This is a genomic window from Nostoc sp., assembly GCF_036919595.1.
Taxonomy (GTDB): domain Bacteria; phylum Cyanobacteriota; class Cyanobacteriia; order Cyanobacteriales; family Nostocaceae; genus Nostoc.
This window is the reverse complement of the sequence record NZ_JBALCO010000101.1, coordinates 1-57,671: the sequence shown is the minus strand read 5'-3', so window position 1 is coordinate 57,671 and position 57,671 is coordinate 1. Positions and strand designations below refer to the sequence as shown.

Here is a 57,671-nt window from a genome sequence, read left to right as displayed (position 1 = left end):
TAGTTTTCAGCAGCGCTTTTCCCTAAACATACTGTTCACCTGTGAGTAGTCCAGTAGGGAAACAAGCGCTGCTATTTCGTAAATCGTATTCATCACAATCTAATAACTTTGTGGATAACGAAACTCTTTTTACCTTACTTGCTCCAAACGAATAAGCAAGTGTGTCTATTAGTTTAGAGTAAGTAAAGTAAACATACCAAAATTCCCGATATTTTCTCTGTTGAGATACGGAATATAACCATTTTGGTACGCCTTTGCTCTGGTTATCTTAAGTGAAAACAGTCTTGTCAAAAGTTCAAAACTTATAATTGGCAACTTAGGTTAAGTATGGAAAGCACTCAAACATCCCCAATGTTTATCTCACTAACTGAAACCGAAGAAGCAAACTTGTCTGGTGGTGAGAGTACGGTTAATACTACAATTATAACGAACGGAGCACCTGGACAAGATGGAGCACCTGGACAAAATGGAGCGCCTGGACAAGACGGAGCGCCTGGACAAAACGGAGTATCTACGCAAAACGCAGTATCTGGACGAAATGTAAAGAGACCCAAACGAATTAAAACTAGAAAAAAACTTTTAGAAAAGCTATTGTCCCGACTAGAAAGTATATGGGAATGATAGTACAACAAAACTGTTGGTCAAAATTTTAACCAGGCCCTGTATTAGGTGAATTTGGGTCAAATATTTATGGTGGACAAGGCTAAAGACTGGCTATAGCAAGAGCTATAGTTAACTATCCACCAGTGCTGATTTTAGATGAATCAACTGCTGGACTCTATCCAGTAAAAATAAAATTGGTCTTTTACTCACAGTTTTAATTAGAGCAATCTTATTTTATTTGTGAAGATTGAAAGCCTTTGATCCCCGAATTTTTAGAGAAGTCGGGGATCTTGTTGTTTACGAATGATTTAAGTTTGCTATATACCAAGCAAGTCTCAAGCATTTCTATGATGAACTCAAAGCTAAAGCTATACAAATTACCATTTGTTCTAAAGTTTTGGCAGATAAACATGCCGTTGTAATTTGCATTAAAGACAATAATTTAACTCTATTCTATTCTTTTAAAAAATAAAAATCAGAAACCTTGATTTTGTATAAGTAAATAAATATACTGATGCGAATATGCAAACTAGCCCAAAAACATAAGTGTTGCAACTATAAACAAAAAGGCTATATGTCTTTTTTGTTTCTAAATTATGAGTTAGGTATAACAATTTCACCAAATAGGAGCTAATTGTCAGGAAAGTGAGATATTTGTACTGAGATATTCATAAAAACTTATTTAATAAAATCTTTTGCATATATATGCTTTTGTTAACAAGTATTAAGAAATCCTGATTAAAGAATATTGCAATACCTTGATTTAATTGCTAACGTGTGTATGACAACGATGCTGATGAGCGCTCGGATCTAGGAGAAGTAAAATCTATGAGCTACATGCATTCAGCCAAGTATGTTAGGCTTTGACGGGTTAAAAACGAGAAATTTCTGCCTCGTATAGACAATTATGAGGGATTGCAGATTAACCAAGAAATATATCGTTGCTAAAGGCTTCGTTTGAATTTGATTTCAATTGCGATTAATTATTTGTCTTACTTTGTGCCGACAAGCGAGTAGCTGTTGATTGTGTGTATCGACAATAACAAAGAGTTTGGTAAGACTTAAATTTTGGAGGATAAAACCAATGGATATTCAAGGCAAAGTAGCCCTAATTACAGGGGCTTCGCGTGGTATTGGACGAGCGATCGCTCTGGAACTAGCGCAACAAGGCATTAAGCGGCTGATATTGGTAGCACGCGATCGCCAAAAGTTAGTCGAGATAGCCAACGAAATCGAGGCGATGGGAACAGAAACTGCGATCGTGGCATTAGATTTGACGCAGACAATTGAAGTGAATATCGCTGTTGCTCAACTGTGGCGCAATTACGGACAGATTCACCTGTTGGTTAATTGTGCAGGAGTCGCATACCAAAGCTCGTTTTTGCAATCTAAACTGCCCCAAGTTCAAGAAGAACTCTCTGTGAACTTGTTAGGAATGTACAACCTTACAAGTCTGATCGCTCGACGCATGGCCAGCCAAAGGCAAGGGACAATCGTCAATGTATCGAGTCTGATGGGGAAAGTAGCAGCACCAACTATGGCGACTTACTCAGCTACCAAGTTTGCCATCTTGGGATTTACCCAAGCTTTGCGCCAGGAACTAGCTGAATACAATATCCGAGTGATTGCATTACTGCCTTCCCTGACAGACACAGACATGGTGCGCGACTTAAAATTATTTCGCTGGGTGATCCCCATGACTACCCAGCAAGTGGCTAAAGCACTGATCACCGGAATGCAAAGGGATGCACCAGAAATTTTAGTCGGATGGCAAAGTCATTTAGCTGTATTGTGTCAACGCCTTACTCCTTGGTTGCTAGAGCTAATTTTACGAATAGCAACTCCGCCAGCCCCAAGAAGACAACAGCCTCGTGAAAAACTGAGTTTTTTGGCTAAGATGCAGCGTTTTGGCGATTTGTTACTGTCCAGAAAAACTCAATGTCAGGTCAAGTCGCTATAACTATTTATCCCAGCGTTAACACCTTGGATGGTATATCTACCACCAACCGCTGATTTTTGAGCGACTGACGATTAAGTAACACTTTTGAGAGTTCCTGTCCATGTGGGACAGGAACTCTCAAAATATTTTCCACCAACTCGTATTTTTCCTAAATAAACCGCGTCCACCTTGAAAACTGTAGTTCTTTCCGTATGAAAAGAAAAAACCCTCATCCCCCAGCCCCTTCTCCCAATATTGGGAGAAGGGGAGCCGGAAAAAAGTCCCTCTCCCAGTAGGGAGAGAGATTTAAGATCAGGGCAAAAATTACGGTTTTCAACATAGATGAGGTTTAGACATCAAATTCAGTTCATTTTTATTTAGAGAATAATTTATTTTCTGGAAGTCCCTTAAGTCGTTTGGTTTTACCCTTGTGCAACAAAGTAACACTCACAGTGCCAAGAAGCGCTAATAAGCTGAAAGTAGAACTAGATTCAGGAACAGACTTGGGATTGTCAATTTTGAGAACTTGTCCAAGTCCAGGGCTATCGCCTCGGTTTGTCACGTAAATAGCACCATCAGCACCAATAGTCAAAGCAGTAGGAGACTCTAATCCATTGCCACTAAGAATAGTTGTGCGAGTTCCATCGGTCGCTATTTTAATCACAGAACCATCTACATTACCTTTCCAGAGTGACTGATTAGCGTACTGCAAAGCATACAAATTACCCTCAGGATCAAAAGCTAAGTCAGTAAGTTGGGTAAAGCCATCGGTATAGACTGTTGGTTGACCATCAGAACCAACTCGGTAGATTTTTGCTTTACCTTCGGGAAAAGGAAAACCAGTTAATTGGCTAATATAATAAGCGCCATCTCGGCCTTTGGCGACATTTGTCGGTACTGCTTGGATTTCAAATGGCGATGACGATGCACCAGAGGGAAAAACTGGATTAGTTAATGTCTGCCGAGGAATTGTGGCGATCGCCTTTAAATTACTCCCATCAGTCCCTACACTGAGTAACTCATTAGCACCAGTATCAACTGTAATAATATTATTTCCATCCAAAAGAAGAGAGAAGGGATTACTAATTAGATCGCCTTGGTCAGGATTATTTGCAAGTTCATAATTAGCTAAATCAGCAACACTAGTCCAGGAATTTGTCTTGAAATTAGCAGTGATGATTTTTCCTAAGTCAGTGTTACCTAATGTGGCGCGAAATGTGGGATTAGAAGCATACCCAACTGCAATATAAGGCTTGCCACTGGCATCAAATTTTATATCATGAGGCCCAGCAGTATCAGTACCATCTGGTAATGCTAAAGAAGGAAGTCCTGTAAGTACACGTTCTTGCGTACCATTTCCAATTTTTGTCACTGCACCAGTTGTGCCATAACATAAAGATTGACCTGCCGCACTCGGTGAAGGAACACAAGCTCCACTTCCGCCCGTTCCTGCCTCTGTGACGTAGAGACTCCCGTCAGGGCCAAAAGTTAGACCCCGTGGATTATTAAGACCATCGGCAATTACCGAAAACGATGCCGCCTCTGCTGCTTTCATTCCCGAAAAAGCAGCAATACAAACACTCAAAAATGTAACCCCAAATTGCTTTAGTTTCATTAGACCTGTCCTAAAATTAAATTTGCGAAAAGATAGAATATAAAATTTTATCTTTATAAATACTAAATATTTACCCTATATAGTTTATGCGGATTGTACAGCATAAGAAATCATGTTGCCGCTCAAAATTTAAAAATCCTATTTTTTCTCTCTAAACTATCATCAACTATGCCAAACCCTTATTGCTACGTTGAATGAAGACATATGGTCAACCTTTAAAACCCTTGTACAGACTGAGTTATAAAATTCTGAACAAGTCTATTTTTTGTAAAATTGGCTAATTAGAGAAGTTTGAGAATTTTTTAATTGGTTAAAACTTATACCAATTCTCTAAACGAGGGCAACAGATTCAAACCCAGAAACCCAGATTAAATCTGAATTTTTGAATTTTGAGTTGTATCATACCATTTCCAAAAATCTTTGCAACACATGAATCGGCTGTAGGGACGTACAAATAAGTATCTACTTAATGAACTCCAGCGTCTGGAAAAATCTGATCCCACCCTCCAGGGAAAACTCAATTTTCAGGAAGTTGAGGCGATTGACTTACTCAGCTACCAAATTTGCCATCTTAGGATTTACCCAAGCTTTGCGCCAGGAGCTATAGCAGTCCTATCTGATTTCGTTCAAATTCGCGGTGTCCAGATCCCCGACTTTGTAAAAGTTGTCGGGGATCTAACTTTTCACGAATGATTTAGGATTACTATAGCTGAACACAATATCTGAAGATTGCATTACTGTTTTCCCTGACAGACACAGACATAGTGCGCGACTTAAAATTATTTCGCTGGGTGATCCCCATGACTCCCCAGCAAGTGGCTAAAGCACTCGTCACTGCAATACAAAATAATTCAGTATAAATTTTAGTCGGATGGTATCATTTAGCCGTATGGTGTCAACGCCTTGCTCCTTGGTTGCTATAGCTAATTTTACGAATAGCAACTCCGCCAGCACCAAGAAAACAATAGTCGAGTCAAAAACTAGTTTTTTGACAATAATCCATCGTTTCGGTGATTTGATCTTGTCAAGAACATGATTTTTTGTGTGTCTGCGCGTAATTTATAAATTTTTTGAGGCTTCTGCGGTCAATTGCCTTTATCTTAACGCACCTTGAATCGTTGATGATGCGTTGCACTGTGCGACAACGCACCAAGGATTTAAATTTCTTAACAAAGCTTTAAATATTAGCACAGACTTACTTACACTAAACCGTATTATGTTAGAAACTTGTGCCAATAGGGAACTCTATTATTAGAGATCAATTGTTTTATTTATGTTTTTGTTTATAATACTCACAAGAGGTAGTTGTTAATGATTAGTATAATTACACCAGTTTATAATGGGGAGAGATTTATAGAATCTTGTCTTCAAGTTGTTATTGACCAAAACTGTTTAGAAGTGGAGCATATTATTGTTGATGGAGGTTCAAGTGACAAAACAGTAGACATTATTAAGGATAAAGCCAATCAATATCCTCACATCCGCTGGATTAGTGAAAAGGATCGAGGACAATCTGATGCTATGAATAAAGGAATTGCTATGGCACAAGGACTGATTATTGGTATTTTAAATGTTGATGATTTTTATGAAATAAATGCTCTTAACCGCATCTGTAAAATTTTTTTAACTTTACAAGAGCCTAGCTTTATTGTTAGTAACTGTAATATTTTGGATCAAAAAGATAAAATAATTTTTATTAATAAACCTAACCGATTACGGACGATTGATTTACTGTTAGAAAGACGAGTTAATGATGATGGAATTATCGATGCTTCTTTTCCAGTAAATCCCTCGGCTTACTTCTACCATAAATCATTGCATGAGCAAATCGGACTATACAAAGTAGAAGATCATTATGTAATGGATGTAGATTTCCTCTTGAAAGCGGTTCGTTCATCTCATGTTAAGTATTTCAATGAAACTTGGGGTAACTATAGATATTATCCAGGAACGAAAACATTTGATGATTCTACAAGAGGAACCAGCATAGTGCGAATTAAACACTTATTTAATGATTATATTAAAACACTATCCTTGATGGAGCAAGGGCAAATTTGGTTAGCTCGGAACATGAATTTTATTTTATTAAAAATATTTTATTTTTATAAGTATCCAGAACGATTACCTGAATCAATTAGGCAGAGATTAACTAAATATAGTCGAACCTGATAAAAAGGATTGCAATAAAATTCAAGACTAGAATTTGTGACTACTTTGGCGAACAGAAGATCGGGAGCATCCCACTTTTTTGCCTGTCATTGTGTAGGCGGAGCCTTCCCGTAGGGTACGCAACGAAGTGGAGCGTGGCAATCCGATCAACTGGTGCTTAGTGAGAGATTGTGGGATTGCTTGTCTGCGACACGCTCTTGCGTTCGTCGTCCCTCCTCTCTACGAGACGCTACGCGAAGGCAATGACAAGTTATTCTCTGATTACAAAATAAAAACTGGGATGCACCCCAGAGAATCTAGTCCGAATAGCATTAATAAAAGCAGAAACGATAATTTCGGTGACATTGTTAGGACTTACGCAAAATTACACGCGCTCTAGGGTAATTCATGAATTGCCCTAAGAAGAAAATCTTTATTTTCGGCTATTGTTTGCGTAAGTCCTGATTGTGTTAAATTTACTATTAAAAAGTCAGGAATCAATTCTACACATTGCTGCCGATAACTGGCCACAGCCGCCCAGACGCTCTTGGCAACTTGTCTCTCCAGACATGGGCAATCAGCATCCTAATCAACGCCAGCAGCATGGACTAAGTATACTTTGCCAAAAGGGCCGAATCATGCAATTCATAAATTTCTGACTAAAATCTGACATATTAACAGATGGTAAACAAACTTCATCAATCAGTAGAACATAAAGATGCGAATATCTGGGTAGACTGCACCGATAATTACTATAGCAATCCTATTTGATCAAATCGGATTGCTATAGACTTGCCTGAGTTCGCAGTTACTGAAAATCATCAAATTCAAAATGTTATGACTCAAGGTATTTATTGTATCTATACTGAGTCAGGTGCTATTAGATACTCATGCAAGTTTTATAGATATAACTTATTTCGGAGCAATCAGAAATGCTTTCCTTCCCCACGACTCTTACTCCTTTGCCCGAAATCATTGATGGCTTGCCGAATATTTCTGGTTGGGAAACAGAGGTTATCTCTGTAGTTAACCATAATAAACCAGTATTTTTACCAACAACGAATATCCGCTTAGAGGATGTGAATGCTGTGTTTGCGATCGCCTTGCACATGCACCAGCCAACTATACCCGCAGGAAATGATGGTACACTCATCAGCAATCTGCAATATATGTTTGAACATCCTCATGAGGGGGATAACCACAATGCAGATCCTTTTGCTTATTGTTACAGCCGCATGGGAGACTTGATCCCCGAACTTGTAAATCAAGGTTGCAATCCGCGTGTGATGTTGGATTACTCTGGTAATCTTTTGTGGGGACTGCGGCAAATGGGACGCGGTGATGTTCTGGATAATCTCAAACGCATCACTTGCGATCGCACCTATCAACCTTATGTAGAGTGGCTGGGTACAATGTGGAGCCATGCAGTTATTCCTTCCACACCTATACCAGATATTAAATTGCATATCATCGCATGGCAACATCACTTTGCGGCAATTTTTGGCTGGGAAGCATTAGCGCGAGTCAAAGGATTTTCGCCCCCAGAAATGCACCTACCAAATCACCCTGATGCTTTGTTTGAATTTGTGAAAGCGCTGAAAGAATGTGGATATCGCTGGCTACTTGTTCAAGAACATTCTGTAGAAACAATTAACGGTCAATCTCTTACTCACAAACATTTACCACATCGTCTGATTGCCCGCAATTCCCAAGGCGAAACAATTAGGATCACAGCTTTAATTAAAACCCAAGGTTCGGATACTAAATTAGTTGCACAAATGCAGCCTTATTATGAAGCAAAAACCTTATCCAAACAACAAATTGGTAGTGTATTTGTGCCACCAATAGTTAGCCAAATTGGAGATGGTGAAAATGGTGGGGTGATGATGAATGAATTTCCTAGCGCTTTTAAACAAGCTTGGTGGGATATGGTCAATAACGGCAAAGGAAAATCAGGTGTTGTTGGGATGTGTGGTACAGAATATTTAGAATTAATAGAAGCTGCTGGATGCAAACCTGAAGACTATCCAAGTTGTCAACCAGTTGGACAACATCAGATTTGGGAGCGAGTTTCACCAGAGAATTGCCAACCTGAAACTGTAGAGAATGCGATTCAAGAATTAAAGCAAATAAACTCTAATTTTCACATGGATGGAGCCTCGTGGACAAATCATATCAGTTGGGTGAAAGGATATGAAAATGTGTTGTCTCCCATGTATCAACTAAGCAGTTTATTCCATCAAAAATTTGAGCCATTACAGCAAATTGATTCAGCAGAACCTGTTAGCAGACAATTTAACTACCGTAACGTTCTCCTACATAACCTTTTGCTCCAAACCAGTTGTTTTCGTTATTGGGGACAAGGTGCTTGGACTGACTACGCGCGGGAAATTTACCAACGTGGCGAAAGCTTGCTGTAAAAGAGATTTTAAGAATTGGAATTTTAGCCGTAACGCATCACATTTCTTGGTGCGTTACGCCTTGCTTTAACGCACCCGACAATTTAAGGCTTGTTGAATCTACCAAAATAAATACACAATATATTGAAATGAGAAAATGCTCCAAAAATTTTTCATGCAGTTTTTGTATCCTCAGATGAGGATAAAATAAAAAGTCAGGTGAATTGAGATTTAGTTAAAGTAAGTGGGAAATCTAAGTGTAAGTTGCTAAGTGCTGCCTTCGGAATTGGATTAGCACGCTGCTATTCAAACTTACAATGGGGTAATTGTGTTTCGAGTTGTTGTTGGTCATAGTGACGATCCTGATTCTCAAAACGCGATCGCTGAAGTTCTTCAAGAATGTAGCCGTTCCTTAGCAGGGTCAATTCCTCAGGCTGGACTTTTATTCACTGCTATAGACTTTGACCATGCGTTAATTTTGCAACGCATCCAAGATGCTTTCCCCGGAATTGAGTTGATTGGTGGAACTACAAATGGAGAAATCTCCTCAATTCTGGAGTTTCAGCAAGATTCTCTAACTTTAATGCTGTTTGCTACAGATGAAGTGGAAATTCGGGCAGGTATTGCACGAGGAGCATCTAAAAATCCAGCCCTTGCAGCCCAACAAGCGATCGCACAAGCAAAGGCAAAGAGTGCATCCTTACCGCAATTATGCCTCACCTTTCCCGATAGTCTAACCAGCAACGGGGTTTTGATTTTAGAGGGTTTAAAACAAAGTCTGGGAAAGCATGTTCCCATCATTGGAGGAATGGCTGCCGATGACTATACCTTTAATAAGACCTACCAATTTTTCCAGGATGAAGTGTTAAGTGATTCAGTCCCAGTGCTGCTGTTCTCTGGACAACTACTATTTTCCCACGGAGTTGCTAGTGGTTGGACTCCCATCAGTCAACGTAGCCGTGTAACTAAAGTTAATGGCAACGTAGTCTATGAAATTGATGGACAGCGTGCCTTAGATTTCTACCAGCACTATCTCGGTGAAGAACGATTTGCGGCCAACTTTGCGATTCATGCCTTGACGGTTTTTGAGGATCAAGACCATTTTTATATGCGGGCACCTAATGGTTACGATCAACAATCTGGTAGCGTTACCTTCTTCTCTGATATTCCTGAACAGGCAGTTGTGCAAATCACCGATGCAACTCGTGACAATATTCTGTCAGCTTCTGAGGCATCCCTAAAGAATGCTCTTGCCGATTATCCCGGTGTCGAGCCAACAGCAGCGTTACTTATTTCCTGTGCAGCCCGGCGGCGAATTCTGGGAACTCTGACTAGACTTGAGTATCAGCTAGTCAAAACTCATTTACCAAAGGCGTTGCCTTGCTGTGGTTTCTACGCTTATGGTGAAATTGCTCCTTTGGTAAGCAAAGGTCAAACGCAATATCATAACAAAACATTTGTCACACTGCTAATGGGAACAAAATAAGTAGTGTATGGATAACCAAGACGATTTCATCCAGATCCAAGAGTTGGAAAAGAAAAACCGGATCTTGCAAAAAAAGCTGGAACGCTGTCAAGCTGAACGTTGCCAGTTAGAAACTGACATTGGCACAAAGGAATTTTTACTGAAGAAAGTCATTTGTGAGTTAGAAGACTCTCGGACAGACTTGCAGCATAGAAGACAGGAGTTAGAAAATACGTTAGATACTTTGCATAAAATGCAAGCTCAAATGATTCAAAGCGAAAAGATGTCTGCCCTTGGTCAAATGGTGGCAGGCATTGCTCACGAAATCAACAATCCTGTTAGCTTTATTCATGGAAATCTCAACCATATAAAGCAATATACTCATGACTTACTGCGACTAGTCGAGCTTTATCATCGCTACTTCCCCAACCCACCTGCCAAAATTCAAACTGAACGCGAAACCATTGATTTAGACTTTCTAGAAAAAGACGCAATTATGGTATTGGACTCAATGAATATTGGGACGGAGCGTATTCGGGATATTGTGCTGTCACTACGTAACTTCTCGCGCCTAGATGAAAGTGAGTTCAAAGCGGTGGATATTCATGAAGGCATCGACAATACTTTGATGATTTTGCAGCACCGCCTCCAAGCCACTGACAAAAGCCCAGAAATTCAGGTTATCAGAGACTACGGCAATTTATGTAATGTAGAATGTTACGCCGGACAGATTAACCAAGTGTTTATGAACATTCTCGCAAATGCGCTCGATGCGCTCGAAGAATTCAATGCCAAACGGACTTATCAGGAAATCCGGGATGATCCCAGTCGTATCACGATTCGTACTTCTGTCGTTGATTCGCAATGGGTAAAAATTGCGATCGCTGACAATGGCTCTGGGATTCCCGAATCGATTCAAAAAGAGATTTTCAATCCCTTCTTTACAACAAAACCTGTCGGGAAGGGAACAGGAATGGGAATGGCTATCAGTTATCAAATCATCACCGAAAAACATGGCGGCAAGTTAGAATTTTTTTCGACACCTGGAAAAGGAACGGAGTTTATAGTTCAAATTCCTATCAAGCGGCAAGTTTAGAAAGTAATCTAACGCAATGTTATGATGGATATTCAAACTCCACCTAACCTAAAAGAAATTTTTTGTTTCAAGTCAAAGACTAAGAGCAAAATTTTATGAATCTCAAATAAGCCTTTGAGGATGCAGTTTTCTTAAACTAAAGGCAATAAAATTTCAAATTTTGTACCTATACCAATCTGTGAATGGAAATTTAATTTTCCACCATGTCTTACAGTGATAATTCGATAACTTACTGCTAAACTAGTATTCTTACTATTCTTTGTTTCAAGAGAAAAAGACTCCATAATTTGCTGTTGCAATTCTTGAGATATTCCAGAACTATTGTCAGCAATGCGAATTAAGATCCAACGAGAATCTGCTAAATTTGGGTTGCTTGCTTCCTGGGAAATCACTTCTGTGGTAATATCAATTCGGGGTTTTTGAACAGTCTTTGTATCATCTAGATGCAACTGCTGTCGCACTGCTTCATTGATTAAAGTATCTACAACTTCGCTGAAAATATTCATTAAAACCTGATTTAATTGCCCCATAAAGCAATAGATTGGAGGTAATTGACCGTAGTACTTTACGATTTCAATTTCTCCTTGAAGACGGCTATTAATTAATAAAATAATACTATCTATGCAGGCATGTAAATCTGCTGGTTTTGGATAAAGTTCATCGATATGACAGAAGTTTTGTAAGCTGGTGACGAGTTTTTTTAATCTTTCCGCTCCGGTGCGGATACTAGCAAGCGATCGCGACAAATCTTGTTCTAAAAAATCAAATTCAATCTCTTCTTTAATAAGATTAATTGCCTGGGAAGCTAATGGGAATTCTTTTTCATAAGCTGCTATCAACTTGAGTAAATCTTGGCTGTAGTTTGAAACATAAGTTATATTACCCCAAATAAAACCTACTGGGTCTAAAATTTCGTGCGCTATGCCGTCTACCAAACGTCCCAGATTTGCCATTTTATCATTTTGAATCATTTGGGCTTGGCTGCGTTCATACCGCACCAGATTGTCAATTCCCCGAATTTGCCAAGAAATAATATTCAATTCTTGTACATCTAACAATCTATAAGCACCAGATTCTGTGTGTACTACAATTGGCTCTGCTAAGAATTCTGGCGATCGCTTTAAGCTAAGTTGCATCGCAGTTAAAATCGATGTTGTATCAGCAAGGAGCAACATCGGTATCCGTGCATAGCTGTAGAGAACGGCTAATGGTTGCTGAACAAATAACTCTTGTCCATAGGGACGAATCAAAAATTCCAGCAGTCGTCGCCGCGAAATCATCCCAATAAAGTTTCCCTGTTCTACCAAAATAACTCCTGGTAACAGGGGATATTTTTCCAAAAAATTAGCCACTTCCATACCAGTGCGGTTGATTTCTACTGGGAAGTTGTACATTGGTAGTTCTTGGAGGGTTGACTCTAAATCGAGATCGCGATCGCTACCAATAGACAAAAATGGCGGTAAGATTGAGCAACTGAATTCTTCTGGCACTAGACACCCTGATTTTTACAAAGACAGGTAAACAATAAGTTAATATTTTACATTCTGCCACCTTTAAATCCGGTTTAGGTTTAGGTATCTAGTCGAACTAAGCTAATCCTCATTCATTTTTCCAGAATGATTCGCTTGTAGTAAGCGGCTCCAGCCCTGCTTTTATGCAACTTAAATGCTCATTAGCCTAGTACAGCTTCTTAATTAACAAAGCAAGGGCAAAATCTCTTGTCTTAAATGCTAGCTTTCACAATTACTGGCAAGAGCGATCGCAAGCTAAACTAAAAACAACCTTTACAAAAAGTGCAAAATCCCAAAGAGCCGATCACTTAACTGCCCAATTGCGATCGCTCGGCATTGAACCAGAAGCCTAATATTTTGCTACAAATTACGAATTACTTTAGCAAGTCTTCTCCCTACAGCCCTTCCCTAACGGGACGCCTTACGGCGAACGGGCATCCTACGGCAGGCGTTAGCCTCTCACGAATGGGAAAAGGGGAGACGATGCCGCGCAACGAGCGTGATTACGAATTACAAATTGGAATTATGAATTAAAAAGGGCTGGTGTAAAAGAGTCATCTGTGGCTTAATTTGTTTAGACACAAATTTTACTGCTACCAGGGTACTCACGATGACAAATAGACCTCCTTCCGAACCGGAGTCATCCCAAAGAACTGCCCTTGGCTTTGATGAATTTATAGCCATTCTGATTGCCTTCACCACTATCGGAGCGATTCTTTTTTGGTCATTGTCTGGCAGGGATTCTAGCTGGAACTTAAACGGGCTGCTGTCGCCTTCTTCCACTCCATCTCCTAGCGTTCAACCAAATCAAGTATTGCCCTCCCCTACTCCCAAGGTAGAACCAAATGCAGTTTCTAGATTCAAAGTTTTGCCGTCATCTCCACCTGAAGGTGTTATTGAACCCAAGATACCTTCATTTCCGACTAACAGCGCAACTTCTTCCCGTGCAGTGTTACCATCTGCTGAGGTAATCCCAATTCAATCCCCACAACCACAGACGCCTGTATCCTCTTCAACAGGACTTGAGTCATCAATTACATCATTAGCATTGCCTTTAGTAACTCCGGCAAAACAAAAATCCATTATTCCGCCGCCAATTGCATTTAACGATGTGCCCAATAACTTCTGGGGTCGGCGTTTTATAGATGTTCTTTCTTCCCGTGGTATTCTCAAGGGGTTTCCTGATTATTCTTTCAGACCAAATCAGCCTGTAAATCGTGCCGAATTTGCTGCTATACTCCAAAAAGCCTTTGACCAAGAACCGTCTAAGACCGCGATCGCATTTCAAGATGTACCAGCAAAATTCTGGGCAACTCCAGCAATTGACCAAGTTATCAGTGCCGGATTTCTTACAGGCTACCCTAAAAAAACCTTCAAACCACAACAAAATATTTCGCGAGTGCAAGTTTTAGTTGCCCTTGTCAGTGGATTGAATTTAAAAGCACCCACTTCCCCAAATCAGATTTTAAGTGTCTATAAAGATGCTAAAGATATTCCAACCTATGCTATCAGCAAAATAGCCACTGCTACAACTAATGGTCTGGTAGTTAACTATCCAAATCAACAAATTCTCGCTCCTAACAAAGTAGCTAGTCGGACTGAAGTGGCAGCAATGATTCATCAAGCTTTAGTAAAACGTGGCAAGTTGGAAGCAATTCCATCTCAAAACATTGTGCCGCAGCTACGCCTGCCGCAGGCATCGCGCAGCGTGTCTCCAGGACTTTCGCGCACTCCAAAGCACAACCTAAAAAGTAACTTGTCCGCAGGAGGCTCGTCTCAGTGAGCTTGCTAGGAAAAGTGTTCAACAAACAGGCAGAGGAACTGGGGATAAAGATTCTTTATTGCTCCCCTGCTCCCTTGCTTGTTGGCCAACCCATTGCAGAGAATTCAAAATTCAAAATTCAAAAAAATTCTTAATTTTGAGAAAAGTCTGATCTAAGGCTTCCTCAGATCAGAACAGAGCATGATTTTGAATTAAAGCATTAGCGTAGCGTCTTTGCAGAAGAAGCCATAGTTAGATATTAAGCTTCTGGAATTTCTTTACCAACTACTTGTGATTTCAGAGTGGTGATTTCACTAGTTAACTCTTTCCTGGTTGAGGCTTTGAGTAAATAGCGGTAAACAAACCAGGCAGAATAACCAATACCAATCAACTCAAAAGTAGGTGCTACCAAGGGGATATCATTCAAAGCATCTAATATTGCCAAGAGTACTTTAACCCCAACAATTGATCCCACAATTAAACCAACAGTTACCAGGGGTTGCTTATATTGATTAAAGAAGCTTCCCAGATATTCTGGTAATGTTGCTAAAAAGCTAGAAATTTGCTCCCCGTATTTTAGCCATTCGTCTTGAGATTGTGCGGGGGGCTGGAGTTTGGTGATGGTTCCCGTTTGGCTGTTGATATCTGTCACTGTACCCTCTTTGGATGTGCTTTCTGTGAATTCTTGTTCTGGCATTTTCGCTCCTATAAATTTGACAGTTGAGTTTTTCTGATCTGGATAATTACAACCAAAAGGCTGTTGATTAGCTAATGCACAAGTGCATCAATAGAATTAGGTCAAGGGCAGAAAAGGGTTTTAGTATCCTATAACCATAATTGTCCCGTAATATCTACTGCATCAACTACAAGGTAGAAAGTCAGTAGGAGGATAGAACTCAGAAGGATGTTGTATTATAATCGGCTTTCTGAGTTCTTTTTTTTGAATCAACTGGAATCCTCCGGTTGTAATTATCCCATTCCGTGTCATTTGCTCATAATCGTACTAAATCTAAGTACAAATTATGCAAAAATCAGTCCACCTCTCATTTATATAAGCCTAAAAGCCGATTTTATCTGATATTAAAGCTATCTTAAGCCGTCTTCGTCAATTAACGCATTCGTATTGATATTAATACGTAATAACAGTTTTTGTGTGTTCATATAGACTAGATTTTAGAACTATTTTATGATATGTGTGCCTGGGGACTTGGGAATACGTGGCGCTCTCTGGGGATAAGGGGCAATGGGGACTGGGGAGATAAGGAAAAAGAAGTCTCTAACTTGTCTCCTCCCAATGCCCAATACAACTCTTGGAGAGGCTGCGCCAACGGCTTACCTCGACTTCGCTACTTCGGCTTCTCTACGAGACGCTCTTGCGTTCGCTTAGTACAAGTGCCCAACGAATGTCAAAGCTTTTGTTTTTTTCCTGATTGTATTAATTTTCTCAAGAAGCAGTAAGGTAGAGTAATGGCGTACCTGATGCCAAGAACTCATTGCTATAGCAATCAAAATTGAAAGGTGAGAAAACACGGAGATTAAAAGTACCTATTTATAGGCATTTCAGCAATTTTATCTCTCACAATGATTTAAAATTGCTATATCCAAACCACTTATACTGTATAAGGTTATGCTAATTATCTAATAAGTAATGATTTGCTATTGCTATAAAAGAAGATAATCTAGATATTAATCATCAATGAAAGTGTTTGCACAAGCTAGACTGATTTAGTGATTTTTGCGGGAAGGCAAGAAGATTTGAGAAATGCTTTCCTCAAAAGCCAACCCCTATCGACAGCAGTTCAGAAAGCAAAAAAGTGTTAGCCGAAGAGCCATCGACAGACGAACTCCCGACTATAGAATTTCCCTCACGAGGGAAACTCAAAGCCAGTTCTTGGCGTATCCATCAAAAAATTGGCTATGGGTACTTTGTAGCTATTGGAATTGGCTTTTTTGGCTCACTGACTGGGTTAGTGATTGCCAACTACTACCGGGGAAGAGAAGTCAGGCAATTCAATCAAGCCTATGAACAAGGACAACTACTGAGTAATTATAAAGATGCAGTAGTAGGGGCGCAATTGCATAGCTCTAACCTAGTTGCTGTATTGGAAAATTCACAACAGCTGCAAAGCAAAAAAGCCGATTTTCTGAAAAATGTTGAAAAAGCCAAGCAATTAGAGTCAAAAATTGCCGGATTCATCGATAGTAAACCTAAAAGACTAGCAGCAACAAGTTCGACTTTACAGACGTTATTGCTGGATTATAAGACTAATTTAAAAGCTTACGTTGACCAAATAGAGGTCGTCTTAAAGGAAGTTGACTCCCAGCAAATGCAGCCTCAGCAGATTTCCTCTGCCCGATTGCAGTTATTAACAATTATGCGTGGTGAAACAGCCATTCGGCTAGACCAGCTTTCTGAAAGCTTGACTAACATCCTGCAAACTGCTGAAGTTCAAGAGCAAGAAAGGCAAAAAGCTGTTGAAGAGGCAAAAGTAGTTGAGCGATTCATCGTGATTATGAGTATGCTGGTTTCGGTGGTGATCGCAGCCATTGTAGCATGGCGTACCAGTCGGGCGATCGCTGAACCAGTTATCACTGTCACCCAAGTAGCGGAGCAAGTTGCAAGAAAATCTAATTTCGATTTGCGAGCTCCAGTCACCACTGAAGATGAAATTGGCCTACTCGCCAAATCTCTAAATCGTCTGATTGAACGAGTATCTGAGCGAACAAAAGAACTACAACAAGCTAAAGAATTAGCCGAAGCTGCTAGCAAAGCAAAAAGCGTGTTTTTGGCCAATGTCAGCCACGAATTACGCACGCCATTAAATGCTGTCATTGGCTTAAGCCAACTTTTAGAAGACGACGCCACCGATCTTGGTTTATCAGGAGACTTTATCACAGACTTAGAAACAATTAACTCTGCTGGTAAGCATCTACTGCACTTAATTAACGAAATCCTCGACTTGTCAAAAATTGAAGCGGGGAAAATGACCCTCTATCCAGAGACATTCGAGATTGCAACCCTAATTCATAACGTTGTCCTCACAGTCAAACCGACTATAGAAAAAAATGCCAATGTCTTAGAAGTACATATTGATCAGCAACTTGGCATCATGTACGCCGATCAAACCAGGATGCGGCAGGTGTTATTAAACTTACTAAGTAACGCTGGCAAGTTCACTACAAACGGCAAGGTGATACTGACAGTCAACAGAGAAAAGGATGAATTCCGACGACTGGAGGCTCCTTTGGGCATGATTACTTTCACCGTTACCGACACAGGCATAGGTATGTCTCACCGTCAACAGCAGCAGTTATTTCAACCTTTTACACAAGGAGATACTTCGACTACGAAAAAGTATGGAGGTACGGGGCTGGGGTTGGCAATTAGCCGCCACTTTTGCCAGATGATGGGTGGTGAGATTATTGTCAAAAGTGAACCAGGAGTTGGCTCTACTTTCACTATTCGTCTACCAATGACTGTGCAGGATTGAAGAAGTTACTGAAAACCTGAAACCTAGATCCCCCCTTAAAAAGAGGGGAACCCTAAACAGCCAACTTTTATAAGGGGGTTGGGGGATCTCTTGTGCGTAAGTCCTAAATTGTTTAATTGTTGGGAATCCTCTGCCAAATTAAGTAATGATACTTACCCTCCCTGTATCCAAATCGTAACGACCTCCGACGATTTTCAATTTGCCTGACTGTACCTGCTCAGTTAAAAGCTGCGATCGCTTCAACCGTTCAAGTTGATATTGTACATTTGCAACCACAGCATTTTCAACCGCGTCACCCGACTGATCCTTGACCTTTTCCACTGCTGGTTTAATTGCCTTCACAAAAGTACCAATATCACCGAGTAACGATTGGTTTTGTACAGCGGCCGTTACTGCCCCACAACGCTCATGACCCATCACCATCAGCAATGGAGAACCTAACAAGACAACCGCATATTCAATACTGCCGATCGCTTCAGAGGTGGCAATATTTCCGGCAATCCGAACATCAAAGATATCCCCAATGCCCTGATCGAAAACAATTTCTGCGGGGACTCGTGAATCCGCACAACTGAGAATAGTTGCAAATGGATGTTGAGCTTGAGCAACTTCCTGCAACCGCAGCGCAGATTGATCGGGGTATTGAGGATGATGCTGAACAAACCGCTGATTTCCCTCCATCAGCTTTTGCAATGCTGCATCGGGATTGAGGGATTCAGGGGAGGTTGAGGGTATTTCGGCAGCTTTAGCCTGTTCCACCCGCCAGAGGAAATCGCTGGCAGATAACATCATCCCAAACGCTCCGGTCATTCCTAACTTCAAAAAGTCACGACGTTCCATGAAATGCTTCATTAAATTTATAACTCTCTTACATCGAGGCAACACATCTGACAGAGCGAATTTCCATCACATCGGAAACGTAGCAAGTACCTCCGAACTTATTAAGGAGTGGTTTGATGTTTTCGACAACCGGCTTTAGTTGTTCTGGCATACAAAACGCGAGGATGTAAACATTATCAAGCATGGTCATGTCTAAATCTTCTGTCGTTCCTCGTAATCCTTTACCAGCAACATTTCGGATTACGGCATGGTTATGTACACCCGACTTGTTTAAATTATCTAAAATTTTGGCCAGCTCAAAGGAGTTGGCGATAATTTCTATCTTTTTAACTACGTGCATATTATTACCTCCAAAATAGGTTAATTCCGTAGAGATATAACGGAATTCCCACAATAATATTGAACGGGAATGTCACTGCAAGAGCAGTAGAAACATACAGGCTGGGATTTGCTTCTGGAACAGTCATCCGCATCGCCGCTGGGACAGCAATGTAAGAAGCACTGGCACACAATACAGCGAATAACAGCGAATCTCCACGAGGCATACCGATGAATTTGGCAATCACCAACCCAATGCCTGCATTGAGTATTGGAATTAGTATGGCAAATAAAATTAGGAAAACTCCGGTTTTTTGCAAGTCTTTAATTCTTCTGGCAGCAACCAGTCCCATGTCCAGTAAAAAGAAGGTGAGAACGCCATAAAACAACCCTTGAGTAAAGGGTTCTAATACGTGCCAACCGCGTTCTCCTGTCAAGACACCTATTAAGAGACTACCGACTAATAGAAAAACTGAACTATTAAGAAATGCTTCTTGCAAAACTTCTGGCCACGAAAACTCTCGCTTGCCATCAGCGGTGAATATATTCACCAAAATTAGACCAACTATAATTGCTGGGGATTCCATGAGCGCAAGGGCTGCCACCATGTAACCATCAAAAGTAATGCCAAGCTCAGTCAAAAAAGCGCTAGCCGTGATGAAGGTGACGGCACTGATAGAGCCATAGGTGGCTGCGATCGCAGCAGCATCGTAAGTATCCAATTTCCACTTCAGGATAAAAAAGGTGTAAATTGGAACAACGCAAGCCATCATCATTGCTGCCGCGAGTGTTAGAATTACTTCCTGAGTAACACCGCTTTTGATTAGTTCTACCCCTCCTTTAAAACCAATGGCAAACAACAGATACAACGAAAAGAGTTTGGGCGCTGGTGCGGGAATTTCTAAATCAGATTTGACAAAAACAGCAGTCATGCCTAAAAAGAAAAACAGGATTGGCGGATTCAAAATATTGGATACAATTAAGCTCAGATCCATATCCACCCCTCGTTGTATTGGTTAAACCTGAAATTAAAGAAATTTTTCATCTTTAAAAATTTAACGGTTGAATCATGATTTATCGTGTATCGCTACCCAATGTCAATTGGATACTCAAGGAGTGAATAGTCCTATTGGTGACAATACTCTGGTTATGTATTACAACGTTTTTCAAGCAAATAAACCAGGCGCTACGGAATATTGCGGTGTCCCTACGAGAATCTGTAGGGGCAATTCATAAATTGCCCTACTGTTGACAACAGAATAAGTTAGAGCTTGTCTAGTATTTTTATGATTTTTGATTCCCCGTCGCTGATTTTACGACAGAACGCGCAGGAATAATTGGTCGCTAACTTATCTATGTAGAAAAATTAACGTAATAGCTAAAAGTGGCAGAGAACTTGTACAACCTGGTGGGTGAAAGGGTATAGGGAGAACGTCTAATGAAGAGTCTCGGTGACAGGTGAGCAAAGTACTGTGTTACGCAATCTTTGTTGACCAAGTTTCGTTAAGATATTGTAACCTGGGCAATAGCTACTCTCTATTGATGTGACGCCAGGCGACGCCGATAGCGAAGCGGTAGCGAGTCTTGCCTACGGCACGCTGCGCGAACGAGCGTCATAGCCCGTCGGAGACATCGCTTTTTCACATCCATGACAACAACCATCGACTTTCTCAGTCACCTTAACCCTAGCCAACGTCAAGCTGTTGAACATTACTGTGGCCCGTTGCTAGTTGTTGCTGGCGCAGGTTCCGGTAAAACACGAGCGCTGACTTATCGGATTGCGAATCTGATTCTGAAACACCGTGTCGATCCAGAGAATATCCTGGCGGTTACTTTTACCAACAAAGCCGCACGAGAGATGAAAGACCGGATTCAACGGCTGTTTGCGGAACAACTGGCAATGAAACAACACGGTAAGCGTTTTGATTTGTTGACAGAATACCAACAGACGCAATTGCGATCGCAAGTTTACAAAAATACGATCAAAGACTTGTGGTGTGGCACTTTCCACAGTCTATTTTCTCGTATTCTCCGCTTTGATATCGAAAAATATGTAGACGAAAAAGGACGGCGTTGGAATCGCAATTTCTCTATCTTTGATGAATCAGATGTTATGACTCTGATTAAAGAAATCGTTAATAAGCAGTTAAATTTAGACGATAAGAAGTTTGACGCCCGCTCTGTCCGCTACGCTATTAGTAATGCTAAAAACCAAGGTTTATCACCCCAAGAATTTGAGCAAGAACAACCCAATTATCGCGGACGGGTTATTGCCCAAGTATACAATTTATATCAAGATAAGTTAGCAGAAAACAACGCTCTCGACTTTGATGATTTAATTCTTGTACCTACTAGATTGTTTCAGCAAAATGAGCAAGTATTGGGTTACTGGCATCGGAAGTTTCGCCATATTCTCGTAGATGAATATCAAGATACTAACCGCACTCAGTATCAACTAATCCACTTATTAGTTACTAATGGCGAAACCAGAAAGAGCGAATGGGAATGGCAAAATCGCTCAGTTTTCGTTGTCGGCGATGCAGATCAATCAATTTACAGCTTTCGGATGGCAGATTTCACCATCTTGTTGGGATTTCAAGAAGATTTTGGCGATGGTTTAGTAGATGATGACACGCGGACGATGGTTAAGCTGGAAGAAAACTATCGTTCTTGTGAGAACATTCTGCAAGCGGCTAATGAACTGATTGAAAATAACACCCAACGGATTGATAAAATCCTCAAACCGACACGGGGGCCGGGTGAGCAGATTACTTATCATAAAGCCGATGAAGAACTTGCAGAAGCCGCATTTGTGATTAATCAAATTAGTACTTTAAAAAACCAAAATCCCGAGTTGAACTGGGGTAGTTTTGCCATACTTTATCGGACAAACGCCCAATCTCGCCCCTTTGAAGAATTGTTGGTAAAATATCAAATTCCTTATACAGTTGTGGGGGGAATGAGATTTTACGATCGCAAAGAAATTAAAGATGTCATTGCTTATTTAAGAGCGATCGCTAACCCATCTGATACAGTCAGTTTATTAAGAGTTATCAATACTCCGCGGCGGGGAGTTGGCAAAACCACTATTGACGCTTTGGTTAACGCCTCCCAACAATTAGGGACAACTTTGTGGGAAATACTCAGCGATGAAACATCAGTTAATACATTAGCTGGACGGGCGACAAAAGCTGTAAATAACTTTGCCGCAATGATTAGCCGTTGGCAAGGACAAATCGGCACGCTTCCCGTAACTGAAGTTTTGCAAGGAATACTAGAAGACTCTGGTTATGTCCAAGACTTGATGAGTCAAGGCACAGATGAAGCCACAGATCGGGTACAAAACGTTCAAGAACTTTACAACGCCGCACTGCAATTTCAAGAAGAGAACGAAGAGGTTTCCCTTGAAGACTTTCTGAGTAGTGCCGCCCTCAGTTCTGATTTGGATAACTTAAAAGAAGGACAGACAGCCGTTTCTTTGATGACTTTGCACGCTTCTAAGGGTTTGGAATTTCCCGTAGTATTTTTGGTGGGATTAGAACAAGGACTGTTTCCCGGCTACCGATCGCTGGGCGATCCCGCATCTTTGGAAGAGGAACGCCGCTTGTGTTATGTGGGGATTACTCGCGCCCAAGAGCGGTTATTTTTGTCACACGCGCGTGAACGTCGTTTGTATGGTTCTCGTGAACCTGCTGTGCGATCGCAATTTCTTGACGAATTACCAGAAGAATTATTATCTACCAAACACCTGAGTCGTCAAAGTTATACTAAAAGTGCCTCTACTCCTAGTGGTAAACAAGACGCAACCCAGAATTGGCAAGTAGGCGATCAAGTATTACATAAAACTTTTGGTGTAGGTGAAATAACTCATGTTTTTGGAACGGGTAATAAGATGTCTGTGGCAATTAAATTTTCCAGCTTGGGACAAAAAATTGTTGATCCAAGAGTAGCGCAGTTGCAACGAGTAGAGTGATGCAACCGCAGATCCCCGACTTCTTTGAGAAATTGGGGATCTTGTTTTTCATATTTCAATTTCTTCAAAGTGTTCAAGAGTGGGAAATGGTTCATAAAAATGATGCAGAAGTTTTTTCCACTCTTGATACTCAGCAGAACTTCTAAATCCCACAGTATGAGATTCTAAACTTTCCCATCTGACAAGTAATAAGTATTTACCTTGGACTTCTATACATCTATGCAATTCATGGGATAAATATCCGTCCATTGAGGAAATAAATTTAGAAGCTTTTTTGAAAGTAGCTTCAAAATCGGATTCTAGACCAGGTTTAACATGAAGCATAACTGCCTCAAGAATCATAAAATTTTGCGGTGAGAATTAAGCTAATGTTATTTAGTATAAAGTGAATCATGTTTACGACGGGTTACATTTACGTAGATATTTTATTTAATCAAAAATAATTCTTCAGTAAATAGCTAATTGCGGCACAAAACGGAGTATATTGCCCATCAACATCCAGTTTTTCATAACCTTCAGTAAGCAGTTTTATTTCTATTTCAGTCAAACCTTCAGTAGCTAGCAATGCAGCATCAATTGCTACTCCACGCATATTTTGCAGTTTGTCAATGTCAAGTGCAAGCTTATTAATTGTTGTTTCAGCAACAGCTTTTTTAGCTGGATTATCTGTCGGTTGAATTTCACCAGAAGCAGGATATTTAAAAAAATCAGCACAGTTTATTTCCAAAGGTGAAACCATCAAATTTTCATCGTACCAATACTTTTTCTTATGTCCGCAATGCACCGGAACAGTAGGAGGTTCTTCACTTTCTCCTTGACATGAAGCGATGAGATTTGTGTACTCCAGCGCCAGATTTAGATAAGTACTACGAGGTTTGAGGTGTTCTATATGGCTAGTTTCTCTAGTGATACGCATTCCACAATAGCAACAGATACATCCCTGTTCTTTCAGTAGAGCATCATGTACAACAGGTTTTTCTGGTGTTTGAAAATTATCATCCCAGCTAGGTTTCCAATCATCATTTTCCAGAGCCTTCCACTTGGTAAATTTTTCTGGTTCCTGACTCTTTTTGATGTGCTTCATCGGTTGAGAATTTCCTTGCGCCGAATGAGTACATCCGCTTTTACAAATTCTGGCTCGTCTGCTCCGATTTCATTAGCCAATTGTTGACGTAATTGCCTAGCACCTTCAATATTTCCAGCATCAATTAGTCGAAAAAGCTCTAAAAGACTTTCTTTAATTTCCTGGGGACGTTCTGGAACACCCATGAGGTCTTCTAAAATGCGATTGCTGTCTCTCCCAAAAGAACTTTCTGGTCTTTTAGCAACAACACCTTCGTCTGTTTTTTCTAAAATGTAAATTCCTTCTGGCTTGACTTGGCTAATTACTTGGGGCGAATGAGTAGTGACAATAAATTGGCAATTCGGGAATGTTCTTGTCAAAGCTGGAATAATTTCTCGTTGCCATTTGGGGTGTAAGTGAAGTTCAATTTCATCAATTAAAACAACACCATTACCTTGGAGTGGATCTGGTAAACTAGGGTTAGCGATCGCCAATCGTCTTGCTAAATCTCCTACCATTGCCAATAAGCATTTCTCCCCATCAGATAGCTGATTAATTATCAGTTCCTGACCACGTTTTATTACAGTCATCCGTAAGGGCAATCTCTCAACTCGTAAGTCTGAAAATTCTGGTTGTAAAGAAGTGATTGCTCCCCTTACTGATTCCAATTGTCTGTCTCGATAATTAAGATTATCCCGTCGCAATTCATTCTCCAAGTCTTCTCGATTTCTAAACCATTCAAAAAAGCTTTTAAAATCGATTTTTCCTCCAGTAAGTGACTGTTCATAAGAATCTATCTGCTTAAACTCATATTTTTCTGCAATTTCCAGTGGAATATCAAGAACTGCGCGATTGACGGGGTAGTATACTGCTAAGGGTAAGTTCACTTTAGGATTAGCTTCTATCTGACTGCGTAGCTCATCAACCACTACTCTTAATTCTTCTGGTAGGTGACTTTGAATGGTTAAGTCGTTAAAACTCTGTCCTAACTTCTCCTCTAAAGTAATTTTGATAGATTCATCCTGCTGACCTAATAGCTCAAGTGTTACTATTAACTTTGCTAACACACTAGTTAAATTTTTCCGAACTTCATTTTGAATTTGAGTTAGCGACCAAGTGAATTCGCGCAATTCCAATAAAACTGTAATTTCATTATGCGTATCTTTACCTCCATTGCTAATATCTTGTTTGTTAAATGATCGTATTGCATCAACAGAATTTTGAATACTCCCTGTGATCTGGGAAAGAAGAATAGCAAGACAATCAAGAATACTTGATTTACCCACGCCGTTGATACCAATAAGCACAATTGGCTCAGTTTCATCGAAATCAAGCGTCAAATCACCGATTCCACGGAAGGATTGCATTTTCAGACGCTTGACTTTCATCATAATTACGCTGATTTTAATTGAATAATGCCTTTATCAAAAACGCGATTATCAGTAGCGATCGCACCAACTTCTATTCTATCTTTATACACCTCATAAGAGGCAAAACTTAAATCACTGGTGGAATACTCTGTCCACTCGGAACGTCCTACAGGACGATTACCTGCACCTGCGCCACAAATTAAATAAGTTGTACCATCAATAGCACGAGTACGTTCATAACTATGTTCGTGACCATTGATGTAAAGTTGAACGCCGTATTTTTGAAAGAGAGGAGTAAAAGTTTTAATAAAATCTGGATTACTCCCATACTGACCCGATGAATAAATCGGATGATGGCCAAATACGACTTTCCAAGGAGCATTACTAAGACTTAATTCTTTTTCTAACCAAGGTAGCTGGTTTTTCCAATCAGCATTACTGTTAGTATCTAAAGCGAAAAATTGTACTTGATTACGTTTAAATGTATAGTAACGTCCCTTCATATTAAAGTCGGCATACTTGATTTGTGGATCTCCATTAGCAGTACGAATATCGTGATTACCTAAACAAGCCTGAAATTTTACATTTTGCTTGAGCAAAACTTTGTAGGGACGCTCAAAAACTTCGCTGATTTTTTCAATTTCGCCGTTATTGTAAATGTTGTCTCCAGCTAAAACGACTAAATCATAAGGATTTTTCTGATGATATACATTCATCGCTCCAGCCACAGCATACTGTCCTTTAGCCCCAGTTCCGGTATCTGCTACAGACACAAAACGTAATAACAAGTCTTTTTTGGCTGGGTTGGCGGCTATAGCTGTTGTTGAATCAGTAATACCAGCACTTTGATTATTTTGATGAGCTAACATCCAGCTTAAAAATCCTGTACTAATGGCGCTGAAGCTACTTAAAAATAAAAATTGACGGCGTTTCAGGTTCATAATTCACCAAATTTAGTAAATAGTCAGTTCAGCGAAAACAATGAGCAATGAAGTGATACATTAAGGCAAAAGAAGGCAGCACCAGTAATAATGTACGTTGTTTGTCTTTGATTCGCTGCTTTTGGTGAAAGTTCCATGTCACAAGACAATCAGTCAAAACCGACGAATGAGCAGGTAACTCAACCTCCCCAAAAACCTTACCAGAGAGTTCAGCCATTTTGGAAGGCTAAAATTATCCAACTTCTCCAAGGGACGATTGGGGTTTTAGAAGTAACGGTTGAGAAACTGGAGACTGCACCCCCACCTGGTACTGAAGAAAAACCGAGTTTTTTCCAGCAACTTCAGTTGCGATGGGGTGGACTGTTAAGGACAATCCGCTTGTTTTTACCATCAAATTTGTCAACAAAGTTATCAGATACAGCTTTGACGGGAATTGTTACTGCAATTGCTGTAATTTTCGTGTGGACAACTACGACTGTCTTTACTGGCAAACCTACTGAAGTAGCAACACTTCCACCAATTAAGGAGATTCCTGTACCTACACCAATAATAACTACTCCACCACCGGAGTCAGTCGCACCAGAACCACAGTTGCCACAGCCACCAGAGGAAATTACGCCGCCGCCAGAAGTACAAACTCCGCCACTACCAACGCCGGAAGCGGAACCAGAACCAATTCCCACACCAACTCCGACACCAACCATAGAATTGACACCAGAACAAGCCTTGATTGCGGCTATTGAAAATCAGGTAGCTGAAACTAGCGATCGCATTGCCTCTGGTCTGATAAAGTCAATTCAAGCCAACTTCCGCACCAGCAATCTTACAGTTAAAATTAGCAACGATTGGTATACTCTCAAAGAATCTCAGCAGGACAAACTAGCTGCAAAAATATTACAACGCTCTCAAGAACTTGATTTTACCCATTTAGAAATTATCGACTCTCAAGATAATCTGATAGCGCGTAACCCAGTTGTCGGTACTGAGATAGTGATTTTTAAACGGCAAACAACAATTTGAAATAATTTGTAATGACGCTCCTACAGACGCTCGTTCTTCTCTGCGAGACGCTCTTGTTAGCTTGCTTCCCTGTAAGGGTACACTAACGCTAACGTAATTCGTAATTCGGAAGGAATATTCTAAAAAGCTTTGAATTAATAGGTATCAATTTATTTATGTCAACACTTAAATTAAAGTATTTATGTTAGATAATCTTTCGCTATTACTCAAAGCTTGTAAAAACTTAAACATCAGCTATGAAATTATTCATCCGGCTGAAAACTTAGTAAAAATAAAAATGAATAATAAACAACATTATTTTTGCAATTATAGTACTCCGCTAATAAATCAAGCAGTATCACAAATTATCAAGGACAAGGAATATACTTACCATCTTTTAAATAAAAAAGTTAAACTTCCTCGGACAATAGGTTTTCTTTCCCCTTTTTGTGATCTACAATATAAAATTTACTTAAAATTTACGAGCTTTCAAGATATTATTTTAGAAATAAAAGAAAACTTTGAAACACCCGTAATTGTTAAACGGAATTCTGGCTCAAGTGGACACAACGTTTTTTTATGTCAGAATATAGATGAAGTCGAAACGGCTTTAAAAGAGATTTTTAATATCAATCATAAAAAGTATGATTATGTTGCGATCGCTCAAGAGTTTATTAACATTAAATCTGAATATAGAGCGGTTTTCTTAAATAAAGAGTTAGTTTTGCTCTATGATAAAGATATAAATAATGCAAAGTTTATAGGTAATCTCAGTCCTCTCCACTGGGATGGTGCGAAAGCCAAATATATCAATGAGCCACAAATATTGTCAGAGATTGCTAATTTCGCTAGACCAATTTTTGAAGAATTAGACCTTGATTATGCTGGTTTAGATATCGTCTTAGATGGAGATAACCAATATTGGTTGATTGAAATCAATTCTCACCCAAATTATAGTATTTTCTCTAGAGACAATGGAGAGGAGCCTGTATTGAAAATTTTTGAAAAAATGCTAATTAGCCTAGCCTCAAAATAAAAAGTTTAATCCTTCGGTTATCTAATTCATAACTCTGCATAAATTAGTTGCATCTATGGTAATAATATTTGCTCCTGCTTTTGCGATCGCAGCAGCATGGTTAAACTGTGGTGTAATGTACATATTGTATCCAGCTATTAATTGCTTCTATAGCCCAATAATTGGTACTTGCACTCTTTCTTGCAGGGTGCTGACGTGATTTGGCGGCTCAATACGCACACCAACAGCACCATTATTTACAGCAGCTTGTGCTAGCGGCTTCGGCGGCGAGGAAAGCATCGCGCAGTCCTATTATGCCCCTACACCTGGCAATATAATGTTTTACCTCATCTGAATGGGAACCGCTATAAGCATTTTCAATCATTAATAGTAAGAGGGGGCTGAATGCAGGGGAAAAAGTTTGTTTTGATTATGTAATAACCAACAGTTTAAAACGGTAATACAGCATTATGCATCGGATAAGTAGCACATCGGGTGGATGGAATCAGTCAGAGGGTTTAATTTTTCTAGAACAAACTCCAGCGCCTTTGGTGTTGATTACGGCCGCTGATACCGACATTCAAACTTTGGCAGCTGCGCTTGGGAAATTACCTGCAAGCTTTCCGGCATTAAGAGTAGCCAACCTGTTACAGTTGCAGCAACAATTAAGTGTAGATACTTATGGAGAACAAGTTTTAGAACTTGCCCAAGTAATTATTTTGCGCCTGTTAGGAGGACGTTCCTACTGGGGTTATGGCTTAGAAGTAGTGCAGGAAATTGTACAACGTAATGGTAGAACCCTGATTGTAATGCCAGGGGATGACGCTTTTGATCCCGATTTAATCTCCCTGTCTACCGTGCCTTTAGGTGTTGTTAACCAGGTATGGCAGTATTTTAGCGAAGGCGGCGTAGAAAATTTCGTTAATGCTCTCCAATTTATCTCTGACACTTGCCTGTTAACTGCATACAATCCCCCGCTACCCCGGTCAATTCCGCGTGTGGGATTGTATGAATGGGGAGTGGGTAATGGGCAGTGGGGAGCAGGGACCAGGGAGCAGGGAGCAGAGGAGCAGGGGAGCAGAGGAGCAGAGGAGCAGGGGAGCAGGGGAGTGTTAGAACTTGATTCATCCACCTCTGATACTCGTTCATCCATCTCAGAACTGGATGAATCCACCTTTGATACTCGTTCATCCACCTCGGAACTGGATGAATCCACCTTTAATACTCGTTCATCCACCTCGGAACTGGATGAATCCACCTTTGATACTCGTTCATCCACCTCAGAACTGGATGAATTCACCTTTGATACTCGTTCATCCACCTCAGAACTGGATGAATCCCCCTCAGAACCTCAAAGCTTCCAATGCCCTATCCCGAAAGTCGGCATTCTTTTCTACCGTGCCCATTATTTAGCGGGAAATACTAAGGTAATCGATGCTTTATGCGAAGCCTTGGTACAGAAAAATTTACAACCAGTGCCAGTGTTTGTTTCCTCGTTGCGTGAACCAGATGTTCAGGCTGAGTTGAGTGAATTTTTCCAACCCAAAGAAGCCGAATCAATAGCTGTGCTGCTAAATACCACCAGTTTTTCTCTAGCACGCTTGGAAACCGAAACACCCCAAATCGACCTGTGGCAAAAATTAGATGTGCCTGTGTTGCAGGTAATCCTTAGTGGTGGGTCAATTGAGCAATGGAAGTCACAGTTTCAAGGGCTTTCTCCCCGTGATATTGGGATGAATGTGGCGTTACCAGAAGTAGATGGGCGGATTATTACTCGTGCTGTGTCTTTTAAAGAAGTGCAAACTCGTAATCCCCATCTAGAGACAGATGTGGTAATTTATGAACCAGTGAGCGATCGCATCGAGTTCGTTGCTAAACTAGCAGCAAATTGGGCGCGTCTGCGTGACAAACCCCCACAAGAACGGCGAATTGCCCTAATTCTGGCAAACTACCCCAACCGGAATGGACGCCTCGCTAATGGTGTGGGACTGGACACCCCAGCTAGTTGTGTAGAAATCCTGCAAGCTTTACATCTGGCTGGGTATGAAGTAGAAAATCCACCTGCTCAAGGAGATGAGTTGATTCAACGGCTGACAGATGGCGTAACAAATGACCCGGAAGGTCAAGAATGGCTTCCGGTACACCAAAGTGTCTCTTGGGAAGAGTATCAAGAGTATTTCGCTTCTTTGCCGCCAGCAGTGCAGCAGGGTATTAGTGAGCGTTGGGGTGTGAGAGAGCAGAGGATCAATCAAGAATTCTTCCCCTCTGCCCATCTGCCCCCCTGCCCCTCTGCCTCTATCCCCGTTCCTGGAATTCAACTCGGCAACGTTTTCGTGGGAATTCAGCCAGCAAGGGGTTATGATAATGACCCCAGTTTGAATTATCATGCACCGGATTTAGAACCAACTCATGCTTATTTAGCTTTCTATTATTGGGTTAGAGAATGTTTTGGTGCTGATGCTGTGGTTCATGTGGGAAAACATGGAAATCTAGAATGGCTACCCGGTAAAAGTGTGGCTTTATCGAGTAATTGTTATCCAGAAGTGGCTTTTGGCGCACTTCCCCACCTTTACCCGTTTATTGTGAATGACCCTGGTGAAGGTTCTCAAGCCAAACGTCGCGCTCAAGCGGTGATTATAGATCACTTAACGCCGCCCATGACTCGTGCGGAACTCTACGGTTCTTTGCAACAATTAGAAAATTTAATTGATGAGTATTATGAAGCGGAAAGTTTAGATCCTTCTCGTTTGCCAGTGATTCGCGATCGCATCCGCGAACTGGTGATCAAAGAAAATCTCCATCTAGATTTAGGAATCCAAAATGAAACAGAAATTTTTAATTCTGTTAGCGCAGCGTTAGCGAGTCCACGAGCGTCATCCTTAATTTTGAATTCTATCGGTGGCTATCTTTGTGAATTGAAAGAAGCCCAAATCCGCGATGGCTTGCACATTTTTGGGCAATGTCCCGAAGGACGCCAACTACGAGATTTAATAGTAGCGATCGCTCGCATACCCAATCGCTATTCTTCAGGTATTACCCGTGCCATAGCTCAAAATTGGGGTCTAGACTTCGATCCCCTCACAGCAGATTTGTCAATGACTAGTGGTGAATACTCAATAGTCAATGGCACAGAATGCCGTACCCTTGGTGATATCGTCGAAGTCCTAGAAGAACACGCCGCCCTTCTAGTAGAAAAACTAATAAATCAGGACTCTTGTACAGACGCGATGAATCGCGTCTCTCCCCCCAGCACAGACGCGATTCATCGCGTCTCTACCTGGATACGCGATCGCCTACTTCCGGCTTTACAAAGAACCCCCGAAGAAATCACCCATTTATTACACGGACTCGATGGCGGTTATATTCCCAGCGCCCCAGCTGGCGCACCCACCCGCGGCCGCCCGGAAGTTCTACCAACTGGGAGAAACTTTTACTCTGTAGATATTCGCGCCATTCCCACAGAAACAGCTTGGGATATCGGTAGGAAAGCCGCTGAAACCCTCATTGAATATTACACTCAAGAACATGGTGAGTATCCCAAAACACTAGGTTTATCAATGTGGGGAACTGCCACCATGAGGACTGGGGGTGATGATATTGCCGAAGCCTTGGCTTTACTTGGAGTCCAACCTGTATGGGATGGTGCAGCGCGGCGAGTAGTGGATTTTGAAATTTTGCCCCTGGCGATTTTGGGGCGTCCCCGTGTAGATGTCACCTTGCGAATTTCCGGATTCTTCCGGGATGCTTTTCCCAACTTAATTGATTTATTCGCTCAAGCAGTGTCAGCAGTTGCAGACTTAGATGAACCGCCAGAACAAAATCCCCTCGCGGATGCAGTTCGCCAAGAAACTGATTTGTGGACAAAACAAGGATTAACTTTAGAAGCAGCAGTGGTGCGATCGCGCTATCGCATCTTTGGTTCTCGTCCAGGTGCTTACGGCGCCGGACTCCAAGGTTTAATCGAATCGCAAAACTGGACAGATGACCAAGATTTAGCTCGCGCCTACATCAACTGGAGTTCTTACGCCTACTCCTCAGGAAGCGGGGCAGAGGAGCAGGGGAGCAGGGGAGTAGGGGAAGCAGGGGGAGCAGGAGAGGATAAAATCTCCAATCCCGAATCCCCAATACCCAATGCCGAAGCCTTTAAGCAACGCTTGGCGCAAATGCAAGTTGTGCTGCACAATCAAGACAACCGTGAACACGATTTACTCGATTCTGATGATTATTACCAATTTCAGGGTGGCTTAACAGCGGCGGTGCGTTCTCTACAGGGAAAAAATCCCCAAACTTATTTTGGTGATAATTCCATACCTACCCAACCACGAGTCCGCCAACTGAAAGAAGAAATCGCACGAGTGTATCGTTCTCGCGTTGTTAATCCAAAGTGGATTGCAGGAGTCATGCGCCACGGTTACAAAGGTGCTTTTGAAATGGCGGCGACGGTGGATTATCTATTCGCCTACGATGCAACAGCTAAATGTGTGGAAGATTATATGTATCAAGGCATAGTAGAAGCTTACTTGCTCGATCCAGTTGTCTCAGAATTTATTCAGCAAAAGAACCCTTATGCACTGCGTGATATTGCTGAAAGATTATTAGAAGCACACAAGCGCAATTTGTGGGAGGATGTAAATATAGGAACATTAGAAGCTTTGAGGAACCTAGTACATCAAGCTGAAGCACTGATCGAAGAAAAATCAATGGTGTAGGAAATAAATATGGAGAATCTTGCGTATTTGCACCTAGCTTTCGCCTACGAAGACAGCACACCCAGTGAATTGGTCTTCCTCAGCTCTTTGTTTAACAAAGCAGCTGCACCAGACTGGAAACGGCTTTCTGGTAGGGCTTGGAAGTATATGTTGCCCCTTGCTCTGTCTTTGTCCATTCTTGGCGCTCTCAGCAGCGTCATGGCACTGGAAAGAGGCGATCAAGGTCCTTCTGTCAGAAATATACAACAACAGTTGAAACGGGCAGGCTTTTATCAAGCTCCAGTTACCAAAGTATATGACGTATCCACACAAGAAGCTGTGCGGCGCTTCCAAAAGGCTGCTGGTTTACCAGTGGACGGCATTGTTGGAGGAAGCACCCTGCAAAAATTAGAAAACTGGCAAGCCAAAAAATCTAGTTCTACGACTATACTAGCCAAAAACCCTAGTACTACTAGTTCAGCTAGTTCAGCAACTAGCCAGCGTCGTAATCCCAACTACCTTGCCAAGGGGGATGAAGGTGAAGATGTCAGGGTTTTGCAAGAACGCTTAAGAATCGCAGGCTTTTATTACGGAAACGCCACAGGGATATTTGGTCCAATTACTGAAGAAGCTGTCCAGCGCTTCCAAGATTCTTACAAATTAAGCGTTGATGGGATTGTTGGTCCAGCAACATTACGTAAATTGCCGGGAATTGGCATCGGTGATGGAGAAGAGGCTCCCAAAAATGTAGTCAATCGAGATAAACTCCGTGTAGGCGATCGCGGTGAGCCAGTTAGAATTGTTCAAGAACAATTGATTCAGGCAGGATATTTAGAGGGAGAGCCAAATGGCTACTATGGTCCCTACACTGCAAATGCTGTAAAGAGATTTCAGACAGCTAATCACTTAGCAGCAAGTGGCGTTGCTGGCCCAACTACCCGAGCTAAATTATATAGCTCAGTTAATACTGCCAGCAAAAGCGAGTTTAATACCCTGGAAATCCAAACGCGACTACGGGAGCGGGGTTTTTATAAAGGCAAGCTGAACGGTGTGATGGCAGATGACACTAAAAAAGCGATTAAACAAGCCCAAGAGTTCTATGGCATCAGTCTCAAGGATGTTAAGAGCGGACGCTTTTAGCATCCGCTTTGGCGTTGTTAGTATCAGTCCTCAACTGGTTGTTTGCCTCCAGTAATAGCAAATTACAAACTGCTCAAAATTCCACTTATTTGGTTAATTTGAGTAGTTTCGTCTTGTTATCTATCTAGGTAGCTAAAGTGGCATTAGTGCCCGTTGGCACTTAGGACACACTGCATGGATGGTCATTTGACAGTCAAGCAGGTGAAAACCTTCTTTTTGAGCGGTTTTCGCCCCAATTTTTAAAATTGAGTCGTTTTTAAACTCAATGGTTGAGTTGCACCGGACACAGATTAGGTGATGATGGTGATGGGGATAGGGCTGGTTGATCTCATAATGCTTATGTCCCTCGCCCAGTTCTAGTTCCCGTAAAATTCCCATCCTTGCCATCAACTTTAAAGTCCGATAAATAGTTGACAGACTGATCCCTTCACCATCAGTTTCTAGCCGATGATAAAGATCCTCCGCACTCAGATGTTCACCTTGCGGAAGTTCTTGAAAAATGTGTAAAATTGTTTCGCGCTGGGGAGTTAAACGCCAACCTCGGTCGTTCAATTCTGCCTTGAGTGAAGTAGTCGTGTAGACAGTCATACTAGTATTTCTCAACAAAGCCTGTTAGTTGAGAATATAACAAATATTTGGAGTGATTTGCAACAATCATTCTCTATTGATAATTATTACTAAATATTTCAGAAATATTCATTAAATATTGATCAAAATTCAAGTAATAAACTGTAGTGCATTTAATTTGTATACAGTTAATAGTTAGGATACTTGTAACGATTACATCCCTTGACTTTGAATTTTGAATGATTGAGTTTTGAATTGCTTAGTTGATCCCCGCCTTTAAGATATCTGAGCAAAGGCCTGGGGAAACTCTTGTACTATTAAATGCAAATTATTTGCTACAAGTCTCTAAGCTCGACTTTATCCATTTTTTGAAACCGCTCAAGCTGAGGCTGAAACCTTTGTGGGACAGTAGTTTTACTTTTTCGATTTCACCGATAATCAGTGACATGGAAAAAGTTTTTGCCGGATCAAGAGAACCAAGTTCTTAATTTTGGATAAAGTCAAGCTTAGAGGATGTTTTAAAAGTATAGTTATTAACATTAAAATCCTCGAAACCTAACCCCTCTACCTCCCTTCCCTATATTAGCGCTGGCGAACGCAGGAGCGTTTCTAAGAGTTGCCTCTGGTACAGAAGCGGCCGAAGTGCGGGAATGGGGGTTTCAAAGCCTCTCAAGAGCAGGAAAAAAATGGAAGTGAGCTTGACTTTCTAAACATCCTCTAAGCGGCTTTTGATCTGGGATAAAATCAGTCCTTTATCCCTAGTACAGTGGGCGCATAAATCTACCTACCATCTCAATTAACAAGACTTGAGGCTTAACAAGGGGCAAAATTCCTTGTTAAAGGTAGGTAAACTGACCCCACAGTGTAAGTCATTTGTCAAGTGAAGTTTTTTAATGACAAATGACTAATCACAAATGACTAAGTTAGAGACTCCAAATAGTCGCGGATGAGGTTGCGTCGCTTGGGTTGACGTAGCTTTTGCAAAGCCTTGGATTCTATTTGTCGGACTCGTTCCCGCGATAAATCAAGAGCGCGGCCAATTTCTGCTAAAGAATAAGGATGACCATCTGCCAAACCGAACCGCATCAAAATTACATCACGCTCCCGGCTAGTCAAATCTGACAGAAGATGATGCAAGTCTCTTTGTAAAGATTCTCGCATTAACATCTCTTCTGGGGTTACACTGTCGGTTTCGAGTAATTCGCCTAACTCAGTGTCTTTATCCTTGCCTACTTTGGTTTCTAAAGAAACGGAGCGAGGCACCCGCAACAAAACTTCTCGGACTTGGGTCGGTGTCATCTCTAACTCAGTAGCTAAATCTTCTAGAGTTGGGGTGCGACCTTTTTCTTGAGCAATTTTGCGTTGGGCCTTTTTGATTTTGTTTAACTTTTCGGTAATATGGACAGGGAGGCGGATGGTGCGACTAGAAGTTGCAATCGCTCGGGTAATTCCCTGACGAATCCACCAGTAGGCATAGGTACTGAAGCGGTAACCCTTAGTTGGGTCAAATTTTTCTACAGCCCGCTCTAAACCCAGTGTGCCTTCTTGGACTAAATCCAATAATTCCAAACCGCGATTTTGATATTTCTTAGCAACAGACACAACAAGGCGAAGATTAGCCTTAATCATGTGTTCTTTTGCTTGGAGTCCTTGGGACTGAATTTGCTCCAATTCTTCTACTGTCAACTTGGCGATTTCCGCCCAGCGACGTTTGCCATCTGCCAAAGTCGGTCTGAGATCTGATAGAATTATGCCAGCAGTGGCAGCCCACCTTTCTAAAGACGGGCGATGTCCTAGTTCCGAGGTCAGACGCTCCTGAACTTCAACTAACCTCTGATAGGGCGTAATAACTTCATCCCCTTGCTTGGCGGCGTTAGCAAGCACTATCCGCATCCGCAAGTAGCGCTGGACTTTTTGAGCTTCTGAAACCTCTTCATCGCGCCCTAACAACCGAACCCGACCAATTTCCTGAAGATATAGACGTACTAAGTCTGTACTCCGACGGTTAGTGTTAGTAGCAAAGTTAGCATTGTCAACAGAAGCTATCTCCAGTTCCTGTAAATCATCTACCGATAACTCACTCTCATCAACCGTGAGATCCGAGTCCAAAGTCTGGGGGGACTTTTTGGTATTGTAGGGGGCATCTGCATAAAAAGATGTTGCTGGCATAAAGATTGTCTCAATGGCTCCAGGTAACAATAGAGTACGGTCAGCTTAGATTACGGTCAGCTATTCAACTGTTGCTATTGTTCCCGTGATTTACGATGAACTAACACGGTTGAAGGTTCCATTACAATTTTTTTGGAAATTAACTGGAATGGTTTTATTGGATACAGTATTACTGAACCTAATCGGCTGCTAAACTTTTGATTTAACCAATAGCTATTCAAATCCGCAGCTAGGTTTTCAATATTTAAACTACTTAGTTAACATTTCAACCTTGAAATTTACTGATAGCAATTTTTACAAAATAGTATAAAATAGTTCAGTAAATATCATGTTTATAATTGGCATAGTCACATTTACATGGCTATAAAAGTAATATCCTGACGATTTAGCAATTTTTTCTCAGGATAATTAAGGTATAAGTATAACTAATAGATATCAGCGAAGTGATTAGTATTAACGGCAAAAATTATGTTGACACAGAGAGAGTGAGACACAGAGAAAATTCCGGGGCTGGGAACTTTGAAAGACTCAGAGAATGGAAATTTCACCATGTCAGTTTTAACCCATGAATTTCAACTTGACAGACTACTAGTACAGTGGGCGCATAAATCCAGCTACCATCTCAATTAACTAGACAACGAAGGGTAAAATCCCTTGTTAAAGGTAGACAGACTTTTGCGCCCGCTGCACTAGTAGTTGTACTCTGGCTTTATATCTCGCAACATCAGTTCATCAAGCGCTTGTCGGGGTGTGACTTCACCCTGAAGTAACCGATAAACTTGCTCGGTAATCGGGACAGGAATGTTTTGTTGCTTGGCTCGTTGCATTAAAACCCGACAAGTGTTTACTCCTTCAGCAGTTCCTTGTAAATTTGCGAGAGTTTCTGTAAGTGTCTTACCACCAGCTAGCTGATAGCCAACTTGGTAATTACGACTTAAAGGACTATTGCAGGTTGCTAACAAGTCTCCTAGACCCGATAAACCATAAAATGTTTCCGTCTTTGCACCCCAGTCGTTACCAATGCGAACCATTTCTGTAAGTCCACGGGTGACTAAAGCAGCTTTGGCATTGGTTCCTAGTTGTAAACCATCGCACACACCAGCTGCGATCGCAATGACATTTTTCAGTGTTCCCCCCAGTTCCACGCCCAAGGGGTCAGGATTGGTATATACCCGGAAACGTTGAGAAGAAAATACTAACTGCACTACTTGAGCAGCCGTGGGAATATTACTGGCTACCACCGTTGCAGCTGGTAATTCTAGTTGAATTTCTTTAGATAAATTAGGCCCAGACAGGACAACCACTGCATGGTTAGGGAATACTGTTTGCCAAATTTGCGACGGCGTACAGGTGGTTTGAGGGTCTAAACCTTTCGTCGCTGTGATAAAAATTGTCTCTGGAGAAAGGGGAAAAGACTGAACTTGGGAAGCAACATCCCTCACACCAATCATCGAGATAGCGGACAGGACTATTTGGACATCTTTTAAAACTGCTTGGATTTGGGAACCTTGACGCGACCAGACGCGCACCCTATGACCATTCGCTGCGGCGAGATTTGCCAGAGATGCACCCCAAGCACCCGCACCAAGAATTGCTACAGATTTTGGATTAGTCATTAATCAAGAGTCTCCCCATCACCCCATCCTCTTAGCTCACCAATCTAAAATCTAAAATCTAAAATTGGCTGCGGGGATAACGTTCCATTAATTCCCTAACTTGTTCTGCATGATATGAGCTTCTTGTCAATGGAGAAGAAACAACTTGTAAAAATCCAATTTCTTTGCCGAATGCCTTCCAAGCAACAAATTGTTCTGGGTTGATAAATTCATTTACCTGCAAGTGTTTTTGACTCGGTTGGAGGTATTGCCCGATTGTCAAAATGTCGCAATCTACAGTTCGCAAGTCTTGCATGACCTGGCGGATTTCGGCATCAGTTTCACCGAGTCCAACCATGATCCCAGATTTAGTGTATGTGCTAGGAGAAACTTGACCCGAGCGCTGTAATAATTCTAATGTGCGATCGTAGTTTCCTTGGGGACGCACCCGGCGATACAGGCGTGGAACAGTTTCCGTATTGTGGTTTAATACCTCTGGCGCAGCTTGTAGAATCAACTCTACAGCATTCCAATTACCGCACAAGTCAGGAATTAGCACCTCAATTGTGGTGTTGGGTGAAACAGAGCGAACCGCATTAATACACGCCACAAACTGAGATGCACCACCATCAAGCAAGTCATCTCGGTTTACAGAAGTGATTACCACATGATTAAGTTTCATGCGGTGAACAGCTGACGCTAGTCGTGCAGGTTCCGTGGGGTCTAGTGGTTTGGGTTTTTTCTCAAAATCAATATCGCAGTAGGGACAAGCGCGTGTACAAGCCGGACCCATAATCAAAAAGGTGGCAGTCCCGGCGTTGAAGCATTCACCAATATTCGGACAGGACGCTTCCTCACAAACTGTATTGAGGGCTAAATCCCGCAAAATGTCTTTAACGTTACCGATGCGCTCACGCCCAGGTGCTTTCACCCGTAACCAGTCTGGTTTTACAGTCACAATCCGCTTTTACCCTAAAGTTATACAAATTTAATCGTAGCAAGCAAAGCCTTTGATAAAGTGATCATACATATATAGATGTAATTCTGTCATTTGGCACGGGTTGTGATATTCTTAATTGATAATGCTATTTTTATGGCGGGATGTGGCGCAGCTTGGTAGCGCACTTCGTTCGGGACGAAGGGGCCGCTGGTTCGAATCCAGTCATCCCGATTGTACATGTCGAATAACTAATTATTTGTCGTCGTTAACAGATTAGTGTCGTTATTAACGATTTAAATGTCGTCTTAACAAATTAATTTAGCCGATTACCTTCAAACATCCGTTAACAAATTAATGTCGCCGATCTTTTAGGTAGAGTTAAGTCCAGTACATCTCTAATATACTTACAAATGTTGGAATATTCCCGAACGAAGTGCGCCTTTCAACCCTCTCAAAAAAATTTTAATGCTTCAAATATTGTTCTTAATCCACTCTTAGCCGGAATGTTTATTCAAACCATAAGACTCACGAGAATTACTTGTGAGTCTTTTCTGTTTAAATCCACCCCTAGCCGGAATGGTTGTTGAAACGACTTTGTTAAAACCTTACTTAATGCCCTTTTAACCTTGACCTTTCAACCCACCCCTAGCCGGAATGGTTGTTGAAACCCCGCCGCCTAGACCCCTTGCAAATAAAGCTTTCCAGTCACAAATTTGGCATATCTCTGAAAAAGCTTCCTTTGTCTCACATCAAAAAACTAAATCAACTGACATAGTGGTTTTTGAAGTTTAGACATGACAAGGGTTTTAATATTTTGGCAGGACTCCAGGGATTTTGCCCCCGCTTCGATATGCCAAAAAAATATTTGAGAGGGTTCTCCCAACGAAGGGGGTGATTCAGTAGCCACCACTGTGGTAATCCACACCGTTATAAATAATGGCTATAGCTAAAAGCCTTACTTCTTATTGCTGGGAGCGCACCTATTCCATCTATAGAATTCTAGGTAGTGGTAAATATGTAGTGATAATAAATTTAGGCACTCCGGCAAGAATTATAATAATGAATAAAATACCAGATAGCGCCAACATGGTTTTCTAGCTTTTTAGAGAAGGATAAAGTTTTTCTAACCAAACGAGAAATTCTTTGGCGCATTGTATTGTTAAAGCGTTCAATATGGTTAGTTTTGCCACTTTCTTTCCCTACTGCCTGATGACGTTTGTTAGGAATAACTTGTGCATAAACGGCCCAAAAATCTGTATAACAAACAGCGCATTGACGATAAACTGGTGGTAGAGAATTCCATAATCCCCTAGCTCCATCAACGCTTTGATCGCCAATGTAAACTCCAACTATTTCTCTAGTCTTTTTATCCAAAGCTAACCAAATCCATTGCTTATTACCTTGATGACCTACAAATGACCAAGCCTCATCACATTCAATAGTCAATTTACCTCTTAGTTTTGCTGAAACATTTACATGAGTTGGAATCTGGGTATATTTATTATTGACATATTTTTGTAACCAAGTCTCTGAAACATGAGCAGCACGAGGAATACCTGCTAGAGGTATCTTTTCAAGTAAAAGTCTATCAATCAGTTCTATAGTATCTTTACTAATAACTTTATTAGTGGGGTTTTCTATGAACTGTCAATGACCGTTTTGACACTGATATTTTGGTTTCTGATTATGAATCCTGCCATTTTTGACAGTGTGTCGAGAACCGCAATTAGGGCAAGTAGGTCTGGAGATTGACATCAGTTCTGAGATAACCAAATTTTCAAATACTGGGACTTGATAACAATTAAAACATCATAGCTAAAGTATCTATTTGAAATATTTATTAGTTGCAGGCTTTGAAATTATTTAAATAAATATATTTTCCAAGTAAACAGATAAAAAGAAATAATTTCAGTTGCTCAATTTCCATTATCACTACATATTTACCACTACCCTAGGTAGTACCACTTTTTGATAATTTTCTGGCTTTTTTGGTCTTTGATGCTTACAGGTAGCTCAGATAGCAGCACCATAAACAAAGCTGTCAGGCGTTGCTGACCGTCAAGGATTAATAGGTTTGGAGTATAACTTTCTGGTTTTAATACCCCATTGACTAAGCGGGGTTTGAATTGTCGGCTTTGATATTTTGCTGAAGCATCATTACTGCGCCAATTGGGTAAGCCAGAGATATGCTGGCAAGCAGACGACGCACATGGATATCGTCCCAAACCCAATCTCGTTAAAAATCTGGAAGTTGGATACGTCCAGTTTTAATGTCTTTCATAACATCAAGGAGAAAATATTTAGTGATGTCAAAGGTAGAGATTGAGTCCATTGGATGTTCTGCTATTTTTGTCATCAAGAAAGATGCGGCTACTCGCTACAGCTAGTACTTCTGTACCTCAGCCTAAGATTCTCTTTGGGGTAACAGCAAGAGGTTTTCGGGGCAGTTGGTCGTGAGTAGCGATCGCTTTTGCTTAATCTTGAGGAAAGTCTGGAGGTAAGATAACAATTCCTTTGACAACTAGTTGTTTAAATTGATTGATTAAATCAGCTTGCCGTAATATTCGGGTAATGTATTTAGGCCGTCGGCCAAAGTCTATCCCCCAATCTTTCACGGTTTTTGGACTATTACCTGTAACTTGTGCGATCGCATTAATACAAGCTTTACGATGATTGCGACCTGGTTCTTGGCTAACCCAGCGATGGCAATACTCCATCGGTTCGAGGGGCAACTGACGGATAATATCAATTCGGTGTTGATTTTGATGGGAGTGTCTCCCAGTTTGCATCTTACATCTTTGTGAGTTAGCGAAAGCTAGCAGTGGTAGGGAGCATTTGGATTTTTTTGGCTATTATGCCTCTATCGCTCTGTTCCTTGGCGATCGCATTCTTCAATTCATGAGAAGACAGCAATTAAAATTTGTTTGTCATACAGTCATCTTGGTAATAAATAGTACGTATTTACTATTAGTTGTGACTATATTGCTGTTGAACTTGCCGCTATTTATCCGCACTATACTTAGATTCCAATTATAAAAATCTAGTGTTTACGCGGTTAGCTTCCCCGAAATTTCCGAACTAAAACAGTATTCATTAGCACTTAATCAAAAGTAGATAGTAGGAAATCAACTTTCCTGTGTATTTTCTGCTGTCTACTCTTCAATACAGGGAAACGATGACGGAAATTTTGAACCCTACTCCAGGCTCTATAGTGAGTTGTCGCAATCGGCAGTGGGTCGTATTACCTGTGGAAAATGAGGATGTTATTCGCTTGCGTCCCATTTCAGGAAACGAAGAGGAAATAGCTGGAATTTATCAGAAGCTTCAGGAGTTAGGCATAGAAACTCTAGAATCAGCGACCTTTCCCTTGCCTAGTTCTATCAGCATAAAAGATCATACAGCAGCAATGCTTCTGATGGATGCCGCACGTCATTTGCTGCGAAGTGGAGCAGGGCCATTTCGGTGTTTGGGACGTTTATCATTGCGTCCTCGTCCCTATCAGTTAGTGCCTTTACTGATGGCGTTGCGATTAGAGGCAGTGCGTCTGCTCATTGCTGACGACGTGGGAGTTGGGAAAACCATTGAAGCTGGATTAATTGCTCGTGAACTTTTAGATAGAGGTGAAATAAAACGGATAGCTGTCCTTTGTCCTCCTCATTTATGCGATCAGTGGCAGCAAGAATTACGCGAAAAGTTTCATATTGATGCGGTGGTGGTACGTTCTGGAACAGCTTCTAAATTGGAGAGAGCAATCCCGGATGGTACTCATATATTTAGTTACTATCGACACATAATTGTTAGCCTAGACTATGCTAAAGCAGAACGCCGTCGTGCAAGTTTTATTACACACTGCCCTGATTTTGTAATTGTGGATGAGGCGCATACTTGTACCCGTCCCAGCAGCAAAAGTACATCTCAGCAGCAACGCCACCAATTAATTCAGCAGATTGCAACAGAAAGCGATGCCTACGGCGAGCTGCGCCAACGCCATTTATTATTACTTTCTGCTACTCCTCACAGTGGCATTGAAGAGTCCTTTTTATCTCTGCTAGGATTGCTTCAACCGGAGTTTGAACAATTAACCCTAGACCGACTAACAGATAAACAGCGAGACAAGCTGGCAAGTCATTTTATTCAGCGTCGGCGGGCAGATGTTAAACAGTGGTTGGGCAATGAAACACCCTTTCCTGAAAGGGATTCAGAAGAAAAGCCTTACAAGTTATCGAAGGAATATAAACAATTATTTGATGATGTCTACAGCTTTGCCCGTGGGCTAGTAAAAACTACGACACAGGACATGAGCTATGCCCAACGTCGGGGACGTTATTGGTCAGCCTTGGCGTTGATTCGTTGTGTCATGTCTTCCCCAGCTGCCGCAGTAGCAACGTTAAACCGTCAAGTGAGTAAATCCGGTAACGATAGTTTACTTACTGATTTAGACGAAGATTTAATGAGTTCTTACGTTTACGACCCTACAGACCAGGAGCAAGCTGTTGATGCAACTCCGACTGTGGTCATAGAACAGGGAAAGCATTGCTATGGCGATACAGATAAGCGTAAACTCCAAGCTTTTGTGCAAGCAGCCCAAAAGTTACAGGGTGATAAAGACCAAAAATTACAATCATGTATTTCTTCCATACAAACACTGCTTTCAGAAGGTTTTAACCCGATTATCTGGTGTCGCTATATTGCTACAGCAAATTATGTTGCTGATGCTCTCAAGCAAAAACTAGAGAAGAAAGGCAGTGAGCAGCGCCTTGGGCGGGTTTCCCGACTTGTTCGCGCAGCGTCTTTGACAGGAGAAGCGACTGCGTTAGTGCAAGCGGTAGCGAGGGACGAGCGTCACCCGCAGGGTCAAATTCGAGTCATTGCTATTACTGGGGAACTTTCAGAAGATGAACGAGAAATTCGCCTGCAAGAGTTAAAGTCATATCCTCAAAGAGTCTTAGTAGCTACTGATTGTTTAAGTGAGGGGGTAAACCTGCAATCTCACTTCAGTGCGGTGATTCACTACGATTTACCCTGGAATCCCAATCGTTTGGAACAACGGGAAGGACGTATTGACCGCTATGGTCAAACTGCAAGTCAAGTTAAGACCTTGTTGGTTTACGGTTCAGATAATCCGGTGGATGGTGCAGTTTTGGATGTGCTAATTCGCAAGGCTGTACAAATTCACAAGACTTTGGGAATTACTGTCCCCGTACCAATGGACAGCACTACGGTGTCGGAAGCTGTTTTTAAATCTTTATTTGACCGCGCTAACGATGCGGTGCAATTGTCTTTATTGGATTTGTTAGATGAACAGGAATCTGCTGTTGAGCAAGTCCATAAAAATTGGGACAAAGCTGTAGAACGGGAAAAGATTAGCCGTACTCGCTTTGCTCAAAGGTCAATCAAACCTGCGGAAGTTGAGCAAGAATTAATTGAATCTGAGCAAATTCTAGGTAGTGAACAGGATGTGGAACGGTTCGTGTTGTCGGCCGCTAATCGCCTATCTTGTTCGTTAACCAAGAAAAAACAAGGTTGGTTACTGTCCACAATTCCTGATTTTCTCCAGCCAGCATTAGGAGATAAGCCGCGCTTGTTTAGCTTTACAACCCCTGCACCAGAAGGGGTGGAATATCTAGGACGGAATCACCCACTGGTAGAAGGGTTAGCACGTCACATTATCGAAGATGCACTCTCGAATAATCAAGACCCGATCGCAGCACGGTGTGGTTTTACTACGACGGATACTGTCACCAAGCGCACGACTTTGCTGTTATTGCGGCTACGGCATTTGTTAAACAGCCCAAAACACCAAAGTTTGCTGGCGGAGGAATGTGCAGTAGTTGGATTTACTGGCCCTCCATCAAATCCCATCTGGCTGACACCAGAGGATGCAAAATCTTTGCTGGAACAAGCTAACCCTGTGGGTGATGCGCCTCCACGCATCAAACAGGCGGAAATTGAAGAGTTACTCAGCAAAATTACAGAGATTGAGTCTGATTTAGAACTATTTGCAAAAGAGCGATCGCATTCTCTTTCCCAATCACACCGACGAGTCAGAGCCATCACCCAAGAAGGGCAGATTCAGGTTAAACCCAAGTTACCAATGGACATTCTAGGCGTTTATATTCTTCAGCCAGGAAGAATTCGTAATTCGTAATTCGTAATTTTTTAGACAATTTTTTAATATTAGGTGCGTGAGAGATGAGTGTAGCAGGGATTACATTAACAGGCGTTCAGATTGAAGGTAATTTGTTAGCAGCAGATATGACTGCCGAATTGCTGGCGGGTAATGTCAAAGGGCAAGCACCAGAGGATTTTGGTTTTACGAAAACTGACAAACTAGCAGATGAAATTGCGATCGCTTGGGGTGATGCTAAAGCTTATTGGGCTGCATTTCAACGGCAATTAGACAGGTTAGATGCAGATGACACCGCTACCAGCGTTACCCGCGAACTGTGGGTAGTTCCCTTACTACGAAGTCTCGGATATAACCCTGTTTACACTGCTAAAGCGGAAGTCGTGGAGGGACAAACTTATGCGATTTCTCATCGTGCAGAATTAGGCGAAAACAAGCCACCTATCCACATTATTGGTTGTCGAATCAAGGTAGATCATCGTCCTCCCAGTGGCACACCCAGGTTATCAGCACACGCACTCGTGCAGGAGTATCTTAACAAGACAGAGCATTTATGGGCGATCGCAACTAACGGTTTTCGCTGGCGGTTACTGCGCGACTCTTCCTTGATGACTCGTCTTACCTATGTTGAATTTGACTTAGAACAGATTCTCAACGGTGAGAACTTTGCCGAATTTGGGCTATTTTATCGGTTGTTTCACCGTTCCCGCTTGCCTGAAGGTATGGATGATGCGGATAAGTGCTTGCTAGAATATTACCACCAAGAAGCACTACAACAGGGCGGACGGGTACGCGACAGACTCCGAGATGGGGTAGAAAAAGCATTAATACAGCTAGGCACTGGTTTTCTCCAACATCCCAGTAATGAAAACTTGCGGCAGAAGCTTGCTGGTGGTACAGAATTAACAGATATCGGATATTATCGCCAACTGTTGCGGCTGATTTATCGCCTGCTGTTTTTGATGGTGGCAGAGTCCCGTAATTTATTAATAATTGGTGAAGATGTAGAGAAAGCACGAATCTATCGAGAATATTACAGCATTGAGCGACTGCGAGAGTTAGCCGAGCGTCCCCATTGGCGGCGGGAAGGCTTTCAAGATTTATGGCAGGGTTTGCGGGTTACATTTTTGCTGTTTGATGAAAATTGGCGGGGAAAATATTTAGGATTATCACCATTAAATGGCGATTTATTTGGTTCGTCCACTCTACCAGCTTTAGATGATTGTGCTATTGATAATCACGATTTGCTAGTAGCGATTCGGGAGTTATCGCTATATCAAGATAAGGGGCAATTACGACGGGTAAATTATGCTGCCTTGGATGTAGAAGAATTAGGGAGCGTATATGAAAGTCTCCTTGATTTTCACCCAGAAATATCTCCTAAAAATTACGAATTCAAATTAGTATTTGGTAGTGAGAGGAAAACTACAGGCTCTTACTATACGCCACCGCAGCTAGTAGGACAACTGATAAAAACAGCTTTAGAACCTGTAATTGAAGAGAAATTGAAGAATTCCCTCACCCCTAGCCCCTTCTCCCCAAGGGAGAAGGGGAACAAGAACTCCCCTTCTCCCCAAGGGAGAAGGGGTTGGGGGATGAGGGTAAAGAGGGTAAACAAGATAAATGGGAAGTTCCTGTTGCTGTTCGCAGAAAAATGCAAGAAATTGCTCAACAGTTACGCAAACAGCCAACAAAGAGTGAAGCAATTTTATGGCAGGCATTACGCAATCGCAAGCTAGACAATCGCAAGTTTCGGCGACAGCATCCAATTGGTACATTTATAGTTGATTTCTTCTGTCAAGAAGAACTGTTGATTGTTGAAGTTGATGGAGCAATTCACGAATCTCAAAGATATCTAGACCAACAACGTCAAGAACTCCTGGAATCATTAGGGCTACGTTTTGTCCGCATCAGTAGCCAACAAGTTGAAACAGATTTAAATGCAACTTTAGAAGCAATTCGTGCTGCTTTTCTCCCCTCGCCTAGTCAAAGAAGTCATGAGAGTGAGAACAAGTCTGACTTTTCACGTCATCTCGAAAAACAAACGCAAAACCTAACTTACCAGCCCCCTTTCCTACTAGAGAAGGGGGAGAATTCAAAGCCTCTCTCCTTGCAGGAGAGAGGTTTGGAGAGAGGTTTTCCAGATGACGTGAAGAGTCAGGAGAACAAGTCCCTACAAGAGCAAGCTTTACTTAGCCTCAAAATTGTAGACCCCGCCTGTGGTTCCGGTCATTTTCTCTTAGCCGCAGCCCGTCGGGTAGGAAAGGAATTAGCTAAAATTCGCACTGGGGAAGCTGAACCAGGTAGTGAACCTTTAAAGTTAGCGATTCGAGATGTTATTCAAAATTGCATTTATGGCGTGGATTTAAACCCTTTGGCTGTTGATTTGTGCAAAGTAGCCTTATGGATTGAAGGTTTTTCTCGCGGCTTCCCTCTTAATTTTTTAGACCACAGGATTAAGTGTGGAAATTCCCTTGTGGGAGTGATGGATTTGAGTTGTTTGAATGAAGGAATCCCTGATGAAGCTTATAAAGCAGTTACAGGTGATGATAAAACACTATCGACACAGTTTAAAAAACGGAATAAAAAAGAACGAGAAAACAAAGCACAGCTATCAATTGATGAGAAGTTAGGAAATGATAGTGTTGACTATGCCAAAATGTGGCGACAGTTAGGAGTAATTCCTGAAACCACGCCACAAGAAGTTAAATATAAGCAAAAGCAATATCAAGAGAATCTACAAGAATCTAGTTGGTGGTTAAAATATTCTGCTTGCAACTTATGGACAGCAGCATTTTTTATGCCGCTAACTGAGCATCAGTTACAGTTACTACCTACAACTGAAACGTTAAACCGTTTAAAGCGTGAACAAGTAGAAAAAATCTGTAAATCAGATGAAAATTACGAATTACGAATTACGAATTACGAATTAAATAAGGTTGTAGTTGCAGCGAATAAGTTAGCTGAAGAAAAACACTTTTTTCACTGGTGTTTAGAGTTTCCTGAAGTATTTGAACAAGGTGGATTTAATTGTGTATTGGGTAATCCACCTTGGGAACGGATTAAGTTACAAGAGAAAGAATTTTTTGCTTCTCAAAGTGCGGAAATTGCTAATGCTATAAATAAAGCGGCGCGGGAGAAGTTAATTAAGGAATTACATAAGAAAAATCCTGAGTTAGCACAAGCTTTTGAAGATGCGAAACATGATGCTGAGGCACAAGGGAAATTTATTCGGGAGTCGGGTAGATTTCCTTTAACTGCGGTGGGAGACATCAATACTTATGCTATTTTTGCTGAAACAACGAGAAAGTTGATTTCTCCCTTTGGTAGAATCAGCATCATTGTTCCTACTGGTATAGCTACAGATGAACCTAATAAGTATTTTTTTGCACAAATAGTAGAATCTCGGAATTTAGTAAGCTTATATGATTTTGAAAATCGTGAACACCTATTTTCAGCGCTTCATACTAAAACAAAATTTTGCTTATTGACTATGGCATCTATTGGTAACACTTCAATAAAGTTTTGCTTTTTATCAACCAATCTTACCAATTTAAAAGATAATAAACGTGTTTTTGGTATGGCTCCAGAAATTATATCATTATTAAATCCTAATACGCAAACTTGTCCGCTTTTTAGAAGTTGTATAGACGCTGAATTGACTAATAAAATCTATCAACGTGTACCTGTTATGGATAATGAAAAGACAGGTAATAACCCTTGGAGAATTTCATTGATGTCCATGTTTCACATGGCAAATGATAGCAATTTATTTCACAATAAAGCTGCTACCAGTCTGGGCTCAGTTTACGAAGCTAAAATGTTTTATCACTTTGATCATCGATGGGCAACGTATCGTGATACAGAAATCCATACTTTAGTAGAGACTGATAAAAAAAATTCAAATATTTATGCCACACCTCGTTACTGGATTGATGAAACAGAAGTTGAGAATCGTTTAAGAGGTAAATGGAATAAAAACTGGTTAATAGGTTGCCGTAAAATCACTGATTCGAGAAATGAACGAACTGCTATTTTTAGCATTGTTCCTAAATCAGCTTGTGGTGATAGTATTAATTTAATAATGCCAGTAATCAACGAAAACTTACTATTGCAGTGTTTATTGGCAAATCTAAATAGTCTTATATTTGATTTTATTGCAAAACAAAAAATAGGTGGGATGAATTTTAGCTTTTTTATCCTGAAACAACTTCCCGTTCTTCCCCCAGAATTATACACCGCAGAAGATATCAAATTTATTAGCGATCGCGTACTCGAATTAGTCTACACTGCCTGGGATATGCAACCCTTCGCCAAAGACATGGGATACGACGGCGAACCCTTCATTTGGAATCCCAACAGACGCGCATTATTAAGAGCAGAATTAGACGCATATTACGCCAAACTCTACGGACTCACCCGTGATGAACTGCGATATATTCTAGATCCTGCTGATGTCTACGGCGCAGACTTCCCCAGTGAAACATTAGGAATTGTACGCTTAGTTATAGAGAGTGGGAACAAAGCTGGAGAATTCGCCAAAACCCTAATTAATAAAGCTAAGGAGGAATTGACAGACACTCTTATTCAAAGAAAAGTTCTAGAATTTATAGAGACAATCGTAGTTTACAAGTTTCCTAACTTAAGCCGCGAGGAAATAGAAACCATGCTGAATTTAAATTTACTTAAACAAACTAAAGTTTATCAAGAAGCGAAAGAAGAAGGAAAACTAGAAACAAAATTGAAAATGATACCAATTTTGCTGGAACTAGGATTAAGTGTTCAACAAATTGCTGAACGTTTAGAACTAGATGTAGAGGAAGTAAGGAAAGCTATACAAGAGATATAAAAATATAAACAATTGACTTATAAAAGAAATCTTAAGTAGCCTAACGCACCGCTACATCACACGGTGTGTTAGGCGCTCATGTCACATTTCTTGTGAAAAAGCATATGAAAAGTTTTATTTTTACTTTACAAATAACTTCTAAGTATTTTGTTATTTTCTGTGTCTATAACGGGAAATATAGTATATAGGGTAAATTGACGAAATAATTTATCCTACATATTTAAACTTAGAATCAAAGTTTATGAAAATTACTATAAAACTACACGAATTATTACAGCAGCCTGAAAATGCGATTTTACCCATTAGTAATTTATTAGGACAAAAATTAGCATTGCTAAATTGTACAGGAGTGGTAGCTGTTACACCAGAGCAATTAACTTTGCTATTTACAGGTATTCCTCAAAATTGGGATATACAAGAAATTGAAGAAATATTCGAGTTTTCTACTATTCCTCAAACTTTTAACTATCAACTTCGAGAATGGATTGACCAACGCTTAGGTCGAACAAATCATCAAATACCAGCAAAGAGTAATTCATCCTCTTCCACCCATTCTCAGTTCCTTGATATTTTTAATTTTCGCAACGAAGTAATTGGCGACTACCGTCGCTATATTGAAAGCTTCCTCAAAATCCGCGACGAAAAAGTAAAAACCTTTGTCGATAGCGAGTTAGAAAAAGGTCAACTCTGGACTGACCCTTTAGTGCAACTTAACCCTAAATATCGTCCTGGCGCATCTGTCACCACATTAGTACAGCAACGTGTTCTCCATCCAGATTCTACACGCTACTTCTCACAATATGGTGAAGCTTATTCCTTTCACTCCCACCAAAAACAAGCCTTTGAAACAGCACAACGTCAAGAACCCTATGTTGTCACCACAGGAACAGGTTCCGGTAAAAGTCTAACTTATGTTGTCCCCATTATTAATGATTTGCTACACCATTCTGAAATCAAAGGAGTTAGGGCTATTTTGGTTTATCCCATGAATGCCCTGATTAATTCTCAAGAAGAAGAATTAAGAAAATTTCTCAAACAAGTACCTAACACCCACATTCGCGTTGAAAAATATACTGGGCAAGAAAAACTAGATAAGAAAACTGAAATTCAAAACAATCCGCCCCAAATTTTGCTCACAAATTATGTGATGCTGGAATTAATGCTCTCTCGCACTCACGAAGATAAATTAGTAGCATCCCCGGATTTAAAATTCCTAGTCCTAGATGAACTGCATACTTACAGAGGACGGCAAGGTGCAGATGTCGCCATCTTAATTCGCAAACTTCGGCAACGCTGCGGCCAGAAACTTCTGTGTATTGGCACTAGCGCCACCATGTCTTCCGAAGGTTCCCGCCAGCAACGCCGTCAGGTAGTCGCAGATGTTGCTAGTAAATTATTCGGTGTAGAAATTCAACCCCGCAACGTCATCGATGAAACTTTAGAACGTTCTATCAAAAGTGCTGCACCCACCACAGAAAAATTGCGGGAAAGCATTATCCAAGGTTTACCTCCAAAGTCCGAACAAACCTTAGACGCTTTTAAACAGCATTCCCTTAGCCACTGGGTAGAGATGAACTTTGGTTTAGAAGACAAACAAGGACATCTCGTCCGTCGCACACCCATCACCCTAGAGACAGGTGCAAATCAACTCGCAAATGAAACCTAACTCAACGAGGAAACTTGCTTAAATATCCTCAAACAGATATTTCTTTGGGGAAGCAAAACTAAGGGGTTGGCATTCCGCCTGCATCAGTTTATTTCCCAAGGCGGTAGCGTTTACGCCACGATTGAAAATCGAGACAAACGACTTCTCACCTTGGAAGGCCAGTACACAACCACCGAAAACCGCCTGCTTTATCCCCTCGTATTTTGTCGAGAATGCGGACAGGACTATTATGTGGTACGCTACGATTCGGAAAAAGATATTGTACTGCCCCAATTACCCACAGCCTTAGATAGTCTTGACAATGAAGATATCAAGGAAGGCTACCTAACCCTTGATGAACCCGGACTTTGGGATAAAGAAGACGAAGAGAGACTTCCCGACTCATGGTTTAAAGAAACTAAAAAGCAAGGGCGTATTCCCGAAAAAAAATATGCACCTTTTATTCCCCACAAACTGCAAGTTCTACCCAACAGTAAAGTCATAAACTCTGTATTACAGGGAACTACCTGTTGGTTTATTCCTAAACCCTTTCTTACTTGTCTCCACTGCGGTGTATTGTACGACCAAAAGAAAAACGAATTTACCAAACTCTCTCGTCTAAGTAGTGAAGGGCGTAGTACCGCAACTACTCTACTTTGTCTTTCTACCGTCAGTCGCCTCAAGCAAGTTTTCACTGGCGAGAAAGCTAAAGCCGCAAAAATTCTCAGCTTTACTGATAACCGTCAAGATGCTTCATTACAGGCAGGACATTTCAATGATTTTGTCCAAACCAGTTTCTTGCGGGCAGCTTTGAATAGTGCCATTCAAGACAATCAAAACTTAACTCATAAAGCACTGGCGGCGGAAGTTGTCAAAAAAATGGGTTTATCTCAAGCAGATTATGCAAGTCAAATTGCAGAATTTGGCATTGGTAAACGCAAGAATGAAGAAGCTTTTAGCAATTTAATTGAATATCGACTATACGAAGATTTACGTCGCGGTTGGCGAATTGTTCAACCTAATCTAGAAGGATGCGGTTTATTGACCATAGAATACGCTGAACTATTAGCAACTTGTGAAAATACTCAACTCTGGCAAAAATACCGCCATCCAATTTTACTACAAGCTTCACCTGCACAAAAATATTTTGTAGTCAAAACCTTTCTTGACCATCTGCGGAAAAAACTGGTGATTGATGCGGAAATTTTACAAACAAATGGAATAGAACAACTGAAAAAAGAAGTATCCCAAGCACTAAAAGACCCTTGGACTATTGATACTTTTGAATATCTACACGAAGCTTTTTGGGCAAGCCTCAGCCCCACAGAGAAAAAAGGTAAATCAAGAACAATTAGACTGACATTTCGTGGTGAAATCGGGCGCTTTCTGCGTTCTAATCGGGCATGGAATTGGTTGCAAAAACCGTGATCAGGTTCAGATTATAACCAATTAATTAATGCTCTAGTCAATGCTTTAGCAGATGCAGGTTACTTACACAAAAAGGAAGAAGAAGTCCAACTAAAAATTAATTCAATGGTCTGGGTCGCCTCAAAATTAAGTGAAATTCCCGCCGACCCTTTAATCTCGCGTCGCTTGCAGGGTAAGGAAAGAAATACTTCTGTCAATCAATTTTTTCAAGAGTTCTATCAAACTAACGCCCATCAAATTAAAGCACTAGAGGGGCGAGAACATACCGGACAGGTCAAAAACGAAAAACGCCAGCAACGAGAAGATGAATTCCGTCATGGCAAATTAGCAGCTTTATTTTGTTCCCCGACAATGGAATTGGGGATAGATATTTCCGACCTCAGCGTTGTCCATCTGCGGAATGTTCCCCCCAGCCCTGCCAATTATGCCCAACGCAGTGGTCGCGCTGGGAGAAGTGGACAGGAAGCTTTAGTAATTACTTATGCCTCCATTGGTAGCGGTCACGACCAATATTTCTTTAAACGTCAAAGTCAAATGGTTGCTGGTGTCGTCGCCCCACCAAAATTAGAACTAGCTAATCAGGATTTAATTAAATCTCATGTGTATTCGATTTGGCTAGCACACACTGGCTTATACCTTGAAAATTCCATGAACCAAATTCTGGAGTTAGATTCGCCGGAGTGTCCGCTAAAAGAAGATGTAAGTCAGCGAATCACTATGAGTCAGGAAAAATTAGCCAAATGTTTGGCAGCTACAAAACTGATTTTATCAGATACATTCTGCCAAAATGACTTGAACAAAACCTTTTGGTATTCTGAAAATTGGTTACAATTCACCCTAGAAAATGCACATAATGCCTTTGATCAAGCTTGCGATCGCTGGCGTAGACTATACAAAGATGCTATTGAACAATTAGACAAGGCCCGCGACAGCACAAGTCGTTATACCAGAGGCTATGCGACTCAAGAAGAACGAGATATCGCTAAAGCTCAAGAAAAAGAAGCACTGCGACAAATTGACCTGTTAGTAGGACAAGTCCAAGGTAAAAGCAATAATCAGTTTGAATTTTACCCTTATCGTTATTTTGCTGCCGAGGGATTTTTACCTGGGTTTAACTTCCCCCGCTTACCAGTCCGGGCATTTATTCCCACAGAAGAAAGTGGCGAATTTATTTCTCGTCTTTGCAGCGTTGCTTTAAGAGAATTTGCCCCTGGTAATGTTATTTACTACGAGGGTAGTAAATTTATGGTGGCTAAAACCAAAATGCCTGTTGGTGGTGCTGATTATCAACGGGTAAATGTTTGCTTTAAATGCGGTTATTTCCATAAAGGAGAAGCTAGTAACCGTGATACCTGTGAAAACTGCGGTGTAAAACTTGTCGATAGTAACAACAATAAGGCTTTGCTTACCCGCTTATTATCAATGGAAACTGCGATCGCCTGGAGACGAGAACGCATTACCTGCGACGAAGAAGAACGCCTGAAGTACGGTTACAACATCACCACCCACTTCCGTTACGATAAGCAAAAACGCCAATCAGCCACAGTACAAACCGCCGATGGCACAGAATTATTACGTTTAACTTACGGTGCTACAGCAGATATCTGGCATATTAATCGCGGACTGAACAAGAAAAAAAGCGAGGAACGAGGATTTAAACTTGATATTAAAACTGGTATTTGGGGCGATGCCAAAAATGACTCGGCAAAAGATAGCATTCACACCGACGTTAACTTAATGGTGAAAAATACCTGCAATATCCTAGTCATCGAACCTTTAAGTGTTCCCACAGAACAGAGAGAAGCTTTTATTGCCACCCTACAATACGCCCTGGAAACTGCCATCCAAGCAGTGTACAAATTAGAAGCCGACGAACTCGACTCCGAACGTTTGGGAGACGGGAAATATTTACTGTTTTGGGAATCGACGGAAGGCGGTGCAGGTGTCCTTTCTCAACTATTAGAAAAACCTGATGCTTTCCAAAAAATAGCTGATACCGCTTTAGATATTTGCCATTTTAAAGAAACGAAAGATAGCTGTGTTCAAGCTTGTTATGAATGCTTGCTTTCTTACCGCAACCAGTTCGACCATGCTTTGATCAATCGCCATCTCATCAAAACCCTACTTGACGAACTGCAAAAAAGTACAGTGCAGATAGAAGGAATATATCGTGATGAACAGTATCAACAACTGCTGCAACAAACAGACCAAAATTCCCAATTTGAGCGAATAGTTTTAGAAGAAATTTATAAATGCGGATATAAACTACCAGATTCTACACAGGAATTAATTCCACAGACGAACTGTAAGCCAGATTTTCTCTATAAAGAAGATGGCATTGCTGTTTTTTGTGACGGTTCAGTTCATGACAGCCTTGAGAAACGTAAACAAGATAAAATTGAGCGAGATAATCTTAAGCACAGCACCACTTGCCATGTCCTTGTCCTACGATATGATGAAGATTGGCAAACAGAGTTGACAAAACTAGCAGGTTTGTGAGTGGCTTTAGAGTGCGATAGGGCAGTGTTCGCACCTCTAATCTTAAGCCATTTTTAAAGACGTTTCTGACGCTTCGCCATTGTTGCAAAAGGCAAAAAACAGTGAGGACATTCACCCTGTACCCAATCTGCGGGAATCGGGAAAGGAGTCTCACAGTTAGTACATTTGGTTAACAAGCGTAAATTGTGGCGATGTCTGCGACGGGCTTCGCCTACGCATTTCATCACATCCTTAAACTGCCATTCAATACGATGATAGGGTGATTCTGCATAGCAAGCACCACATAACCGAATTGGTCTGGGTTTTATGGTCATACCCTTTGGGGGCAGCATTTCCAAGAGTTTGTCAACCTGTACCTCAACTATACCAGCCAAAGGCTCCAACTCCTGCTGTGTCGGAAACGGGTTGAAATAACACTTCTCCCACCTACCAATAACAGCACCTAACCCCGTCAATTTACTAAGTTGAGTAGCAGTTAAATAATTCTCCCGACGAAAATGCCCTAAGAAATGGCTTAAGCTTTCACCTTGGAGTAGTTCAATATCAAAAAATCTAGGCTCTTTCGCTATATTTTCCATCACTCAAACCACTCCAAAACCTCATCTAAAGTCGCTTTATCAATATTGCTTAACCCTTTTCTCAAAGATAAAATCGCCTGCATCGTCCGAACCGTCTTACCAAGCTTTTCTGCCGCTTGCTTAAGTTTGATTCCATAGGTTTTGCGATCGCATGGCTCATTTCTCAGCTAGCGTTGTGTGAAATAAGTCTCAAGATAGTATGTACCTCACCACAGAAGAACTTAAGCTTGGTGTATAAGTTTAGGGAAATAGTGATGAATAAGGAAACAGTTCCTAGTCAAGCAGAAAAGTCGAATCCAGAAGGCGATCCATCGCAACTAAGTCCAGAGGTACTCGACAAAATCAAACACCCTGCGAGAATAGATGATGTTATCCGGGAGCAATCACCAGAAGAACGTAGGAGTAACCCAGCTTTAGTGCCGGAAATGATTGATCAACCAAATGATGAATTAAGCGGATTCACGGAAGAGTAATCCAAAGGCTCAGATTCCCGACTTCTTCAAGAAGTCGGGAATCTTGTTATTGACGTTAACTCATACTGTAATCTGTTGCTACCCAAGATTATGCATTTGTTCTTGATATGCTTCCGGCATCTTGATATTTAATAGCACAGCCGGAGTTGCAAATTTCACTTGATGAATTCCTGGATAAAATTCTCTGATAATTTGGCGCAAAGCTAAGGTTTCTTCAGGGATATTTTGTAAGTGCGTAGGCGCAGCCCGCCGTAGGCATCGCATCCCATTACTAAATAACAATGGCTGTCCCATTTTACCTTCATATGTGGGTACAGTAATCATTGCTAAATTAGACCTCTTGCAGAATTATTTTTATGTTATAATAGAAGGCTTTGCTTCCATACTAATGAGGTGGAATAATTGAGAAACGTGATACTTGGGTG

At 41.1% G+C, this 57,671-nt stretch carries 38 protein-coding genes, 1 tRNA gene and 5 pseudogenes; 24 read left to right on the top strand and 20 right to left on the bottom strand.

What is annotated here, in order from left to right; genetic code table 11:
- Positions 1–662 precede the first annotated feature (662 nt).
- A pseudogene (locus tag V7K21_RS15310) lies at positions 663–788 on the top strand (ATP-binding cassette domain-containing protein); the annotation flags it as partial.
- 899 nt (positions 789–1,687) lie between these two features.
- Entirely contained in the window at positions 1,688–2,563 is an 876-nt protein-coding gene (locus tag V7K21_RS15305; RefSeq protein WP_335175601.1) for an SDR family NAD(P)-dependent oxidoreductase, read from the top strand.
- Positions 2,564–2,915: 352 nt separating this feature from the next.
- Here V7K21_RS15305 and V7K21_RS15300 read toward each other — a convergent pair whose 3' ends face one another.
- On the bottom strand, positions 2,916–4,157 hold the full coding sequence (locus V7K21_RS15300; protein ID WP_335175599.1) for a ScyD/ScyE family protein: 1,242 nt from the start codon (positions 4,155–4,157) through the stop codon (positions 2,916–2,918).
- Positions 4,158–4,885: 728 nt separating this feature from the next.
- Here V7K21_RS15300 and V7K21_RS15295 point away from each other — a divergent pair.
- From V7K21_RS15295 to V7K21_RS15275, 5 genes and pseudogenes are all read left to right on the top strand, one after another.
- Positions 4,886–5,077, top strand: a pseudogene (locus V7K21_RS15295) (SDR family NAD(P)-dependent oxidoreductase); the annotation flags it as partial.
- A gap of 391 nt (positions 5,078–5,468) precedes the next feature.
- A complete protein-coding gene (locus V7K21_RS15290) occupies positions 5,469–6,326 on the top strand; it encodes a glycosyltransferase family 2 protein (protein ID WP_335175597.1) in 858 nt (285 codons plus the stop codon).
- A 911-nt stretch (positions 6,327–7,237) separates the two neighbouring features.
- Positions 7,238–8,725 carry a glycosyl hydrolase family 57 gene (locus tag V7K21_RS15285; RefSeq protein ID WP_335175595.1) on the top strand — a complete coding sequence of 496 codons (1,488 nt, stop codon included), beginning with the start codon at positions 7,238–7,240 and terminating at the stop codon, positions 8,723–8,725.
- Between the two features lie 307 nt (positions 8,726–9,032).
- Positions 9,033–10,190 carry an FIST signal transduction protein gene (locus V7K21_RS15280; RefSeq protein ID WP_335175593.1) on the top strand — a complete coding sequence of 386 codons (1,158 nt, stop codon included), beginning with the start codon at positions 9,033–9,035 and terminating at the stop codon, positions 10,188–10,190.
- A 7-nt stretch (positions 10,191–10,197) separates the two neighbouring features.
- Complete coding sequence (locus tag V7K21_RS15275) at positions 10,198–11,265, top strand: sensor histidine kinase (RefSeq protein WP_335175591.1); 1,068 nt, start codon at positions 10,198–10,200, stop codon at positions 11,263–11,265.
- 131 nt (positions 11,266–11,396) lie between these two features.
- On the opposite strand, the gene V7K21_RS15270 is transcribed toward V7K21_RS15275, so the two are convergent.
- Positions 11,397–12,755 (bottom strand): sensor histidine kinase, encoded by a 1,359-nt coding sequence (locus V7K21_RS15270; RefSeq protein WP_335175589.1) that lies wholly within the window; start codon positions 12,753–12,755, stop codon positions 11,397–11,399.
- A gap of 357 nt (positions 12,756–13,112) precedes the next feature.
- Here V7K21_RS15270 and V7K21_RS15265 point away from each other — a divergent pair, with 357 nt between their 5' ends.
- Together V7K21_RS15265 and V7K21_RS15260 are read left to right on the top strand one after the other, a co-directional pair.
- Positions 13,113–13,310, top strand: coding sequence for a hypothetical protein (locus V7K21_RS15265; protein WP_335175587.1), 198 nt, complete (start codon positions 13,113–13,115; stop codon positions 13,308–13,310).
- Positions 13,311–13,386: 76 nt separating this feature from the next.
- Positions 13,387–14,559 carry an S-layer homology domain-containing protein gene (locus tag V7K21_RS15260; protein WP_335175585.1) on the top strand — a complete coding sequence of 391 codons (1,173 nt, stop codon included), beginning with the start codon at positions 13,387–13,389 and terminating at the stop codon, positions 14,557–14,559.
- Between the two features lie 238 nt (positions 14,560–14,797).
- On the opposite strand, the gene V7K21_RS15255 is transcribed toward V7K21_RS15260, so the two are convergent.
- Positions 14,798–15,235: a CAAD domain-containing protein gene (locus V7K21_RS15255; RefSeq protein ID WP_273769015.1), complete on the bottom strand. Its 438-nt coding sequence runs from the start codon at positions 15,233–15,235 to the stop codon at positions 14,798–14,800.
- Positions 15,236–16,352: 1,117 nt separating this feature from the next.
- Between V7K21_RS15255 and V7K21_RS15250 the strand changes: the two genes are divergently transcribed.
- Positions 16,353–18,029 (top strand): sensor histidine kinase, encoded by a 1,677-nt coding sequence (locus V7K21_RS15250; RefSeq protein WP_335175583.1) that lies wholly within the window; start codon positions 16,353–16,355, stop codon positions 18,027–18,029.
- A gap of 138 nt (positions 18,030–18,167) precedes the next feature.
- Here the strand turns inward: V7K21_RS15250 and V7K21_RS15245 are convergent, their stop codons facing one another.
- From V7K21_RS15245 to V7K21_RS15235, 3 genes are read right to left on the bottom strand one after another with little or no spacing between them, the layout of a single operon-like run.
- Positions 18,168–18,869, bottom strand: coding sequence for a carbonic anhydrase (locus V7K21_RS15245; RefSeq protein WP_335175643.1), 702 nt, complete (start codon positions 18,867–18,869; stop codon positions 18,168–18,170).
- A 28-nt stretch (positions 18,870–18,897) separates the two neighbouring features.
- A complete protein-coding gene (locus V7K21_RS15240; RefSeq protein ID WP_335175581.1) occupies positions 18,898–19,209 on the bottom strand; it encodes a P-II family nitrogen regulator in 312 nt (103 codons plus the stop codon).
- A gap of 4 nt (positions 19,210–19,213) precedes the next feature.
- Positions 19,214–20,182 carry a sodium-dependent bicarbonate transport family permease gene (locus V7K21_RS15235; protein WP_335175579.1) on the bottom strand — a complete coding sequence of 323 codons (969 nt, stop codon included), beginning with the start codon at positions 20,180–20,182 and terminating at the stop codon, positions 19,214–19,216.
- A 653-nt stretch (positions 20,183–20,835) separates the two neighbouring features.
- On the opposite strand from V7K21_RS15235, the gene pcrA reads away from it, so the two are divergent.
- Positions 20,836–23,160, top strand: coding sequence for a DNA helicase PcrA (gene pcrA / locus V7K21_RS15230; protein ID WP_335175577.1), 2,325 nt, complete (start codon positions 20,836–20,838; stop codon positions 23,158–23,160).
- Positions 23,161–23,208: 48 nt separating this feature from the next.
- On the opposite strand, the gene V7K21_RS15225 is transcribed toward pcrA, so the two are convergent.
- From V7K21_RS15225 to V7K21_RS15210, 4 genes are all read right to left on the bottom strand, one after another.
- Complete coding sequence (locus tag V7K21_RS15225; protein ID WP_335175575.1) at positions 23,209–23,502, bottom strand: antibiotic biosynthesis monooxygenase family protein; 294 nt, start codon at positions 23,500–23,502, stop codon at positions 23,209–23,211.
- 91 nt (positions 23,503–23,593) lie between these two features.
- Positions 23,594–24,244, bottom strand: a complete 651-nt coding sequence (locus tag V7K21_RS15220; RefSeq protein ID WP_335175573.1) for a retron system putative HNH endonuclease — start codon at positions 24,242–24,244, stop codon at positions 23,594–23,596.
- Complete coding sequence (locus V7K21_RS15215) at positions 24,241–25,614, bottom strand: AAA family ATPase (protein WP_442948888.1); 1,374 nt, start codon at positions 25,612–25,614, stop codon at positions 24,241–24,243. Before V7K21_RS15215 ends, V7K21_RS15220 begins: the two co-directional genes overlap by 4 nt.
- Positions 25,615–25,616: 2 nt before the next feature.
- Positions 25,617–26,534 carry a metallophosphoesterase family protein gene (locus V7K21_RS15210; RefSeq protein WP_335175571.1) on the bottom strand — a complete coding sequence of 306 codons (918 nt, stop codon included), beginning with the start codon at positions 26,532–26,534 and terminating at the stop codon, positions 25,617–25,619.
- 135 nt (positions 26,535–26,669) lie between these two features.
- Between V7K21_RS15210 and V7K21_RS15205 the strand changes: the two genes are divergently transcribed.
- Complete coding sequence (locus tag V7K21_RS15205; protein ID WP_335175569.1) at positions 26,670–27,554, top strand: hypothetical protein; 885 nt, start codon at positions 26,670–26,672, stop codon at positions 27,552–27,554.
- A 181-nt stretch (positions 27,555–27,735) separates the two neighbouring features.
- Complete coding sequence (locus V7K21_RS15200) at positions 27,736–28,569, top strand: ATP-grasp domain-containing protein (RefSeq protein WP_335175568.1); 834 nt, start codon at positions 27,736–27,738, stop codon at positions 28,567–28,569.
- Between the two features lie 45 nt (positions 28,570–28,614).
- Here the strand turns inward: V7K21_RS15200 and V7K21_RS30750 are convergent.
- Positions 28,615–28,848 (bottom strand): annotated as a pseudogene (locus V7K21_RS30750) (hypothetical protein); the annotation flags it as partial.
- A gap of 170 nt (positions 28,849–29,018) precedes the next feature.
- Here V7K21_RS30750 and cobN point away from each other — a divergent pair.
- Positions 29,019–33,257 carry a cobaltochelatase subunit CobN gene (gene cobN / locus V7K21_RS15190; RefSeq protein WP_335175564.1) on the top strand — a complete coding sequence of 1,413 codons (4,239 nt, stop codon included), beginning with the start codon at positions 29,019–29,021 and terminating at the stop codon, positions 33,255–33,257.
- 9 nt (positions 33,258–33,266) lie between these two features.
- Entirely contained in the window at positions 33,267–34,376 is a 1,110-nt protein-coding gene (locus V7K21_RS15185) for a peptidoglycan-binding domain-containing protein (RefSeq protein WP_335175562.1), read from the top strand.
- Positions 34,377–34,508: 132 nt separating this feature from the next.
- On the opposite strand, the gene V7K21_RS15180 is transcribed toward V7K21_RS15185, so the two are convergent.
- The 4 genes from V7K21_RS15180 to lipA all read right to left on the bottom strand — a co-directional run bounded on the left by V7K21_RS15180 (position 34,509) and on the right by lipA (position 39,665).
- Positions 34,509–34,964, bottom strand: coding sequence for a Fur family transcriptional regulator (locus V7K21_RS15180; protein WP_104906331.1), 456 nt, complete (start codon positions 34,962–34,964; stop codon positions 34,509–34,511).
- An 897-nt stretch (positions 34,965–35,861) separates the two neighbouring features.
- Entirely contained in the window at positions 35,862–37,112 is a 1,251-nt protein-coding gene (gene sigC / locus V7K21_RS15175; RefSeq protein ID WP_335175560.1) for an RNA polymerase sigma factor SigC, read from the bottom strand.
- 689 nt (positions 37,113–37,801) lie between these two features.
- Positions 37,802–38,728, bottom strand: coding sequence for an NAD(P)H-dependent glycerol-3-phosphate dehydrogenase (locus V7K21_RS15170; protein WP_335175558.1), 927 nt, complete (start codon positions 38,726–38,728; stop codon positions 37,802–37,804).
- Positions 38,729–38,786: 58 nt separating this feature from the next.
- The gene (gene lipA, locus V7K21_RS15165) at positions 38,787–39,665 is read right to left on the bottom strand and encodes a lipoyl synthase (protein ID WP_335175556.1); all 879 of its coding nucleotides are present in this window, start codon (positions 39,663–39,665) and stop codon (positions 38,787–38,789) included.
- 139 nt (positions 39,666–39,804) lie between these two features.
- Here lipA and V7K21_RS15160 point away from each other — a divergent pair.
- Positions 39,805–39,878: transfer RNA gene (locus tag V7K21_RS15160), tRNA-Pro, on the top strand.
- Positions 39,879–40,679: 801 nt separating this feature from the next.
- Here V7K21_RS15160 and V7K21_RS15155 read toward each other — a convergent pair.
- The 3 genes and pseudogenes from V7K21_RS15155 to V7K21_RS15145 form a co-directional block, all read right to left on the bottom strand.
- A pseudogene (locus tag V7K21_RS15155) lies at positions 40,680–41,402 on the bottom strand (IS1 family transposase).
- A gap of 191 nt (positions 41,403–41,593) precedes the next feature.
- Complete coding sequence (locus V7K21_RS15150; protein WP_335175554.1) at positions 41,594–41,872, bottom strand: hypothetical protein; 279 nt, start codon at positions 41,870–41,872, stop codon at positions 41,594–41,596.
- 249 nt (positions 41,873–42,121) lie between these two features.
- A complete protein-coding gene (locus tag V7K21_RS15145) occupies positions 42,122–42,436 on the bottom strand; it encodes a hypothetical protein (RefSeq protein ID WP_335175552.1) in 315 nt (104 codons plus the stop codon).
- 386 nt (positions 42,437–42,822) lie between these two features.
- Here V7K21_RS15145 and V7K21_RS15140 point away from each other — a divergent pair, with 386 nt between their 5' ends.
- The 7 genes and pseudogenes from V7K21_RS15140 to V7K21_RS15120 all read left to right on the top strand — a co-directional run bounded on the left by V7K21_RS15140 (position 42,823) and on the right by V7K21_RS15120 (position 56,195).
- Positions 42,823–45,795, top strand: coding sequence for a helicase-related protein (locus tag V7K21_RS15140; RefSeq protein ID WP_335175550.1), 2,973 nt, complete (start codon positions 42,823–42,825; stop codon positions 45,793–45,795).
- A 44-nt stretch (positions 45,796–45,839) separates the two neighbouring features.
- Positions 45,840–47,513 carry a hypothetical protein gene (locus V7K21_RS30745; RefSeq protein WP_442948887.1) on the top strand — a complete coding sequence of 558 codons (1,674 nt, stop codon included), beginning with the start codon at positions 45,840–45,842 and terminating at the stop codon, positions 47,511–47,513.
- Positions 47,429–47,680, top strand: a pseudogene (locus V7K21_RS30740) (endonuclease domain-containing protein); the annotation flags it as partial. The gene V7K21_RS30745 and the pseudogene V7K21_RS30740, both read left to right, overlap by 85 nt.
- A 243-nt stretch (positions 47,681–47,923) precedes the next feature.
- Positions 47,924–50,623, top strand: coding sequence for an Eco57I restriction-modification methylase domain-containing protein (locus V7K21_RS15135; protein ID WP_442948890.1), 2,700 nt, complete (start codon positions 47,924–47,926; stop codon positions 50,621–50,623).
- Between the two features lie 241 nt (positions 50,624–50,864).
- Positions 50,865–52,289, top strand: coding sequence for a DEAD/DEAH box helicase (locus tag V7K21_RS15130; RefSeq protein ID WP_335175545.1), 1,425 nt, complete (start codon positions 50,865–50,867; stop codon positions 52,287–52,289).
- A 66-nt stretch (positions 52,290–52,355) separates the two neighbouring features.
- The gene (locus V7K21_RS15125; protein WP_335175543.1) at positions 52,356–53,696 is read left to right on the top strand and encodes a hypothetical protein; all 1,341 of its coding nucleotides are present in this window, start codon (positions 52,356–52,358) and stop codon (positions 53,694–53,696) included.
- A 105-nt stretch (positions 53,697–53,801) separates the two neighbouring features.
- Positions 53,802–56,195 (top strand): helicase-related protein, encoded by a 2,394-nt coding sequence (locus tag V7K21_RS15120; protein WP_335175541.1) that lies wholly within the window; start codon positions 53,802–53,804, stop codon positions 56,193–56,195.
- A 53-nt stretch (positions 56,196–56,248) separates the two neighbouring features.
- On the opposite strand, the gene V7K21_RS15115 is transcribed toward V7K21_RS15120, so the two are convergent.
- Positions 56,249–56,773 carry a hypothetical protein gene (locus V7K21_RS15115; RefSeq protein ID WP_335175539.1) on the bottom strand — a complete coding sequence of 175 codons (525 nt, stop codon included), beginning with the start codon at positions 56,771–56,773 and terminating at the stop codon, positions 56,249–56,251.
- 254 nt (positions 56,774–57,027) lie between these two features.
- Between V7K21_RS15115 and V7K21_RS15110 the strand changes: the two genes are divergently transcribed.
- Positions 57,028–57,246, top strand: coding sequence for a hypothetical protein (locus tag V7K21_RS15110; protein ID WP_335175537.1), 219 nt, complete (start codon positions 57,028–57,030; stop codon positions 57,244–57,246).
- Between the two features lie 78 nt (positions 57,247–57,324).
- On the opposite strand, the gene V7K21_RS15105 is transcribed toward V7K21_RS15110, so the two are convergent.
- Positions 57,325–57,570 (bottom strand): hypothetical protein, encoded by a 246-nt coding sequence (locus V7K21_RS15105; protein WP_335175535.1) that lies wholly within the window; start codon positions 57,568–57,570, stop codon positions 57,325–57,327.
- Between the last annotated feature and the right edge of the window lie 101 nt (positions 57,571–57,671).

Bases quoted from the DNA above. Each gene is read 5' to 3' on its own strand.
- V7K21_RS15115 (WP_335175539.1), bottom strand. From the start codon at position 56,773: ATGGAAAATATAGCGAAAGAGCCTAGATTTTTTGATATTGAACTACTC.
- V7K21_RS15300 (WP_335175599.1), bottom strand. From the start codon at position 4,157: ATGAAACTAAAGCAATTTGGGGTTACATTTTTGAGTGTTTGTATTGCT.
- V7K21_RS15290 (WP_335175597.1), top strand. From the start codon at position 5,469: ATGATTAGTATAATTACACCAGTTTATAATGGGGAGAGATTTATAGAA.
- V7K21_RS15225 (WP_335175575.1), bottom strand. From the start codon at position 23,502: ATGATTCTTGAGGCAGTTATGCTTCATGTTAAACCTGGTCTAGAATCC.
- V7K21_RS15215 (WP_442948888.1), bottom strand. From the start codon at position 25,614: ATGATGAAAGTCAAGCGTCTGAAAATGCAATCCTTCCGTGGAATCGGT.
- V7K21_RS30745 (WP_442948887.1), top strand. From the start codon at position 45,840: ATGAGTGTAGCAGGGATTACATTAACAGGCGTTCAGATTGAAGGTAAT.
- V7K21_RS15185 (WP_335175562.1), top strand. From the start codon at position 33,267: ATGGAGAATCTTGCGTATTTGCACCTAGCTTTCGCCTACGAAGACAGC.
- V7K21_RS15305 (WP_335175601.1), top strand. From the start codon at position 1,688: ATGGATATTCAAGGCAAAGTAGCCCTAATTACAGGGGCTTCGCGTGGT.
- V7K21_RS15255 (WP_273769015.1), bottom strand. From the start codon at position 15,235: ATGCCAGAACAAGAATTCACAGAAAGCACATCCAAAGAGGGTACAGTG.
- V7K21_RS15110 (WP_335175537.1), top strand. From the start codon at position 57,028: ATGAATAAGGAAACAGTTCCTAGTCAAGCAGAAAAGTCGAATCCAGAA.
- V7K21_RS15240 (WP_335175581.1), bottom strand. From the start codon at position 19,209: ATGCACGTAGTTAAAAAGATAGAAATTATCGCCAACTCCTTTGAGCTG.
- V7K21_RS15210 (WP_335175571.1), bottom strand. From the start codon at position 26,534: ATGAACCTGAAACGCCGTCAATTTTTATTTTTAAGTAGCTTCAGCGCC.
- V7K21_RS15245 (WP_335175643.1), bottom strand. From the start codon at position 18,869: ATGGAACGTCGTGACTTTTTGAAGTTAGGAATGACCGGAGCGTTTGGG.
- V7K21_RS15105 (WP_335175535.1), bottom strand. From the start codon at position 57,570: ATGATTACTGTACCCACATATGAAGGTAAAATGGGACAGCCATTGTTA.
- sigC (WP_335175560.1), bottom strand. From the start codon at position 37,112: ATGCCAGCAACATCTTTTTATGCAGATGCCCCCTACAATACCAAAAAG.
- V7K21_RS15205 (WP_335175569.1), top strand. From the start codon at position 26,670: ATGTCACAAGACAATCAGTCAAAACCGACGAATGAGCAGGTAACTCAA.
- V7K21_RS15120 (WP_335175541.1), top strand. From the start codon at position 53,802: ATGGTCTGGGTCGCCTCAAAATTAAGTGAAATTCCCGCCGACCCTTTA.
- V7K21_RS15170 (WP_335175558.1), bottom strand. From the start codon at position 38,728: ATGACTAATCCAAAATCTGTAGCAATTCTTGGTGCGGGTGCTTGGGGT.
- V7K21_RS15200 (WP_335175568.1), top strand. From the start codon at position 27,736: ATGTTAGATAATCTTTCGCTATTACTCAAAGCTTGTAAAAACTTAAAC.
- V7K21_RS15285 (WP_335175595.1), top strand. From the start codon at position 7,238: ATGCTTTCCTTCCCCACGACTCTTACTCCTTTGCCCGAAATCATTGAT.
- V7K21_RS15220 (WP_335175573.1), bottom strand. From the start codon at position 24,244: ATGAAGCACATCAAAAAGAGTCAGGAACCAGAAAAATTTACCAAGTGG.
- V7K21_RS15130 (WP_335175545.1), top strand. From the start codon at position 50,865: ATGAAAATTACTATAAAACTACACGAATTATTACAGCAGCCTGAAAAT.
- V7K21_RS15275 (WP_335175591.1), top strand. From the start codon at position 10,198: ATGGATAACCAAGACGATTTCATCCAGATCCAAGAGTTGGAAAAGAAA.
- cobN (WP_335175564.1), top strand. From the start codon at position 29,019: ATGCATCGGATAAGTAGCACATCGGGTGGATGGAATCAGTCAGAGGGT.
- V7K21_RS15235 (WP_335175579.1), bottom strand. From the start codon at position 20,182: ATGGATCTGAGCTTAATTGTATCCAATATTTTGAATCCGCCAATCCTG.
- V7K21_RS15140 (WP_335175550.1), top strand. From the start codon at position 42,823: ATGACGGAAATTTTGAACCCTACTCCAGGCTCTATAGTGAGTTGTCGC.
- pcrA (WP_335175577.1), top strand. From the start codon at position 20,836: ATGACAACAACCATCGACTTTCTCAGTCACCTTAACCCTAGCCAACGT.
- V7K21_RS15145 (WP_335175552.1), bottom strand. From the start codon at position 42,436: ATGCAAACTGGGAGACACTCCCATCAAAATCAACACCGAATTGATATT.
- V7K21_RS15260 (WP_335175585.1), top strand. From the start codon at position 13,387: ATGACAAATAGACCTCCTTCCGAACCGGAGTCATCCCAAAGAACTGCC.
- V7K21_RS15180 (WP_104906331.1), bottom strand. From the start codon at position 34,964: ATGACTGTCTACACGACTACTTCACTCAAGGCAGAATTGAACGACCGA.